A 55,807-nucleotide genomic window follows, 5' to 3' on the forward strand; every position below is an offset into this window, starting at 1 on the left:
CGGTCTCCTTGGCGCCGGTCCACTCGGCGGCCAGCGCCCGGGTGATACCGGCGAGGCAGCCGGAGGCGAGCGGCGGGGTGTGGATCTCGCCGTCGAGGACGACGAACACGTTCGATCCGGTGCCCTCGCAGAGCCGGCCGGCCGTGTTGGCGAACAGCGCCTCGGAGGCGCCCTGTTCGCGGGCGCGGGCGAGCGCGACGACGTTCTCGGCGTACGAGGTCGTCTTCAGGCCGGTGAGCGCGCCGCGCTCGTTGCGGGTCCAGGGCACGGTGATCACGGCCGTGGAGTCGGCGCGGCGGTCCGTCTCGCCCAGCGCGACGACCAGCGTGGTGCCGTGTTCGCCGCGGTCGGAGCCGAGCGGGCCGTGACCGCCGGTGTAGGTGATGCGCAGCCGGCCCAGCGGCATCGGGTTGGCCTCCAGGACGGCACCGCAGGCGCGGCGGACCTCGTCGAGGTCGGGGTCGGGCAGGCCGAGGCCGCGGGCGGAGCGGGTCAGCCGGTCGAGGTGGCGGGTGAGCGCGAACGGCTTTCCGGCCACCGCCTTCACGGTCTCGAAGATGCCGTCGCCCACGGTCAGCCCGTGGTCGAACACGGAGACGCGGGCGGACTCCATGTCCTGCAGCCCGCCGTCGAGCCAAAGCTTCACGTCAGTTCCTCCATACTCACCTCGTACGTGCCCGACGCTATCGCGAGCAGCCGCGACGCCTTCAGCTCGGTCTCCCGCCACTCCCCCTCGGGGTCGGAGCCCCAGGTGATGCCGGCGCCGGTGCCGAACCGCAGCGCGCCGTCCGCGCGGTCGACCCAGAAGGTGCGGATGCCGACCGCCAGCTCGCCCGTCCCCCGGTCGGCGTCGACCCAGCCGATGCCGCCGCAGTACGGTCCCCGGTCGGCCGTCTCCAGCTCCCCGATGATCCGCAGGGCTCGTGACTTCGGGGCGCCGGTGACCGACCCGGGCGGGAAGGCGGCGCCGAGCAGTCCGGCCCAGCCGGCGTCCTCGCCCAGCTCGCCCCGGACCGTCGACACCAGGTGCACCAGACCCGGGTGCTTCTCCAGCACGCACAGGTCGGGCACGGTGACGCTGCCGGCCGCGCAGACCCGCCCGAGGTCGTTGCGGACCAGGTCCACGATCATCACGTTCTCGGCGAAGTCCTTCTCCAGCAGGTCGGCCTCGGTCCGGCCGGTGCCCTTGATCGGGCCGGACTCGACGGTCCGGCCGGCCCGGCGCAGGAACAGTTCGGGGGAGGCGGTGGCCAGCTCGACGCCGTGCCCGGGCAGACGGATCGTTCCTGCGTACGGTGCCGGGTTGCCGCGCGCGAGCAGGGCCGTCAGCGCGTCCACGTCGGCGTCGGGTGCCACCGGCGCCGACAGCACCCGGCAGAGGTTCGCCTGGTAGACCTCGCCGGCCGCGATGTACTCACGGATCCGCCGCACGCCGGCCGTGTACGCCTCGCGGTCGAGGGACGACGTCCAGGCACCGGCGGCGGGCCCGCGCCAGCCGCCCGGCACGGGGGACGGCACCGGCTCATGGCGCACGTCCCGGAAGCGGGCGCAGGTCAGGCCACCCTCGAAGTCCGCGCTGACGGCCCAGAAACCGGCGGAGTCGAGAGCCGCCGGATCGCTGGTGACGTCGAGGAGACCGGTGGCGACACGGTCACCGAATCGGGCGAGAGGAGGCAGGCGAAGCACGCCTCGAGTCTATGGCGGGCGCCGGACACCCGGCCCGACCTTGTCGTTCCCCGGGTCCCGGCCCGGTCCGCCGCCAGGTGCAGGGCAGCACGCTGCGCAAACGCGTTTTTGTGCTGGCCCGGGAATCCGCTAGAGTTCAACACGTCGCCGCGCCGCGCAAGCGGAGCGGAAACGGCACGCGGACGTAGCTCAGTTGGTAGAGCGCAACCTTGCCAAGGTTGAGGTCGCCAGTTCGAACCTGGTCGTCCGCTCGCAGGAAGTGGGGGTTCTTCACGATCCCCCGCACTCCTGGTGGAGTGGCCGAGAGGCGAGGCAACGGCCTGCAAAGCCGTCTACACGGGTTCAAATCCCGTCTCCACCTCCAAGGACGATTAGCTCAGCGGGAGAGCGCTTCCCTGACACGGAAGAGGTCACTGGTTCAATCCCAGTATCGTCCACCGGAGCCCTCGGGCTTCAGGAGCCGCAAGGCTTCGACCCCGCGCGATTAGCTCAGCGGGAGAGCGCTTCCCTGACACGGAAGAGGTCACTGGTTCAATCCCAGTATCGCGCACGCAGTTCGCACCACCCGTGGTCCCCTCGCGCGATTAGCTCAGCGGGAGAGCGCTTCCCTGACACGGAAGAGGTCACTGGTTCAATCCCAGTATCGCGCACCAGCCGAATCCCCCGGCCGTCTCGACGGCCGGGGGATTCGTCGTGTACCGGCCGCCGTCAGCTGGAGAACAGCATGTGGCCGAAGCTCTTGCTCCGGTGGTGGCCGCCGTGGCCGTGACCGCCGTAGTGGCCACCGCCGTGCTGCTGGGCGCCCCAGGCGGGGGCCTGGGGGGCCGGGTAGCCCTGCGGGACGCCTGGCGGCGGTGCGGCCGGCTGGGACCACTGGGACTCCAGGCGGGTCAGCGCTTCCAGCTCGCCGAAGTCGAGAAAGATGCCGCGGCAGCCGCTGCACTGCTCGATCTGGACACCGTTGCGGTTGTACGTGTGCATCGGCGCATGGCACTTGGGACACTGCATGCTCGGCTCAACTCCTCGCCGGTCGGTCCTGCTTCGTGTTTCGCCAGGACAGACACTGTCCGGCTGCGATCGGTTGCACCTTACTTCGCGGGGCCGGGCACCAACTCCGGCGGGAACGAACCCATTCGGTCACACGCGTCGACGACGGCCCCCTCCACCTCGTCCAGCGGACGGCCCGCGCCGGCCGCCTTGGCGACGGCCCGGGCCGCGGTCTGCACGCTCAGAGCGCGGGCCGGTACGTCCAGCGCGGGCCAGGGGTCGCCGTCCGCCGGGACGGCGGGACCGCCGGCCGCCCGGTAGGCGGCCAGGAAGCGCGCCCACGCGTCGGGCGGCAGCAGGCCGCAGGCGTACCAGGCCGCGGGGCGCGCCAGGTCCCAGGCGGCCGTCCCGGTGCCGAGGTCGTCGACGTCGATGAGCAGCCACGGGCCGTCGGGGGCCGGGTGGCGGACGAGCTGGCCGAGGTGGAGATCGCCGTGGCACAGGGTCGTGGTGTCCGGAGGGGGCGCCTCGGCGCGGGCCCAGGCCGGGAGGGTGGCCCAGGCGCGCAGCACGGGCGAGGTCGCCGGATGGTCCGCCGCCGCCGCGCGGAGACGGGCGACGGCGAGGGCCGCCTTGGCGGGGCCGCGCATGGCGGGCAGAGAGGCGACCGGGACGGGGGCGCGGTGCAGCCGGGCGAGGAGGGTCGCGGCCTCCTCCCAGGGGGCGGCGTCCGGGTCCTCGGGGTCGACGGGGACGCCGTACGGCCAGAACGTCACGGGCCTGCCGTGCAGCTCGACCGGTGTCGGGCCGAGCGGGGGCAGGAGGATGCCGGGCAGGCGGGTCGCGGCGGTGAGGCGCACGGTGAGCGCGGCGACGGGGGTGGCCGGGGCGTGGGCCTTCGCCACGGTGCCGGCGTGGCGGACGACCGTGCCGTCGGGGCGGTCGGCGAGGGTACCGGTCTCCTCGCAGGAGCAGTCCGCCGTCCGCGCGTGGGCCTCGGCCCGGGCTCTCGAGGCCAGCGCGGGCAGCAGCGGGTCGGCGGTCACGGGGCTCCCAGGGGACGTACGTATCGGCCCGAGCCTACGCAGGCGGGGCGGCTTCGGGTTCCGGGCATGGCGATGCCGGCGCAGCTCCCCAGCTGCGCCGGCATCTCTTTGCCGTCCGCCGCACCCCCGTCCCCACGGGGTTTCATGGGTGGATGTCCCCGCCCGGACCGCTCTTCCGGGCCTGGGAGCGCCGCTCAGCGCCCCAGCATCACGCCCACGGACGACGCCTGTGTGGCCACTGTCTCCCAGCCGTCGAAGACGAGCAGGAGCAGTGCGGCCAGGGGAAGAGCCATGAGTGTCGCCACCAAGGGGTGGCGGCGGCCTTCACGGCGGGTGCGGAACACGGTGCTGTACGCCTTGCGCTCCTGGGTGCGGACCAGTGTCCGCGGTGCCGTGAAAGCCATGGTCCCTCTCCTGACCGTTCTCCGGTGTGGTTGGCAGCGGCGGGTGTCTGACCTCGGGGGACGAGTGCTGCACCCGCCGCTTGACCTCAAATCTAGGCGTCCGGCGCCCGGCGCACGTCATGCCCTCGTACCGATTGCCGGGCCTCCCGGAGGATGAGCCGTGACCTGCGGAGTACTCCCCTGGGTGGAGACGGGGGCCGGGGTCTCGGGGTCTTCCCGGAGGGGCTGCCCGGTGTGCCCCTATGTTTCCGAGCTGTCCTCCCGCGGGATGGGCTGCTCGACCAGCGCGAGGACCCGGTTGGCCATGAAGCGGGCCGTGCGGACCACGGAGCCGTTGCGGGTGACTTCGCTCACTTCCACGACACCTCGGCGTACCGCTGTCTCCACCCGGCGGCCCGCCCTGCTCGCCACCACCTCGTATGTGCGTGTCGTGTCCCCAGCGTCCACGACTATTTCCACGCGGTCACCCTTCACGGGCACAATCCCCCTTCTACGACGGGTGGTTGAGGGAACCGACCGGCCAAAGCAGGCCTGTTCTCAAGCTCCCTGACCACTCTTCAATTCTCCCACCCGGCACTGACAATCGATCGGGTCGAGAGGGCGCGGCCTCTGCGCGCGGGCGGCCGGGGAAACGTAAGCTGTGGCACGTCACACGGACCGGGCAGCGGGGATGGACATGGCGATGATGCGCCTGAGGCGCGAGGACCCGCGCGTCGTCGGCTCGTTCAGGCTTCACAGACGGCTCGGCGCGGGCGGCATGGGAGTCGTGTACCTCGGCTCGGACCGCAAGGGGCAGCGGGTCGCGCTGAAGGTCATCCGGCCGGATCTGGCGGAGGACCAGGAGTTCCGGTCCCGCTTCGCGCGTGAGGTCTCGGCGGCGCGGCGGATCCGCGGCGGCTGCACGGCGCGGCTGGTCGCGGCGGACCTCGACGCCGAGCGGCCCTGGTTCGCCACGCAGTACGTGCCCGGGCCGTCCCTGCACGACAAGGTGGCCGACGAGGGCCCGCTGGGCGCGGCCGAGGTCGCCGCGATCGGGGCCGCGCTGTCGGAGGGGCTGGTCGCGGTCCACGAGGCCGGGGTCGTGCACCGGGACCTGAAGCCCTCGAACATCCTGCTCTCCCCCAAGGGCCCGCGGATCATCGACTTCGGGATCGCCTGGGCCACGGGCGCCTCGACGCTCACGCACGTCGGTACGGCGGTCGGCTCGCCGGGCTTCCTGGCGCCGGAGCAGGTGCGCGGTGCCGCCGTCACCCCGGCCACCGACGTGTTCTCGCTCGGGGCGACCCTGGCGTACTCCTCGATGGCGGACTCGCCCTTCGGACACGGCAGTTCCGAGGTGATGCTGTATCGCGTGGTACACGAGGAGGCGCAGCTGCACGGTGTGCCGGACGCGTTGGCGCCGCTCGTGCGGGCCTGTCTGGCGAAGGACCCCGAGGAGCGGCCGAGCACGCTGCAGCTGTCGCTGCGTCTCAAGGAGATCGCGGCCCGCGAGGCACAGGGTCTGGCCGACGGCCGCCCGCCCGCGCCCCGCGCCGGGGACGCGGACCGGGCCGTCGGGCGGCTCGCCGACACCTATCCGGACCGGGCGCCCCAGCGGCGTCCACAGGGGCAGCAGGGCGGGCCGGGCACTCCGCCTCCGGCGCGCGGAGCCGCGCCCGCGTCCCGCGGTCCCGCTCCCTCGCGGGGCGGCAGCGCCTCACGCGGTGGTGGCGCGTCGCCCCGGTCCGGGTCACGGCCCTCGTCCGCCGGGCGCAACACGACCCGCTCAGGCAGCAGGCCCGCGCCGCGCAGCGGTACCGGCCGTCCGGCGTCCCGCAACACCGGCACGGGACGGCGGCCCGCCAACCCGCGGCTGCTGCGCCAGCGGCTGTTCGTCTTCGTCGTGGTCACGCTGCTCGTGGCACTCGGCATCGCGGCGGCACAGGGCTGCCAGGGTCCCTCACGCGGGCTGGGCGGCACGGGCGACGTCGTGCAGCAGGAGCAGGGACGGACGGGGACGGACGTACGACTGCCGGGGCTCGGCTCGTCCCACGGCGACCCGACGGAAGACTGAGCCCAGTCCCAGGGTGGGTACGGCGGGTCCTCGGGCGCGGCATTCTGGAGGGCCTCACCCGTGGGCCGGCATGAGGCGACCGCGTGCACGACCACGGATCCGGGGGCGGCTCGTCCGGCGGCACCCCGCCGACGCCTGAGCCCGGAGGGTGGTGCGGCCGGTCCGCGCGCTGCGGCACCGGGATGGACTCCGGCTCCCGGACCGGCTGAACCACCGCGTGCGAGGCAACGACCGGTCCGGGCTCGTCTCATCCAGCGGGCGGCACCGCACCGACAGTTGAGCCCGGGGGGTGTGGCGGGGCGGCAGCCTGACGGGCGCCGGCACTAAGCAGGGCTGGGTCGGTCGGCGAGTGCGGGACTCGAACCGGGCGTCAGCTCAAGCCCACCGCGTGCGAGGCGACCACCGATGCGGGCCTGGCTCGCCCGGTCGGCTACCCGCCGACCGCTGAGCACGACCGGAAGGGGTGGTGCGGCCGACCCGGGTCCAAGCGTGCGGAACCCGGACCGGGCGTCAGCTCCAGGACCTGCCCAGGCCCACCGTCGGGTGTCAGAGGGGGCGGCCCGAGGCCACCGCGTAGAAGGCGACCGCTGCCGCCGCGCCCACGTTGAGGGAGTCGACGCCGTGCGACATGGGGATGCGGACCCATTCGTCGGCGGCCACCAGGGCCTGGGTGGACAGGCCGTCGCCCTCGGCGCCGAGCATCAGGCCCACTCGGTCCATCGTGTGCGGGGCGGCCTCGTCGAGGGACCGGGCCTTCTCGTCGGGGGTGAGGGCGAGCAGCGTGAAGCCGGCCTCGCGGACCGACTCCAGGCCCTTGGGCCAGGTGTCCAGTCGCGCGTACGGCACGGCGAAGACGGCCCCCATCGAGACCTTGACGCTACGGCGGTACAGCGGGTCCGCGCAGTCCGGTGAGAGCAGGACCGCGTCCATGCCCAGCGCGGCGGCCGAGCGGAAGATCGCGCCGATGTTGGTGTGGTCGTTGACCGACTCCATGATCACGACGCGGCGGGCGGTCTGGAGGAGGTCGGCGGCCGTCGGGAGCGGCTTGCGCTGCATGGAGGCGAGGGCGCCCCGGTGCACGTGGTAGCCGGTGACCCGCTCGGCGAGTTCCGGGCCGACCGCGTACACCGGCGCGGGGAGTTCGTCGATGACGTCCCGCATGACGTCCACCCACTTGGCGGACAGCAGCATCGACCGCATCTCGTACCCGGCGTCCTTGGCCCGGCGGATGACCTTCTCGCCCTCGGCGATGAACAGGCCCTCGGCCGGCTCGCGTCTGCGGCGCAACTCGACGTCGGTCAGGCCCGTGTAGTCGCGCAGGCGCGGGTCGTCGGGATCCTCAACGGTGATGAGATCGGCCACAGGGTGATACTGCCTTGTCCTCGGAGCGGTGCCAACGGCTGGGAACGGGTTGTGTTACCCGGGGTTACTCGGCCGGCCGCACCAGACCGGGCACACCCACGTTCACGACCTCGCCCACGACGATCACCGCCGGCGACCTGACCTCCTGCGACCGTACGGTCTCGGCGACCGTGGCGAGGGTGGCGTCGACCCGGCGCTGGGCGGCCGTCGTGCCCTCCTGGATCAGGGCGACCGGGGTCTCGGGGGACTTGCCGTGCGCGACCAGGGTCTCCGCGATCCGGCCGATCTTGTCGACGCCCATGAGGATCACCAGGGTGCCGGTGAGCTTCGCCAGGGACGGCCAGTCGGCCAGGGAGCGCTCGTCGTCAGGGGCGACATGGCCGCTGACCACGGTGAACTCGTGTGCGACCCCGCGATGGGTGACCGGGATGCCCGCGACGCCCGGCACCGAGATCGAACTGGAGATCCCGGGCACCACGGTGCACGGGATGCCGGCCTCGGCGAGCGCCTGCGCCTCCTCCATGCCACGGCCGAAGACGAACGGGTCGCCGCCCTTGAGGCGGACCACCGACTTGCCCTGCTTGGCGTGCTCGATCAGCGCGTTGTTGATGGCCTCCTGGGCCATGTAGCGGCCGTAGGGGATCTTCGCCGCGTCGATCACCTCGACGTGCGGGGGCAGTTCGGCCAGCAGGTCGCGGGGGCCGAGGCGGTCCGCGATGACGACGTCCGCCTCGGCGAGCAGCCGGCGGCCGCGCACGGTGATCAGGTCCGGGTCGCCGGGGCCGCCGCCGACCAGGGCGACGCCCGGAGTGCGGGTGCGGTAGTGGGGGGCGACGAGGGTGCCGTCGCGCAGGCCCTCGACCACGGCGTCCCGGATGGCGGCGGTGTGCCGGGGGTCGCGACCCCCGGCACTGGTGGTGAGGACGGCGACCGTGACGCCCTCGCTGTGTCCGGTGGCCGGGGTCCAGGCGGTGGCCGCGTCGGCGTCGTCGGAGCGGACGCACCACACGCGGTGCCGCTCCGCCTCCGCGGAGGCCGCGCTGTTGGCGGCGGGGTCGCTGGTGGCGATCAGGGCGTACCAGGCGCCCGCGAGGTCGCCGTCGGCGTACGGGCGCCGCTCCCAGGTGATCTCGCCCGCGTCCGCCATGGCCTCGACCGACGGGGTCGCCTCCGGGGACACCAGCAGGAGGTCCGCGCCGGCCGCTATCAGGGCCGGCAGCCGGCGCTGGGCGACCTGGCCGCCGCCGAGGACGACGACACGTCGGCCGGTGAGGCGGAGACCTACGGGGTAGGCGGGGTTTTCGGCCATGAGGTGCGGCTCCTCGGACAGACAGGGGCGAGCGGCAGGGGCGGGGCGCTGCGACTCTGGAGCGGCCCTGACGTGGGGATCTTAGGCTGCGGGTTCAGCGTACGGCGGGGGCGGGGGGCGGGCGCCCACGGCGGGACCCGGCGGGCGGGGGTGCGCGGGGAGCGGCCCGGCTGGTACGGACGGCGGGGGTGGGCGGGTGCTGCCTGCCCACCCCCGGTCCGGTCTACTTCTCGGTGACGCCCGCCGAGTCGAACGTCGCGACCTCGTGCATGGCTCGCGCCGTGCTCTGCACCAGCGGCAGCGCCAGCAGGGCGCCCGTGCCCTCGCCGAGGCGCAGGTCGAGGTCGACCAGGGGGCGCAGGCCCAGCTTGTTGAGGGCGGCGACATGACCGGGTTCGGCGCTGCGGTGGCCCGCGATGCAGGCCGCGAGGACCTCGGGGGCGATCGCGCGGGCGACCAGCGCGGCGGCACCGGCGCTGACGCCGTCCAGGATCACCGGCGTCCGCAGGGACGCACCGCCGAGCAGCAGGCCGACGATCGCCGCGTGCTCGAAGCCGCCGATCGCGGCGAGGACCCCGATGGGGTCGGCCGGGTCCGGCTGGTGCAGCTCGATCGCGCGGCGGACGACCTCCGTCTTGCGGGCGAGGGTCTCGTCGTTGATACCGGTACCGCGACCCGTGACGTCGGCGGGGTCGGTGTCGGTGAAGACCGAGATCAGGGCCGCGGACGCGGTCGTGTTCGCGATGCCCATCTCGCCCGTGAGGAGCGCCTTGTTGCCGGCGGCCACCAGGTCGCGGGCCGTCTCGATGCCGACCTCGATGGCCTGTCTGGCCTCCTCGCGGGTCATCGCCGGTCCGGTCGTCATGTCGGACGTGCCCGCGCGGACCTTGCGCGGCAGCAGGCCCGGGGTGGCCGGGAGTTCTGCGGCCACGCCCACGTCGATGACGCAGACCTCGGCGCCGACCTGGGTCGCGAAGGCGTTGCAGACCGCTCCCCCGCCGAGGAAGTTGGCCACCATCTGGGCGGTGACCTCCTGCGGCCACGGGGTGACGCCCTGGGCGTGCACGCCGTGGTCACCGGCGAAGATCGCGACCGCCGCGGGCTCCGGGATCGGCGGCGGGCACTGGCGGGACAGGCCCGACAGCTGCGCGGAGATGATCTCCAGCATGCCGAGCGCGCCGGCCGGCTTCGTCATGCGCTTCTGCCGGTCCCACGCCTCGCCGAGCGCCTTGGCGTCCAGCGGGCGGATCTGCGCGACGGTCTCGGCGAGGAGGTCGTGCGGGTCCTCACCGGGCAGGGCGCGCCGGCCGTACGTCTCCTCGTGGACGACCCAGGACAGCGGCCGGCGCTTGGACCAGCCGGCCTGCATCAGCTCGGGCTCGTCCGGGAACTCGTCGACGTAGCCCACGCAGAGGTAGGCGACCACCTCGAGGTGCTCGGGCAGGCCGAGGGCGCGGACCATCTCGCGCTCGTCGAAGAAGCTGACCCAGCCGACGCCGAGGCCCTCGGCGCGGGCCGCGAGCCACAGGTTCTCGACCGCGAGCGCGGAGGAGTAGGGCGCCATCTGCGGCTGCGTGTGACGGCCCAGGGTGTGCCGGCCGCCCCGGGTGGGGTCGGCGGTGACGACGATGTTCACGGGGGTGTCGAGGATGGCCTCGATCTTGAGTTCCTTGAACTGCTTCGCCCGGCCCTTGGGAAGGGACTTCGCGTAGGCGTCGCGCTGGCGTACGGCCAGTTCGTGCATGCTGCGCCGGGTCTCGGCGGAGCGGATGACGACGAAGTCCCAGGGCTGCGAGTGCCCGACGGAGGGCGCGGTGTGGGCCGCCTCCAGGACACGGAGCAGCACCTCGTGCGGGATCGGGTCGTCGCGGAAGCCGTTGCGGATGTCCCGGCGCTCACGCATGACCTTGAGCACGGCCTCGCGCTCGGCGTCGTCGTAGGCGGGCGCGGCCGGTCCTGTGGACTGTCGTACGTCTTCCACGGCGGCCGTGCTCTCTTCCTGGTCGGCGGCCCGGGTGTCCAGGTCGTCCGCGTGCTGTACGAGTTCGGGGTCGTGCTCCGGCTCCGGCGCGGCCGCCGGTGCGGGAACGGGGTCGGCCTCGCGGGGCGCGGGCACCGCGGTCGCGGGTTGCTCCTCCGCCAAGGGCAGGACGAGCGGCCGCGGCGGGGTCGGCGCGAGGTGCGGGGTGCTCGGCACCGACCCCTCGACGGGGACGAACTCGCCCAGCGGCCGGTCCTGGCCGGGCTCCGGCGGCACGGAGGCCGGCAGCGGCACGACGGCGTCGATGTGGAGGTGGACGTGGTCGTGGCCCTGGTCGACGGCCGCCTTGGCCGTCACGTCCGCGGGCAGTTCCTCGGCGGCGCCGCCCGCGGGTTCCGGGAACCCGGCGGGAGCCGTGGCTGCGGCGGACTCGGCGGGGTGCGGCGCGACCGGCTCCGGAATCTCCCCGGCGGCACGGTCCTGCGGGGCCGCGCCGACGGGCGTCTCGTCCCCGGCCCCGGTCGGCGGGTCGGTGAGCGGGACCGACGGCGGGAACACCTCGGCCTGCGGGGCCGGCCGCGCGAAGTCGGCGGCGGCCTCCGGGGCGGGGAACGCCTCCAGCGCGGGGAACGCCTGCGGGTCGGACGTCTCCGAGGTCAGCGGCGGGGCCGGGGCCTCGGCGTGGGCGGCCGGTGCGGTGTGGTCGACGGCGGGGTCGGCCACGGCAGTGGGCGACACCTCGTGCGGACCGGCGTCCGGGGTGGGAAGCGGGGCCTGCGTCAGGTGGGTGGCCGCGATGAGCTGCGGGCCCTGATCCGGATGGGCCTCGGGGATCAACCGCGGGTGGGGGGCGGGAGCGTGGAAGCCGGCGGGGACGGGCTCCGCCTCCGCAGCCGGCTCGGGGACCGGTGCCAGGGCCGGCTCCGGGGCTGGAGCCGCTTCCGGTGCCGTGAACTGCTGGTCCGCACCCAGGTCCGCGACCGCGTCCGCGTCCGTTTCCGGGTACGAGGGGACCGGCTCCGGGAACGCCCCGGCCTCGGCATCTGCGGGCACGACGTGCGCGTCCGCGTCAGGCACCTCCGCGGCGGGCGCGGGCACGACGTGGGCGTGCGCGTCAGGCACCTCCGCGGCGGGCGCGGGCACGACGTGCGCGTCCGCGTCAGGCACTTCCGCGGCGGGGGCGGGCACGACGTGGGCGTGGGCGTCAGGTACCTCCGCGGCGGGCGCGGGCACGAGGTCGGCGTCCGAGCCGACTGCCTCCGCACCCGGAACGTCGGCGCCCTGAACCTCCGCGTCCGGGACCTGCGCGCCCGGAATCTCCCCGACCGGGGTCGCGAGGTGGTCGGCCGCCGGCTCCGCGAGATGCGCGGCCCCCGGCCCTGCGAGGTGCGCGGCCTCGGGGTACGCGTCAGCGGGCGCCTCCACCGTCCCCGGGGCGGGGTCGACGGGCGCGGCGGGCACGGATTCGGGTGTCGTCTCGACGGCGGCGAACTGCGCGTCGGCGGGTCCGTGGACGTGCTCCTCGGCCTGCCCCGCCTCGGTGTCCTGCGGTGCGCCGGCGTCCTGCGGTGCGTCGGCGGCACCGGACGCGGCGGCCGCCGGGTCCACGGGTGTGTCGAGCGCGCCCTCCTCGGGGTCGGAGACACCGACGGGACCGTCCGGGATCTCGGCACCGCTGCCGGGCGCCCGTCCGACGGCGTCGGGGGTGAGCACGGTGTCCGGGGCGGGGTCGCCCACCGGCACGGGACCGGCGCCGGCCGCCGGGACCTGCGCCACCTCGGGGACGGTCAGCGCGGGCCCCTCGGCGGGGTGACCGGCCGTGACCGGGCCGTCGTACGCGCCGGACGCACCCTCGGCGCCCTGTGCGACCGGTCCGCTCCACGCGGCCTGCGGGTCGGCGCCGTCGGCCGGGTCCGCGGTGGCCGGGTCACCCACCGCGTCGGCCTCGGCGGCGATCCGGGCGACGACGGCCTGGGCCACGCCCACCGCGTCGGCGGTCTGTGCCGTCGCCGGAGCAACCGTTTCCGCAGCCGGCACCTGGACGTTCACCGGAGCCTGGACAGCGGTCTGCGCCTGGGCTCCCCAGGCGGCGCCCTGCGGGGGCATGTCCCGCAGCAGCGGTACGTCGAGGTACTCGGGGCCGGTCGTCGCCGGGCCCGACTGCCGTACCGGGACGCCCGCGGGACCGCGGTCGGCGAGGGAGCGGACCGGGCTGGCGGAGGCGTCGGGGATCGGCGGTCCGAGGTGGAGGGGACGGCGCGGGGTGACCGGCGCCGGCGCGGGGGCCGGGGAGGGCAGGCGGACGCCGCTGAGATCGACCGAGCCGCTGTCGCGGCCGGACATCTCGTGCGGGCCCGGCTCGTGCACCGTCTCGACGACCGGCTCGGGCGCCGGCGGGGCGACCTCGTTGCCCCACGCGCCCTGGGCGCCCGGCAGCAGCAACAGGTCTTCGTCCTCGGCGGTGGTCTCGGAGAGGTAGGTGTACGCGCCGTGCGCAGCAACGCCCGGCTCTTCCACCATGCCTGCGCTCTCCGGCAGTCCCTCGCCCGGGACCTGGCCGGTGTCGGTCATGCGTACCCCTCGCCCATCGGTTAGTGCTCCTACGTCCAGCCCACCCGGAACGGCGCACCGACCGCCCCACAGTGAAGAACGAGCGTGCGTGCCCAGCGGCACGAACGGCCTGACGACAAAGACGACAAAGCCATTCACTGGCATTGTCGCGGCCGTTGCTCCGTCACGGCAGCTTGATCCGTGACGGTCCGCTGTGGACTGCGCCACGTTGCGCGTCCTCCGGTTCTGCCGTACCACACCCATCCCAAAAGGGGCGGGTTTTCCGGACATTGACCGACGAACCGCCGGGCGTCCGAGTGCGGTACAACGATCGGCCAGCCTACCGCGCGCAGTACGACAACAGGATCACGGGGACGCGAACAGGGTCATTGCGCCCGCTCCGGCGACAGGCCGCTGAGCAGGAAGGCGACACTCCGCTCGGTCTCCGTCCAGGCCCGCGTGTCGAGTTCGACGGACTGCAGAAGGGCGCATTCCACGCGGTAGCCGTGCTCGGTGAGGTCCCGGCCGACGAGTTCCGCCGCGTCCCGGGTCGCGGCGTGCGTGACGACGCGCTGCGGGCGCCGGTCGGCGACCGCGGACACCACGGCCGCTCCCCCGCCGCCGACGCGTACGACGTCCGGCTCGGGGAGGTTCTCCAGGACGTGCGGCGCGTCGCCGTGGATGATCTGCAGCTGGACCCCGAAGCGGCGCGCCGCCGCGTCGGTGCGGGCGCAGGCCGCCCGGTCCCGGTCCACGGCGATGACGGCGGCACCGGCGCGCGCGGCCTCCACCGCGAAGGCGCCGCTGCCGCAGCCGATGTCCCACACCAGGTCCCCGACGCGGGGCCCGAGGCGGGCGAGTTGGGCCGCGCGGAGCAGTTCCGTCTCGCCTTCGCCGAGCTCGCCGTCGTACTCCTCTGCGGGCAGTGCCCAGCCGCGCGGACCGGTGCCCGGGTCGCGGCCGGCGATCCAGCCGCCGTCGCCCGGGCCGGCCGGCGGGCCGACCTGGCCGCCGGCGACGATCACGACGTTCGGGTCGCGCCAGATGTGGTCGGCGGCCTTGTCGGAGGTCACGACCGTGACCCGCTCGCGTGCGGTGCCGAGTTCCTCGCAGATGACGAAGGTGCGCAGGACGCCGTCCAGGAGCAGGCCGAGTTCGGCGGGTCCGGCGCCCGGTGAGGTGAGCACGGCGACCTTGGTGTGGGCCCGGCACACGTTCACCGCGCGTCGCAGGGTGCGCCGGTGTGCGACGACCACCTGTGCGTCGTCCCAGGGCATCCCCGCCCGCGCGAAGGCGGCGGCCACGGAGGACACGGCGGGGACGACTTCGACCTCGAGGCCGAACTCGGGTGCGCGCAGGGTCCGTACGACACCGAAGAAGGCAGGGTCGCCGTCGGCGAACACGACGGCGGTGCCGCGGTGGCCGGCGATGCGGCGGGCGGCGAGGGAGACGCTGCCGAGGCGGACGCGTTCGGCGGCCGGTGAGACCTCGGGGAGTGCGAGGTGGTGGGGGGCGCCCGCCACCAGGGTGGCGGCGCCGAGCGCGGAGCGTGCCGCGGCGGTCAGCGGCGAGCCGTCCCAGCCGATCACCGTGACCCGATCGGCCATCTCGTCAGTCTCCAGGGGATGTGCGCGGGCGTCAGGGGCCGACCGGGAGGGGTTCGGCTCCGTGAGGGTATCTGGTGGCGCCGGCCGGGGCGGCGACCCCCCTGCGGGTCAGTTCCCGTCAGTTCCCGTCAGTTCCAGTCAGTTCCAGTCCGAGAAGGATGTGAATCCCCGGCTGTCGGCGAGCTGTTCCCCCGCGCCGTCGAGATCCTCGGGGAGCAGGCTCCACACGATGAAGTCGGTGCGGACGTCGGTCCAGGTGCCGTCCTCGGCGCGGACGTGCGCTATGCAGGCGTTGCGCAGGACGCCCTCGCTGATGCAGCCGATCTTCTGGGCGACCTGCTGGGAGGCGGTGTTGTCGGCGGCCGTGCGCAACTCGACGCGTTCGAGTTTCTGGTCGCCGAGCAGCCACTGGGCGGTGACGAGGGCCGCCTCGGAGGCGTAGCCCTCGCCGCGGGCCCAGGGGGCGATGACGTACGACAGTTCGGTGGACCTGATGTGCCAGTCCGTCCTGGTGAGCTGGACGACACCGACCAGGCGCTGGGTGAGGAACTCGGTGACGGCGAGGGCGAGACCGCGGCCCTCGGCGCGGTCGCCCGGGGCGGTCACGGTGATCCAGGCGCGGGCGGCGTCCTCGGTGAAGGGCTGCGGGACGTCGGTCCAGGCCGCGACCTGCTCGTCGTTCATCATCTCGGTCAGGGCGGGCACGTCGTCCTCGTCGAGGGGCCGCAGCACCAACCGCTCCGTGCTGATGGAGATGTTGGGGAAGGTGCTAGTCATGCGCCGCTCCGTAACCTTCGGAAACCTTCAGGGCCTGCTGAACTGCCCAGCATGCAGCATGAAAGCACCGAACCGCACCGGGGGGCCCACTCCGGGTGAGGGAGCGGACCCCGAGCGTGGCGACACGCCGTGGACGCGGCGCGGGCGGCCGGTCGCCGGTCAGAAGGACGCGATGACCGAGCCCTGGTACTTGGTCTCGATGAACTTCTTCACCTCGGGCGAGGTGAGGAGCCTGGCGAGCTTCACGACCCGCGGGTCCTTCTGGTTGCCCTCCTTGACGGCGAGGAAGTTGCCGTAGGGGCTGTTCTTGGCCGACTCCAGGACGAGGGCGTCCGTGGCGGGCTTCAGGCCGGAGGAGATCGCGTAGTTGCCGTTGACGACCGCGGCGTCCACGTCGTCCAGGGAGCGCGCGGTCTGGGCCGCCTCGACCTCCTTGAACGTGAGCTTCTTCGGGTTCGCGGCGATGTCCTGCGGGGTCGCCTCGGTGCCGACGCCGTCCTTGAGGGTGATGAGTCCCTTTCCGGCCAGCAGCTTCAGGGCGCGCGCCTCGTTCACGGTGTCGTTGGGCAGGGCGACGGTCGCGCCGGTCTTCAGGGCGTCGACGCTCTTGACCTTGTGGGAGTAGAGGCCGAGGGGCTCCAGGTGCACCGTGACGACGGGCACGATGTGGGTGCCGCGCTTCTTGTTGAAGTCGTCCAGATACGGCTGGTTCTGGAAGTAGTTGGCGTCCACCGAGCCGTCCTCGGTCGCCGTGTTCGGGACGATGTAGTCCTGGAACTCCTTGACCTCCAGGTCGAGTCCCGCCTTCTTCGCCAGGTGGTCCTTCACGTAGTCGAGGATCTCGGCGTGCGGGGTGGGGCTCGCGGCGACGACCAGCGGTCCGCTGGTGTCGGAGGAGGCGGAGCTGTCGTCCGAGCCGCAGGCGGTGAGCCCGAAGGTGAGGGCTCCGACGGCGAGGGCGGCGGTGGTGATCTTGGCGGTGTTACGCACGAAAAGTGCCTTTCCATATGGGTGGAGCGGCCCCGCGTGGGGTGGGCGGGGAGTCTGGTGGGGCGGGCGGCTCAGACGGCCTTGCCGACGTCCTCGGCCGCGGGTTGTTTCGCCCTCAGCAGGCGCAGCCGAGGTGCGGCACCGGAGTGGCCGCCACGCCGGTGCAGGGAACGGGCCGCGAGGTCGCCGGCGAACTGGATCACGGAGATGACCACGGCGAGGATGGCGACGGTGATCCACATGAGGTCGGTCTCGAAGCGCTGGTAGCCGTAGCGGATGGCGATGTCGCCGAGACCGCCGGCGCCGACCGTGCCGGCCATGGCCGAGTAGCCGATGAGCGCGACGATCGTGGTGGTGGTGCTGGAGATCAGCGACGGCAGGGACTCCGGTACGAGGACCTTGCGGACGGTGGTCCAGGTGTTGCCGCCCATCGCCTGCACGGCCTCCACGAGTCCGCCGTCCACCTCGCGGACAGCCGTCTCGACCAGTCGCGCGAAGAACGGGATGGCCCCGATGGCGAGCGGCACGATGGCGGCCTCGCGGCCGATGGTCGTACCGGTGATCGAGCGCGTGAAGTTCATCAGCGCGACCATCAGGATGATGAACGGCATCGAGCGGGCGATGTTCACGATCTGCCCGATGACCTTGTTGGCGGCCAGGTTCTGCAGCAGGCCGCCCCGGTCGGTGAGGACGAGCAGGACGCCGAGCGGGAGGCCGCCGACGACGGCGATCAGCGTGGACCAGCCGACCATGTAGAGGGTGTCCCAACACGCCTGGCTCAGCAGGGGCTGCATCTCGGACCAGGTCACTCGGCACCTTCCTTCACCAGCAGGGGCTCCTGGCCCACCACGTCGATCTGCAGGCCCTGCTCACGCAGGAAGCCGATCGGCACCACGTTGTCCTCGTACCGGCCGGGCAGTTCGATGCGCATCCGGCCGACCTGGAGGCCGCCGACGGTGTCGATGGCGGCGCCGAGGATCGAGATGTCGATGTTGTAGGTGCGGGAGAGCCGCGAGATGACGGGCCGGGTCGCGGCCTCGCCCTGGAAGGTGACGTCGACGACGGTCCGGTCCTCGCCGCCGGCCTCGCCGGCGACCGGGAACAGCGCGCCGGCGAGCTGTGAGCCCGGGGTGGCGAGCAGTTCGCTGACCGTGCCGGACTCGACGACGCGTCCGTTCTCCATCAGCGCGGCGGAGTCGCAGACGCTCTTGACCACGCCCATCTCGTGGGTGATGAGCAGGACGGTCAGGCCCAGTTGCCGGTTCAGGTCGCGCAGCAGCTGGAGGATCGAGCGGGTGGTCTCCGGGTCGAGGGCGCTGGTGGCCTCGTCCGACAGGAGCACCTTGGGGTCTCCGGCCAGGGCGCGGGCGATGCCCACCCGCTGCTTCTGGCCGCCGGAGAGCTGGGCGGGGTAGGCCTTCGCCTTGTCGGCGAGGCCGACCAGGTCGAGGAGTTCGAGCGCCTTGCGGGACCGGTCGGCGCCCGACCTGCCGAGGATCTCCAGCGGCAGTTCCACGTTGTCCTGGACGGTGCGGGAGGACAGCAGGTTGAAGTGCTGGAAGACCATTCCGATACGGCTGCGCGCCCGGCGCAGTTCCCGGCCGGCGCGGGGGCCGCGGCCCGCGAGGGCGGTGAGGTCCAGCCCGTCGACGGTCACCGTCCCCGCGGTGGGCCGTTCCAGCAGGTTGACGCAGCGGATGAGCGAGGACTTGCCGGCGCCGGACTGGCCGATGACGCCGTACACCTCGCCTTCGCGGACGTGCAGGTCGACGCCGTCGAGGGCGGTGACCTCACGGCCGCGGGAGCGGTAGACCTTCGTCAGGCCCGTGGTGGTGATCACTGAGTTTCCGTCACTGTCGAGTGCGCGGGCATGGGTGTGCCCGGAGCACGGTGCGTGCATTCGGTCGGAACGCGGCACGGTTCTCGTCCGGTGGCGCTACGGGAAAGAGGGGGAGAACGGGTGCGCGGTGGGGGTCCCACGCCGCTCGGGCGGTGGGGCGGCTCGGTCACATGCGGCGTACGGCGCACGGACATGCCACGGCGTCTCGCTTCGGGGCGCGAGCTCGGGGTGGTGCGGGGGCCCTCTAGAAGGCGCGCATTCGACACATACAACGAGCACCGGGCGTCAGGGTCGCCTCGGTCGCAAGGGTGCGGCTGCTCGTCGTGGTCATGCGATCAGTAAACCAGACGTACGGTCCTTACCCAGCGCCGCTGTCCGCATGCTGGACAGCGGCGGACACCGGTCAGCCGCGGACGGAGATCTCCACCTCCGCGCCGGTGACCAGCGCGGACAGGGCCGACAGGTCCGGCACGACCAGGTCCGCGGACAGTTCGTCGGCCCGGTGGGTTGTGGCCAAGGCCACGGTGGCCATCCCGGCCGCGCGTCCGGCCCGCAGACCCGCGGGAGCGTCCTCGAAGACGACACAGCGGGCGGGGTCGACGCCCAGGGCACGGGCGGCCAGCAGGTAGGGCTCGGGGTCCGGCTTGCCGCGCGTGACGTCGTCGGCGGCGACCAGCGTCTTGGGCAGGATGCCGACGGCTGCGAGGCGGGCCTCGGCGAGCCTGCGGGTGGCGGAGGTGACGACCGCCCACCGGTCGGCGGGCAGCGAGTCGACGAAGTCGCGGGTGCCGGGCAGCAGGCGCACGCCCCCGTCGGGCACGTCGTCCACCTCCAGCTGTTCGATCCGCGCGACGGCCGCCGGCACGACCTCGGCGGGCAGCAGGTCGGCGGCTATCTCCGCGGCCGTGCGGCCGTGCAGCTCGACGCGCGCGAAGTCCTCGGCGGCGATGCCGTACTCCCGGGCCCAGCGCGTCCAGCAGCGGTCCACGGAGGCGAGGGTGCCGTCGTTGTCGAACAGGAGGGCTTCGGCGCGGATCTTCATGTCCTCGACCCTACGGTGCGTCCCGGGGTCGGCGGCGCGGGGCCTTTTGGCCCGTAATAGGGTCGCCGCATGCTTGCCGTCCTGACGCTCGTGACCGGCGTCGCCGCACTTCTGCTCGCCGCCTGGTGCGGCTGGGCCGCCTCCCGTGACCAGCCGACGAAGGACTGGCACTTCGTGGGGATGGGCCTGGTGTCGCTGCTGGCCGTGGTCCAGCTGGTGATCGGCATCGTGCAGCTGGCGCGCGGCGAGAAGCCGGACCAGGGCACGACGATCTTCGTGGCGTATCTGCTGGGGGCGGTCGCGTGCGTCCCGGCGGTGGCGTTCATGTCACTGGCCGAGCGCACCCGCTGGGGCTCGGTGACGGCCGCGGCGGGCGGTGTGGTGCTCGCCGTGCTGGAGGTGCGGCTCTATGACATCTGGGGACACTGAGATGACCGCCACGGAGGAGAAGCCCGTGAAGCCCGCGAGGACCCGGCTGATCAGCGGCCCCGGGATGCTGCTGGTGTGGCTGTACGGCGTGATGGTCGTCGGCGCGGTGTCCAGGTCGGCGGTGCAGATCTCGACCGACTTCGGCCACGCCCCGCTCGCGTACTCGCTGTCCGCGGTGGCGGGCCTGGTCTACGGCTTCATCACGTACTCGCTGGTGCGGGGCGGGGAGAAGGCGCGCAGGGCGGCCCTGGTGTGCTGCGCCGCCGAGCTGCTCGGGGTGCTGGCCGTGGGCACGTGGACGCTGGTCGAGCCGTCCGCCTTCCCGGACTCGACCGTGTGGTCGGACTTCGGGATGGGGTACGTCTTCATCCCGGTGCTGCTGCCGCTGTCGGCCCTGTACTGGCTTCGCGGGGCCCGCACCCGGCAGCAGCCGGACGCCTCCTGAGCGGGGCTCAGGCCGTGGCCGCGTACGCCTCGGCGGGCTTCTCCAGGACGATCATGGGGACGCCGTCCGCACCCTGGGACGTGCCCACCGTCTGGTAGCCGACCCGGCGGTACAGCCGGAGGTTGCCCTCGCTGCGATGGCCGGTGTGCAGGCGGAAGCGGGTGGCGCCGCGCTGCTCGACGAGGGCCGACTCAGCGGCCCGCAGCAGCCGGGCGCCGATGCCGTGCCCCTGGAGGCGCGGATGGACGCAGAGCTTGCCGATGGCTGCGGCGCCGTCCTCAGTGAGGCCGCCGCGCACGGACCCGACCACCTCGTCACCCAGCCGCGCGACGAACACGCAGTCCGTGACCACTTCCTCGCGGACCGAGTCCAGCGTCTGGAGGAGCGGCTCGATGCGGTAGTTGCCGTACAGCGCCGCCTCACTCTGGAAGCAGAGGTACTGCAACCTGAAGATCTGCTCCACATCCTGCTCGGTCGCCGCCGAGATGGTCACGCTCATGCCCATGTGCGCACGCCTCCCGCTCACCTGATCACCTGTTGTCCCTCACTCCTATCCCCGCCCTCCACGGGCCGCAACCTCCGGCGTGAGCAAACGACGAAGACATCCCAGACATCGGGAACGTTCCGGACCAAGACTGCCCTGTGACATACCCAACTCACCCGCGATCTCGCGGTACGTGAGGTCCTTCGGCGAGAGGAGGGCCTCCAGCAGGCGGGGGCAGCGGCCCGGCAGCCGGCGCACCGCGTCCCGCAGGGTGCGGCGCCGGGCGGCGGCCAGGGCGAGCTGCTCCGGGCCGGGGGCGCCGTGATCGGTGGGCTCGGTGTCGTAGGGGCGTTCGAGGCGGGTGGTACGGCGGCTGCGGCGCACCTCGGAGCGGACGGTCCGGCGCAGCCAGCCCTGCGGGTCGACGGGCGGGCCGGCGGAGTCGAGGCGTTCCAGGAGGCGGAGCCACACCTCCTGTTCGAGGTCGCCCGGGTCGGTTCCGGAGGCGTGCGCCTCGGCGGAGGCCTCGGCGGTGAGCAGGGGGCGCAGGGTGACGAGCAGGTCGTGCGTCATATGCGGCACGACGCGGCCGTCCGGGCCGGGGGTTGCCCGGACGGCCGGCTGTCACCCCAACCGGGTCGGGGCGCTCAGCCGTTGACGAAGTCCGCGCGGGCCAGCAGGCCGGTGTCGGCGTTGTCGGTGAAGACGCCGTCGATGCCGGTCGCGAAGTACGCCTTGAAGGCGCCGAACGCGTCGCCGTAGCCGTCGGCGTCCGTGCCCTTGCGGAACTCCGCGGGCAGGAAGGGGTTCTCGTTGCGCATGGTGTAGGGGTGCAGGATCAGGCCCCGCTTGTGCGCGTCGGCGACCAGGGTCGTCGGCGTGGTCAGCCTGCCGTCCGCGTCCTTCGGGATGACCAGGTCGAGCGTCGGGCCGATGCCCTGCGCGTAGCCGGCGATCTCCCGCAGGCCCCTGGGGGTGATCAGGTCGGCGACCGTGCGGGGGTCCCCCGACTCGACGAAGTCCCAGGGGCGGCTGTTCGCGGTGGAGAGCAGGACGACCAGGGGGTTGTCGACCAGCTCGTTCAGCCGCTGGACGCTGGTGGGCTCGAAGGACTGCAGGACGACCGGCGAGTTCCGCCTGTCCTTGCCGTACTTGCGCAGCAGCTTGGCGACCCGCTCCTCCAGGCCCAGGCCCAGCTTGCGGAAGTAGGTGGGGTGCTTGGTCTCGGGATAGATGAAGACCTGCTTGCCGCGCCGGCGGGTCTGCTCGTCCTGCCAGCGCAGCACCTCCTCGAACGTGGGGATCTCCCAGCGGCCGTCGTAGAGGGTGTTGTGCGGACGGTTGGCCGGGATGCGTTCGACGGCGCGCAGCGTCTTCAGCTCGGCGAGGGTGAAGTCCTCGGTGAACCAGCCGGTGGTGGAGACCCCGTCGAGGACCTTGGTGGTCCTGCGGCCGGCGAACTCCGGGTGGTGCGCGACGTCCGTGGTGCCGCCGATCTCCGGCTCGTGCCGGCACACCAGATGGCCGTCCCTGGTGGGCACCAGGTCACCGGCCTCGACGATGTCGGCGCCCAGGTCCAGGGCGAGCTCGTACGAGCCGAAGGTGTGCTCCGGCCGGTAGCCGCTGGCGCCGCGGTGCCCGATGATCGTCGGCACCGGCAGGCTCTTCAGTCCCCCGCCGCCGTGCGCGGCCCCGGCCGCCTGCGCGGTCCCGGACAGTGCGAGGACCGCCCCGCCCGCGCCGAGCACCGCCGCGCCGAGGAGCGCCCTGCGTCCGGTCCCGCGGGACTGTTGCGGTGACTCCTGCGGTTCCTGCGACTGCTGCGTTCCCATGGCCGCCTCCTGCCGTCGACTCGTCAGTGCGGGCCGATGGTAGGTGCGTGTCCATGACGGGCGGGAGACCTGCGACGGAACACGCGGGTGACGGGTGATGTCGGCTGGGAAGGGACGGGTGACGGCGCGTCGGCATCGGGTCGGCGGGGCGGGGTACGCGTGAAGTGGCCGGCACGGAGCGACCTGTGTCACATGGTTCCGGGCGGGTTACCGGCCCGCGACGGCGGGGCGCCGCAGGTAAACACGCGTCAACAGTGCGTAAGACCTGGGTGAACCCGATGTGCAAGACCCCCCGGACCGCGAGTAATGTCCTCACCTGCACAGACTCATACAGAATCCCTTGACACCGGAGGACCCGTTGTCCCGCTTCGCGTTCATCAAGGCAGTGCTCGGACCGATCATGCGCCTGATGTTCCGCCCCCGGGTGGAAGGCGTGGAGCACATCCCGGGTGACGGTCCGGTCATCCTGGCCGGCAACCACCTCACGTTCATCGACTCGATGATCCTTCCGCTGGTGTGCGACCGGCAGGTCTTCTTCATCGGCAAGGACGAGTACGTCACCGGCAAGAGCTTCAAGGGACGGCTCATGGCCTGGTTCTTCATCGGGGTCGGCATGATCCCGGTGGACCGTGACGGCGGCCGGGGCGGGGTGGCGGCGCTCATGACGGGCCGGCGGATCCTGGAGGAGGGCCGGGTCTTCGGCATCTACCCCGAGGGGACGCGCTCGCCCGACGGCCGCCTGTACCGGGGCCGCACGGGTATCGCCCGCCTGACCCTGATGACCGGGGCGCCGGTCGTGCCGTTCGCGATGATCGGTACGGACAAGCTGCAGCCCGGGGGTGCGGGGATGCCCCGTCCGGGACGGGTCACCGTGCGGTTCGGCGAGGCGATGGAGTTCTCTCGGTACGAGGGGATGGACCGGGACCGGTACGTGCTGCGGGCGGTCACGGACTCCGTGATGACGGAGGTCATGCGGCTCTCCGGGCAGGAGTATGTGGACATGTACGCGACGAAGGCGAAGGCCGCGTAGCGGAGGCGGCGGGGCCACTGTGATTCGGGCGCGGGTGGGTGGGGGCTTGTCTCGCCGTTCCCCGCGCCCCTGTCGGGTTGGTGACCTCGCGTCGGTGTCGAGCGGCCGCCGGGTGACCTTTCGCCGTCCGGCTCGTCTTTCGGGTGCGGATCCGTCGGGGCTTGGCGCGCCGTTCCCCGCGCCCCCGAATGGTGGGTGACCTCGCGTCGGTGTCGAGTGGCTGCCCGGTGACCTTTCGCCGTCCGGCTCGTCTTTCGGGTGCGGGTCCGTCGGGGGCTGTCGCGCAGTTCCCCGCGCCCCCGAATGGTTAGTGACCTTGCGTCGGTTTTTTCGGCCACCGGGTGACTTTCGGGCGTCCGGCTCGTGATTCGGGTGCCGGTGCGTGAGAGCTTGGCGCGCAGTTCCCCGCGCCCCGAATGGTTGGTGGCCCTGCGTCGGATTTGGGTGGGCGCCGGGGCTTGGCGCTTCGTTCCCCGCACTCCTGTCGGGGTGTCTCTCGTGCGGGTTACTCGTGGGAATCCAGGCGTTGGTTTTTCAGTAGGGGCCAGGCTGCTGCCGCTGTGAGCAGGAGGACCGCCGCGCCTGCGGCCGAGGCCAGGGTGAGGCCCTCGGTGAAGGCGTCACGGGCCGAGGACAGCATGGCCTCGCCGGTGGCCGGGGGCATCGTGGTCGACGCCTCCAGTGCCCCGCCCAGTGACTCGTGCGCTCCGGCGGGTGTGCCGGCGGGCGCGGTGAAGCCGCCGTAGACGCCGGTGACGATCGAGCCGAGGACGGCGATGCCCAGGGCCGCGCCCAGTTCGTAGGCCGTCTCCGAGACGGCGGACGCGGCGCCCGCCTGTTCCTTGGGGACGGACCCGAGGATCACGTCGGCGGTCACCGTGAAGGAGAGCCCGGCGCCGACGCCGACCACCAGCAGCGCCGCCCCGAGCAGGGGGTAGCCGGTGGACCGGTCGAGCACCGTGAGCGAGGCCAGCGCCAGGCCGATCGCGGCGAGGCCGCCGGAGACGACGGCGCGTACCGAGAAGCGGCGGGCGGCGCGGCCGGCCAGCAGGCCGGCGACCACCGCGCCGACGGCGGCCGGGAGTTCGGCGAGACCCGCCTCGAACGGCGGCCTGCCCTGGACGAGTTGCAGGTACTGCGACAGGAAGAACACCAGGCCGGACAGGCCGAGAACGGTCAGCAGGTCGGCCAGGACCGCCCCGCTGAAGCCGCGGTCGCGGAACAGGCGCATGTCGAGCAGGGGGGTCGGCAGAGTGAACTGGCGGCGTACGAAGCCGCACAGCGCGGCCGCGCCCAGCAGGCCGACGGCCGACGACTCCCAGGTCAGGCCGTGGGCGGCGGCCTCCTTGACGGCGTAGACCACGCCGATCATGCCGACCAGTGACAGCGCGACGCTGGTGAGGTCCCACGGGCCGGGGTTCGGGGTGCGCGACTCCGGCAGCAGGCGGATGCCGACGACGACGAGGACCGCCATCACGGGCAGGTTGATCAGGAAGACCGAGCCCCACCAGAAGTGCTCCAGCAGGAAGCCGCCCACGATGGGTCCGACGGCCGTGCCCGCCGACGCGGTGGCGCCCCAGACGCCGACGGCAAGGCTGCGTTCGCGCGGGTCGTGGAAGAGGTTGCGGATCAGGGCGAGGGTGGCCGGCATCAGCGTCGCGCCGGCGACCCCGAGCAGCGCCCGGGCCGCGATCATCATCTCCGGTGTCGTGGCGTAGGCGTTGAGGACGGATATCGCGCCGAACGCCGTGGCGCCCACCAGCAGGATCCGCTTGCGGCCGATGCGGTCGCCGAGGCTGCCCATGGAGACGAGCAGGCCGGCGATGACGAAGGAGTAGACGTCACCGATCCACAGGAGCTGGGTTCCGGTGGGCTGGAGGTCCTCGCTGATGTACGGGGTCGCGAGACCGAGGACGGTCGCGTCGACGGCCACCAGCAGCACGGCGAGCACGAGGACGGACAGCGCGAGCCAGCGGCCCGGACGCGTCACCGCCTCGTTCGTCCTGGCCGGCTGCAGGGTGCTGGTCATGATTCCTCTCTCCTGAGTGCGCCGCCGAGCAGCAGCTCGACGATCATGTGGGTGAAGTCGTTGCGGGCCACGCGTCCCTCCGCGACCGCCCAGGCGCCGGAGGCCATCAGGCCGTAGAGCGCCTCGGTGAGCCAGGCGGGGGTGAGGTCGATGCGGAACTCGCCGGTGTCCTGGCCGCGCCGGAACAGGGCGGAGATACGGGCGTCGAGCCGGCCCCAGCCGGCGTTCTGCTGCTCGCCCTCGAACAGCTGGTTCTCGGTGTAGAGGAAGGCGAGCAGCGCGGCGGCGGGTTCGAGTTCCCGCACGAAGCGGCGCAGGGCGTCCTGGGCCGGGCCGTCGTCGAGGCGGGCGGCTGCCACCGCCGCCTCGCACTCCGCGATGCCGAGCGACTCCAGCGCCCGCACGAGCGCGTCGCGTCCCGCGAAGAGGCGGTGCAGCGTGGCCCGGCTGATCCCCGCGGCCTTAGCGACCTCGTCCATGGTCGCGGTCGACTTGCGGGTCAGCAGGGCCGCGGAGGTGCGCAGCACGTGGTCACGATCGACAGCCATGAGACAAGCGTACCGCAGATGAGACAGTGATGTCTCATTCTGGGCGCGTAAGCCTCATGGCTGTGGGTGGGCATGGTTCGTGGTCGTGGAGCCGCGTGCGCGTCGCCGCTCAGTGCCAGGGCAGGCCGGCGCGCCGCGCCCAGTAGGCGCGCGGGTCCTCGGCCAGGCCGGCGAGCCGGGCGGTCTGCTCCTCGTCGAGGTCGACGACCGCGGCGTGCAGGTTGGAGGCGAGCTGCCCGCTGGTGGCGGCGCCGGACAGGACGACGCCCGCCCAGGGCTCGCGCAGGACCAGGGCGAGGGCGACGGCGTCGCAGCCGAGGGAGGTCTCCTCGGCCACCGCCTTCAGCGCGTCGGGCGCCTCGGGCCCGGCGAGGCGCCCGTTGGCCATGCCCTCCTTGACGATCACCGTGAGTCCGGCGTCGTGGGCCTCCGCGAGGGCGGGTCCCGCGGAGGTCTCCAGGGCGTTGAACGTGGACTGGACGGTACGGAAGAGGGGCTCGCCGTCGACGGTCACGGCCAGGGCGGCACGGACGGCGTCGGCCTGCGCGGGGCCGCTGGTGGAGAAGCCGATGCTCAGGCCGCCCGCGGCGGCCTGAGCCAGCTTCGCGTGCAGTTCCTTGTCGGTGAGGGCCGGGCTGTCCGGGGTCACCGAGTGGATCTGGTAGAGGTCGAGCCGGTCGCCGAGCAGCTGGGCCGTCTCGGCGCGCTGCCGCTCGTACGTCTCAAGGCTGTGGTCCTTCACCTCGTGCCGCTCGGCCTCGGTGGACCAGCCCGCGGTGTAGGTGTAGCCCCACTTGCTGCCGACGACGACGTCCTCGACGCCGGGCCGGTCGCCCAGCCAGTCGGCGAGGAACTCCTCCGAACGGCCGTAGGAACGGGCCACGTCGAAGTAGCGGACGCCCTGGGCGTAGGCCGCGTCGAGGAGTTCGTGGGTGCGGGCGCGCAGGGCGCCGACGCTGCGGTCGGCCGGGAGGTCCCGCTCCCGGCCGAGGTTGATGTAGCCGGGTCGGCCGACCGCGGCGAGCCCCAGGCCGATGTGGCAGGTGGGGGTCGTCGCTGAGGCCAGTCGGGCGAAGGGCATCACGGGCTCCGTTCGGTCGGCTCCGGTACGGCTCGCGACCAACCTAACCCGCGACGCCCCTGTCCCACCCGACCGCTAGATCTTGTGCTTCGCGGTGGCCCACCGGTGCTGCGCGGCCACGTCGGCCTTCACGTCGGCGAGTTGCACGGCGACCGCGCTGGGCGCCGTACCGCCGCGGCCGTCGCGGGAGGCGAGCGCGCCGGGGACGTTGAGGACGGAGCGGACCTCGGGGGTCAGGTGCGCGGAGATCTTCGCGAACTGCTCGTCGGTCAGACCGTCGAGCTCCTTGCCCTCCGCCTCGGCCACCTTCACGCACTCACCGGCCACCTCGTGCGCGTCGCGGAACGGCACACCCTGCTTGACCAGCCACTCCGCGATGTCGGTGGCGAGCGAGAATCCGGCCGGGGCCAGCTCCTCCATGCGCTCGCGGTGCACGGTGAGGGTGGCCATCATGCCGGTGAAGGCGGGCAGCAGGACCTCCAGCTGGTCGCAGGAGTCGAACACCGGCTCCTTGTCCTCCTGGAGGTCGCGGTTGTAGGCCAGCGGAAGCGCCTTGAGGGTCGCCATCAGGCCGGTCAGGTTGCCGATGAGCCGGCCGCTCTTGCCCCGGGCCAGCTCCGCGATGTCCGGGTTCTTCTTCTGCGGCATGATCGACGAGCCGGTGGAGAAGGCGTCGTGCAGGGTGACGAAGGAGAACTCCTTCGTGTTCCACAGGATGATCTCCTCGGCGATCCGGGAGAGGTTCACGCCGATCATCGCGGTGATGAAGGCGAACTCGGCGACGAAGTCGCGTGAGGCCGTGCCGTCGATGGAGTTGGCGACGCTGCCGTGCTCGAAGCCGAGGTCCTTGGCGACCGACTCGGGGTCGAGGCCGAGGCTGCTGCCGGCCAGGGCGCCGGAGCCGTACGGGGACACGGCCGTCCGCTCGTCCCACTGGCGCAGCCGCTCCGCGTCCCGGGACAGGGACTGCGCATGGGCGAGGACGTGGTGGGCGAAGAGCACGGGCTGGGCGTGCTGGAGGTGGGTGCGGCCGGGCATCGCCACGTCCGGGTGCGCCTCGGCGAGGCCGGTGAGCGCGTCCTGGAGGTCGGCGATCAGGCCGCCGATGATCCGGGCGTGGTCGCGCAGGTACATCCGGAAGAGGGTCGCGACCTGGTCGTTGCGGGAGCGGCCCGCGCGGAGCTTGCCGCCGAGGTCGGGGCCCAGGCGCTCCAGGAGACCGCGCTCCAGGGCGGTGTGCACGTCCTCGTCGGCGACGGTGCCGGTGAACTCGCCCGAGGCGACGTCGGCTTCGAGCCGGTCGAGGCCGCCGAGCATCCGGGTCAGCTCGTCCTCGGTCAGGAGTCCGGCCTTGTGCAGGACGCGGGCGTGGGCGCGCGACCCGGCGATGTCGTAGGGGGCGAGCCGCCAGTCGAAGTGGACGGACGCGGACAGCTTCGCCAGGGCCTCGGCGGGACCGTCGGCGAAACGGCCGCCCCAGAGCCGAACGTCACCGCTGTTGCTGCTCACTTGCGTTGCTCCTCGGAGGTGTCGATGTGCGACCGCCTCCCCACCCGCGGAAGGTCTCGCGAGGCGTGAGGAGGCGGCTGCCAGGCTAGTGCGTGCGAGGGGACACGGGCCCCTACGCGAGATCGCGCCTCGCGGCGATCTTCGACGACAGGCTGTAGATGTCGATGAAGCCCTTGGCCGCGGCCTGGTCGAAGGTGTCGCCCGTGTCGTAGGTGGCGAGGTCGAAGTCGTAGAGCGAGGTCTGCGAGCGCCGGCCGGTGACGACCGCGCGGCCGCCGTGCAGGGTCATCCGGATGTCACCGTTGACGTGCTGGTTGGCCTCCTCGATGAAGCCGTCCAGGGCGCGCTTGAGCGGGGAGAACCACTGGCCGTCGTAGACCAGTTCGCCCCAGCGCTGCTCGACCTGGCGCTTGTAGCGGGCGAGTTCACGCTCGACGGTGACGTTCTCCAGCTCCTGGTGGGCGGTGATCAGGGCGATCGCGCCCGGAGCCTCGTACACCTCGCGGGACTTGATGCCCACGAGCCGGTCCTCGACCATGTCGATCCGGCCGATGCCCTGGGCACCGGCGCGCTCGTTGAGCTGCTGGACGGCCTGGAGCACGGTGACGGGCCTGCCGTCGAGGGCGACCGGGACGCCTGCCGCGAAGGTGATGACGACCTCGTCGGCCTCGCGCGGGGTGGCCGGGTTCGAGGTGTACTCGTAGATGTCCTCGATCGGGGCGTTCCAGATGTCCTCCAGGAAGCCCGTCTCCACGGCGCGCCCGAAGACGTTCTGGTCGATGGAGTACGGGGACTTCTTGCTGGTGGCGATCGGGAGCCGCTTGTCCTCGCAGAACGCGATGGCCTTGTCGCGGGTCATCGCGTAGTCGCGGACCGGGGCGATGCACGTGAGGTCGGGGGCGAGGGCGACGATGCCGGCCTCGAAGCGGACCTGGTCGTTGCCCTTGCCGGTGCAGCCGTGGGCGACCGTGCCGGCGCCGTGCTTGCGGGCGGCGGCGACGAGGTGCTTGACGATGGCCGGCCGGGAGAGGGCGGAGACCAGCGGATAGCGGTCCATGTAGAGGGCGTTGGCCTTGATCGCCGGGAGGCAGTACTCGTCGGCGAACTCGTCCCTGGCGTCAGCCACTTCGGCTTCCACGGCGCCGCACGCGAGGGCGCGCTTGCGGATGACGTCGAGGTCCTCGCCGCCCTGGCCGACGTCGACCGCGACGGCGATGACCTCGGCGCCCGTCTCCTCGGCGATCCAGCCGATGGCGACGGAGGTGTCCAGACCGCCTGAGTAGGCGAGTACGACGCGCTCGGCCACGGGATTCTCCTCTACCGGTGCATTCGCTGATATGCATGAGTATGCAGTACTCCGCATGAATCGTCAATCGAGTACCGCGCGTGAGGGAGCGTGTGAAGGAATTTCGAAGGGTCGTTGAACATGCGAAACCGCTTTCCCGTACCTCTCGCCAGACGCAGGCGCCGCGTCGGTCAACCGAATCACCCCCGTCACCTCTCGACCCCGAGTGAGGCATCCGCATGTCCAGGGCCCTTCCGAAGTACAACAAGCGTCGTGTCGCGGTCATCGGCGGCGCCGCCGCGTTGGCGCTGTCCGGCGCGGTGGTCGTCACCTCCGCCCTCGCCGGGGAGACGCCCAAGAGCGGCGGCAGCACCACCGCGAGGACGCTCGCCAGCCCCGGCACGATCAGCTGCCCGGACGTGGCCTCGAAGCTGCCCGCGATCCCCGCCACCGCCCAGGCCGAGGTCACCCGCAACCTCACCCTGCTCAACACGCAGATCGCCGAGGCCAACAAGCGCCTGGTCGACACCGTCGGCCAGGGCGGCCCCAACTTCGTCCAGAACGCGATCCTCGGCCCTCTGAAGGACAAGCGGGTGGCCACGGTCAACCGCATCGCGACGGCGATCGGGCGGACGGCCGCCAAGCCGACCGGCCTGGACGCGCTGGCGCCCTGTGCCCTCAACGCGGGCGGCGTCAACACCGGCGGGGCCGCGAACAACGGCGGGGCCGCGAACAACGGGGCGGCCACCCCGAGCGCGGCGGCGACCGCCGGCCAGCAGGCCGGGGGCAACACCGGCAACACCGCCGCCGCGGGCACGATCAGCTGCCCGGACGTGGCCTCGAAGCTGCCCGCGATCCCCGCCACCGCCCAGGCCGAGGTCACCCGCAACCTCACCCTGCTCAACACGCAGATCGCCGAGGCCAACAAGCGCCTGGTCGACACCGTCGGCCAGGGCGGCCCCAACTTCGTCCAGAACGCGATTCTCGGCCCGCTGGCGGACAAGCGGAAGTCGACCATCGACCGCATCGCGATCTCCATCGGCCGCACCGCGGCCAAGCCGACCGGTCTCGACTCCCTGGCCGCCTGCACGCTCACCAAGTGACGTGACAGGCGCTGTGGCCGCCCCGAAGAAGCGCCGGCCGGGGCGGCCACGGGCAGTCCTCCGGTCCAGCCGGAGCCCGCGTGCAGCGGCCCGGGTCGCCGTACCTCCCCGTACGGCGACCCGGGCCGCCGTGGTGCTACGGCGTCCCGCCGGGGCCGTCGTCCGGTGCCGGCATGCGGACGGTGAACGTCGTCGCGCCCGGGCGGCTTTGCAGGTCCACGGTCCCGCCGTGGGCCTCCACCACCGCGGCGACGATCGCCAGGCCCAGGCCGGCGCCCCCGCCCCCGCCCGCGCCCTTGGCCCGGCGGTCGGCCCGGGTGAAGCGTTCGAAGACGCCCGGGCGGATGTCGGCCGCGACGCCGGGCCCGTCGTCGTGGACGGCGAGGACGGCCGCCGCGCCGTCCCTCTCCAGGGACACCGTCACCTTCGTGCCGGCGGGGGTGTGCAGGCGGGCGTTGGCCAGCAGGTTGGCGAGCGCCTGGTGCAGACGGTGTTCGTCGCCGGTCACCGTGACCGGTTCCTCGGGCAGTTCCATCATCCAGCGGTGGCCGGGGCCGACGGCCCGGGCGTCGGTGACCGCGTCCAGGACCAGGTGCGTCAGGTCGACGGGGACGCGTTCCAGCGGGCGGCCCGCGTCCAGCCGCGCCAGCAGCAGGAGTTCGTCGACCATGGCGCTCATCCGGGAGGACTCGGCGGCGATGCGCTCCAGGGCCCGGGCGACCTCCGGCGGCACCGGGCCCGGGTGCAGCAGGGCGAGTTCGGCGTGCCCGCGGACCGAGGCGACCGGCGTGCGCAGTTCGTGACTCGCGTCGGCGGCGAAGCTGCGCAACCGCTCCTGGCTCGCGTGACGTTCGGTGAGCGCGTCCTCCACATGGCGCAGCATGCGGTCGAAGGCGGCGGCGACCCGGCCCACCTCGCTGCGCGGGTCGGGGTCGGGGGCGCGCCGCGGCAGCACCACCTCCCCGCTGGCCAGCGAGAGTTCACTGACCCGGGTGGCGGTGGCGGCGACCCGGCTGAGCGGTCGCAGCGACCAGCGCACCCAGAGCGCGCCGACCACGCCGGTGAGGGTGAGGGCCGCGCCGAAGACGACGCCCGCGACCAGTTCGAGGCGGTGCACGGCGGCCTCGACCGGCTCCAGGGGCAGACCGGTGATCAGGACGTCGCCGTCGAGGCCGGTCGTCGCCATGACCCGGTAGTCGCCCAGTCCGGACAGGTCGACGCTGTGGCCCCTGCCGTCGGCCGGGACCGTGGCGAGGCGCCGCGCGTCCTCGGCGGTAGGGCGCACCGCGAGCATCGTGGTGGCCGCGCCGGAGGGGACGACCGCCGCGTTGGTGACGGAGCCGCCGACCAGCCGCACGCCGAGCGTGCCGGAGCCCTGCCGGCGGGTGTCGCCGTGTTCGTCGCCGTCGTGGTCGTCCTTCTGGCCGGGCGGCTTCCCGTTGTGCTCCAGGCTCGCCGGGAACCGGTTCCCGGTCTCGCTCAGCTGCTCGTCGAGGCGGCCGGTGAGGAACCCGTCGAGTTCCAGTACGGCGGCCACGCCCACGGCGGCGCAGCTGACGGCGAGCAGGACGACGAGACCCACGGTGAGCCGGGCGCGCAGCGTGTGCGGCCAAGGCAGGCGTCGCGACCACCGCGTCCCCGACCGGCGTGCCGTTCCCGCCCGGCCGGACCGCACGCGCCGCGCGGTGGCCGCACGGATCCGCGCCCAGCCCGCCGCCACCCGCCGCAGCCCCTCGCGCGCCGGCCTCACCGGGACACCGGCTTCAGCACGTACCCGGCCCCGCGCACCGTGTGGATCATGGGTTCTCGGCCCGCGTCCACCTTCTTGCGCAGGTAGGAGATGTACAGCTCGACGACATGGGCGCGGCCACCGAAGTCGTAGGACCAGACGCGGTCGAGGATCTGCGCCTTGCTCAGCACCCGGCGCGGGTTGCGCATCAGGAACCTCAGCAGCTCGAACTCGGTCGGGGACAGCTCGACCAGCTCGCCCGCGCGGGTCACCTCGTGCGCCTCCTCGTCCATCACGAGGTCGCCGACGACCAGCCGCGGCCCCTCCTCCAGCTGCCGGGCCATCCCGGCGCGGCGCAGCAGCCCGCGCAGCCTGGCGACGACCTCCTCCAGGCTGAACGGCTTGGTGACGTAGTCGTCGCCGCCCGCCGTGATGCCCGCGATGCGGTCCTCCACTCCGTCCCGCGCGGTGAGGAAGAGCACGCAGACCTCCGGCAGCACCGCGTGCAGCGAGCGCAGCACGGCGAAGCCGTCGGTGTCGGGGAGCATCACGTCCAGCACGACGGCGTCCGGCGCCAGGTCGCGGGCCGCGGTGACCGCCGACGCGCCGTCGCCGGCCGCGCGCACCTGCCAGCCCTCGTAGCGCAGGGCGCCGCACAGCACCTCGGCGAGGTCGGGGTCGTCGTCGACGACGAGGACGCGCAGGGGCGTGCCGTCGGGGCGGGTGAGCGCGGGGCGGCCGGAGCGGGTGGTGTTCATCGCCTCTCCAGGATCGCCCCTCGGCACGGCGGCCGGCGCCCGCGCACCCTCTGAGTTTCCTCTGAGTGCGCTCGGCGGGTGCCGGTTGAGAGCGTGCTCAGAGGTTGGGCCCGCACAGTGGTGGCCAGGACGGAAGAAAGGTCGCACCCATGACCACCCTGCACGAGCGGACGACGGCACCGCCGGTGCCGCCCGCCGCCCGCCGCTCCCCCGCGGCCCCGCTGCTCGCCCTGTTGTGGGCCGGGGCCGCGGCCGCGGTGGCGGCGTGGTGGCTGAACGCCGGGTCGGTGGTCGGCACGGCCGGCTGGCTGACGAACGCCGGGCGGATCGCGGGACTGCTGTGCGGCTACGCCTGCGCGGTGCTCGTCGGGATGATGGCCCGGGTGCCGCTGCTGGAGCGCCGGATCGGCTCCGACCGGGTGGCGCGCTGGCACGCGATGGCGGGCCGATACACGGTCTGTCTGCTGGTCGCGCACATCGTGCTGATCCTCACCGGGTACGCCGCCCAGGACGGCGCGTCGTTCGTGCACGAGACGCTGACGGTGGTCCTCGACTATCCGGACATGCTGAAGGCGACCGCCGGCACGGTGATCCTGTTCGCGGTCGGCATCACGTCGGCGCGTGCCGTGCGGCGGCGGGTCGGCTTCGAGTTCTGGTACTACGTGCACCTGCTCACCTACCTGGCCGTGTTCCTCACCTTCTTCCACCAGGTCCAGCTGGGCACCGACCTCACCGGCGGCGGCCCGGTCCAGGCCGCCTGGTACGCGCTGTACCTGGGGGTCGCGGCGCTGGTCGTCTGGTTCCGCGTCCTGGTGCCGGTGCGGCTGAACCTGCGGCACCGGCTGCGGGTCGAGTCGGTGCACCAGGAGGCGGCGGGCGTGTGGTCCGTCGTCGTACGCGGGCGGCGCCTGGACGAACTGGGCGCGCAGGCCGGGCAGTTCTTCCGCTGGCGGTTCCTCACCGAGGGCATGTGGTGGACCTCCACGCCGTACTCCCTGTCGGCGCCGCCCCGCCCCGACCTGATGCGGATCACCGTCAAGTCGCTCGGTGACCACAGCGCGGCGGTCCCCCTGCTGCGGCCCGGGGTCCGGGTGTGGGCGGAGGGTCCGTACGGCTCCCTCACCGCCGACCGGCGTACCGCGCCGAAGGCGCTGCTGATCGGCGGCGGCGTCGGCATCACCCCGCTCCGGGCGCTGTTCGAGACGCTGCCGGGCGAGGTGACCCTGCTGTACCGGGCGAGCCGGTCCGAGGACCTGGCGCTGGGCGGCGAGCTGGAGGCCATCGCGCGGTGGCGGGGCGCGAAGGTGCTGTACGCGCTGAACGGGGCGGACGGCCGGCGCCCGACTTTCACCGCGGGGTCGCTGCGCCGGGCGGTGCCCGACCTCGCCGCGCACGACGTGTACCTCTGCGGGCCGCACGGGTTCGCCCGCGACCTGTACGAGGCGTTGCGCGCCGCCGGTGTGCCCGACCGCCGTATCCACCACGAGTCGTTCGAGCTCTGAGATTCGAGCTCTGAGAGCAGTGAGGCAGGAAGCCGTGAGGCAGGAAGAATCGGGGCCGCAGACGTGCACGCGCTGAAGAAGAACCGTCCGCTGCGCCGGATCGTGCTGGCGAGCGCCGCCACCGTGTCCGGGATGGTGCTGCTGCTGTCCCTGAAGCCGCACACGACCCCGCAGATCGCCGTGTCGGCGCCGGCGACCGCACCGTCCACCGCCCCTTCGGCGGGCGCGTCGAGCGGGTCGGGAGGCGGGTCCGGCGGTACGTCGGGAAGCGGGTCCACCAGCGGCTCCAGCAGCTCCAAGTCCGTGGCCGGGGACACCGTCCAGACCCGTTGGGGTCCCGTCCAGGTGCGGATCACGCTGAAGAACGGCAAGCTCACCGACGTGACGGCCGTCACCTACCCCACGGACAACCCACGGGACCAGGAGATCAACAGCTACGCCCTTCCCCGGCTGCGCAGTGAGGCCCTGACCGCGCAGAGCGCCTCGATCGACACCGTCTCGGGTGCCACGTACACGAGTGACGGTTACCGCCAGTCACTCCAGTCCGCACTGGACTCAGCCGGTAGCTGAACACACCGGCGCCACGGCACGTATCTGAGGACCGAGGGACCACGCCACCCCCCTTGCCCCGTCCCCGGAGGAACCGTGACCACGACGCTCGCAGGCGGCCGCGCCGCCCGCCGCCAGACGATGCGCCGCATCCGCCCGCGCCGTTCGCCGGCGACCATCCTGCTGATCGCCGTCTGGGCCGGCGCGGCCGGCGTGCTGTGGCTGTGGTGGCACAACACCGCGTCGATCCCCGACGACAACGGCAAGATCCTCAACGCGGGCCGGATCACCGGCCTGCTGGCCGGCTACCTGATGGCGCTCGTGGTGCTCCAGATGGCCCGGGTGCCCGCGCTGGAACGCCGGGTCGGCTCCGACCGGGTCGCCCGCTGGCACGCGATGAGCGGCCGCTACACGCTCTGCCTGGTCCTCGCCCACATCTTCCTGACCATGTGGGGCTACGCCCTGCAGGCCGGCAAGTCACTCGGCGACATCGTCCAGCAGACCACGGACTCCATCAACCAGCTGCCCGACATGGGCAAGGCCGCCATCGGCGCCGGCCTGCTGCTGCTCATCGGGCTGGTCTCGATCGGCGGGATCCGCCGCCGGATGCCGTACGACACCTGGTACCACGTGCACCTGATGACGTACGCGGCGGTGTTCCTGACGTTCTGGCACCAGCTCACCACCGGCAACGACTTCGCGGTCGAGCCGGTCGCCAAGACGGTCTGGTACGCGCTGTACGGCTCGGTCACCGCCCTGGTCGTCTGGTACCGCATCCTCACCCCGATCCGGCTGAACCTGCGTCACCGCATGTGGGTCGAGGCGGTCATCGAGGAGACGCCGGGCATCGTGTCGGTCCTCATCGGCGGGCGGAAGCTGCACCGGATGGGCGCGGAGGCGGGTCAGTTCTTCCGCTGGCGGTTCCTCGCCCCGGGCATGCGCTTCAGCTCGCACCCCTACTCGCTGTCGGCGGCGCCCCGCCCCGACATGCTGCGGATCACCGTGAAGGCGATCGGCGACCACAGCGCCGGGCTGCGCGAGCTGACACCCGGCACGAAGGTGTGGGCGGAGGGGCCGTACGGCGCGCTGACCGCGAGCCGGCGCAGCCGGGGCAAGGTGCTGCTGGTCGCGGGCGGTGTCGGCATCACCCCGATGCGGGCCCTGTTCGAGACGCTGCCGGGCGCGTCCGGCGACATCACCCTGCTCTACCGGGCCAACAGCACCCAGGACCTGGCGCTGTGGGACGAGCTCGCGGCCATCGCCGACGAGCGCGGCGCCCGGCTCATGTACGCGGTCAACAGCCCGGACGGGGAACGCCCGGACATCTCCGCGGAGAGCCTGCGGCGCAAGCTGCCGGACATCGACGACCACGACGTGTTCATGTGCGGGCCGAACGGCTTCGCGCAGTCCGTCTACGAAGCACTGCGCGGCGCGGGGGTTCCCGCCCGCCGCATCCATCACGAGTCGTTCGAGATGTGAGCGACGGGACTTCAGGAGCTCAACCAGATGAGGAAGAGTCACCCCATCCGGCGTGTCGTGCTGGCCACCGCCGCGACCGTGTCGGGAGTCGTGCTGCTGCTGTCGCTGAAGCCGGCGTCCGACCCGGCGTCCGCGGCGGCGGCGGGCGGCGCGGCCCCGCAGCAGACCGCGCCGGCCCAGGAGGCGGCACAGGGCGGCGCCGAGGCGGCCGGGAACGGCACCGTCACCGGTGCCGTGGCCCAGACCCAGTACGGCGCGGTGCAGGTGCGCCTGACCCTGAGCGGCGGGAAGATCACCAAGGCGGAGGCCGTCCAGGCGCCGAAGGGCGGGACCAGCGACCAGAAGACCGCGCTGTCCGTGCCCAAGCTCAACCAGGAAGCTCTCGCGGCGCAGAGCGCGGACATCGACGCCGTCTCCGGGGCGACGTACACCAGCAACGGCTACAAGCAGTCCCTGCAGTCGGCGCTGGACAAGGCCAAGGCGGCCCAGCCCGCCGCGGGCGCCTCGCGGAGCGCCTCCGCCCCCGCCGGTTCGGGCGCCTCGAAGGGCTCGGGCGGCGCGGAGATCACCCGGACCGTCACCGGCAGCGTGGCGCAGACGCAGTACGGGCCCGTCCAGGTCCGGATCACCGTCAGCGGCGGGAAGATCACCAAGGCCGAGACGATCCAGGCGCCGAAGGGCGGGACCAGCGACCAGAAGACCGCGCTGTCCGTGCCCAGGCTCAACCAGGAGGCGGTGGCCGCCGGCAGCGCCGACATCGACTCGGTGTCCGGGGCGACGTACACCAGCAGCGGCTACAAGCAGTCGCTGCAGTCGGCGCTGGATCAGGCCGGTGGCTGACACGGTGGCCGATCCTGCGGAAGCTCCCGCCGCGGTACGTCATGCGGAGGAGGTCATGGGGACGGTCTTCTCCTTCGACGTCCGCGGCGGGGAACCGGGTGCGGTGGCGGCGGCGCTCCAGGAGGCCGTCGCCCGACTGCACCGGGTGAACGAGGTTTTCAGCACGTACCGCGAGGACAGCGAGCTCTCCCGGCTGGCCCGCGGTGAGCTGACCGTCGAGGAGTGCGATCCGCTGGTCGCCGAGGTGCTGGCGCTCGGCGCTGAGGCGGAGCGGACCAGCGAGGGCTGGTTCAGTCTGCGCTACGAGGGACGGCTCGACCCGACCGGCATCGTCAAGGGCTGGGCCGCCGAGCGCGCGGCGCGGCTCCTCGCGGCGGCGGGCGCGAGCGGGGTGAGCGTCAACGGGGGCGGCGACGTCCAGCTGCTCGGCACGCCGGGACCCCAGCGGCCGTGGCGCGTCGGGGTGTCGGACCCGCTGCGGCCCGGCGGGCTGGCCGCGGTGATCTCCGCAGGCGGCACGGACGAGCTGGCCGTCGCCACCTCCGGCACCGCCGAACGCGGCGCCCACATCGTCGACCCGCGCACCGGCCGCTCCGCGGTCACCGACCTGGTCGCGGTGACCGTCGTGGCCCCGTCACTGACCTGGGCGGACTGCTGGGCGACGGCGGCCTTCGCGATGGGTTCCCGGGAGGGCCTGGCCTGGCTGGAGTCCCTCCCGGGCGTCGAGGCCCTCCTGATCACGGCGGGCGACGAGGTCCGGTGCACCGGGGGGTTGGCCGGGCGGCTGGGGTGAGCCCCCGGCCGTTCGGCGGAAAGAGCATCCTTCGGGTGGGGTGGGGAGGTGCGCCGTGTGCGCACCTCCCCGTGTTCTGTCCGGCCTACCTGCCCCGGCGGCGCCGTCGAGCGAGCGGCGTGCCCTCGCGCCAGGGGTAACGGCCCCCGCCGAGAGGCAGGGGTTCTGTTCCTGGTGAAGCGGCCGATGGGCGGCCGGGCTGTGCAAGGTTGCCCTGAGGACGTAGTCGATCGCCTTGCTGGCGGACCCTGAGCCGTTCGGCCCGTGGTCCGACAGCACCTCCAGGCCAACGTCTGTGGCACAACCACCCCCGAAGGCCACGGCGGCCCCAACGCCCGTCTCGGACGCTCCGGTAACGGCTCCCACGGCCACGGTCTGGAGACCTCCCTTGAAGCACGCCTCGCCGTACTTGGCCCAGTCGACCAGCCCGGAGGGGGTCAGTGGCCGTTCTGGGCCAGGCGCAGCAGGTGGTCCGCCAGGGCCTGGCCGCCCAGCGGGTCGCGGCTGATCAGCAGCAGGGTGTCGTCGCCGGCGATGGTGCCGAGGATGTCCTGCAGTTCCGCCTGGTCGATGGCCGAGGCGAGGAACTGCGCCGCGCCGGGCGGGGTGCGCAGGACCACGAGGTTCGCGGAGGCCTCCGCGGAGATCAGCAGCTCCGCGGACAGGCGCCGCATCCGGTCCTCCTTCGCCGACCCGCCCAGCGGTGCGCGCGGGGTGCGGAAGCCGCCCTCGCTCGGGACCGCGTAGATGAGGTCGCCGTCGGTGTTGCGGATCTTCACCGCGTTCAGCTCGTCGAGGTCCCGGGAGAGCGTCGCCTGGGTGACGGTCAGCCCGTCGTCGGCGAGAAGCTTCGCCAACTGGCTCTGCGAGCGCACCGGTTGCCGGTTGAGGATGTCCACGATCCGGCGGTGGCGTGCGGTGCGGGTCTGCGGCACGGCGGGACCCGCGGTCTGGTCGTGATCCTGCGCCTGGCTCATCGTCGTCTCATTCCCCGCGTCATCCGTCCCCGTTGGCCACGTCCAGGACGCCGGGCAGCGCCCGGAGGAGGGCGTCCACCTCGTCGTCGCCGAGATTCAGCGGCGGCATCAGCCGTACGACATCGGGGGCGGGCGCGTTCACCAGGAGGCCGGCGTCCTGAGCCGCCTGCTGCACCTGCGGCGCGAGAGGCTCGGTGAGCACGATACCCAGCAGGAGGCCCGCGCCCCGGACATGGGCGATCAACGGGTGGCCCAGTGCCTCGATTCCGTCGCGCAGCTGCGCGCTCTGCCGCTTCACGTTGTCCAGCAGGCCCTCGGACGCGATCGTGTCGAGGACCGCGAGGCCGGCGGCGCAGGCGACCGGGTTGCCGCCGAAGGTCGTGCCGTGGTGCCCGGGGCGCAGCAGTTCGGCCGCCCGCCCGAAGGCGACGGTGGCGCCCAGCGGAAGGCCCCCGCCGAGCCCCTTCGCGAGCGTGACGACGTCCGGCAGGACGCCCTCGTGCGCCTGGTACTCGAACCAGTGGCCGGTACGGCCGACACCGGTCTGCACCTCGTCGAGGACCAGCAGCGAGCCGGAGGCGGCCGTGATGGCGCGGGCCGCCTTGAGGTAGCCCGGCGGGGGCACCACGACCCCGTTCTCGCCCTGGATCGGCTCGATGACGACGAGGGCGGTGTCCTCGGTGACCGCGGCGGCCAGCGCCTGCGGGTCGCCGTAGGGCACATGGGTGACGTCGCCGGGCAGCGGCAGGAACGGCTCGCGTTTGCCGGGCTGGCCGGTGAGGGCGAGGGCGCCCATGGTCCGGCCGTGGAAGCCGCCCTCGGTGGCCACCATGTGGGTGCGCCCGGTGAGCCGGCCGATCTTGAAGGCGCCCTCGTTGGCCTCGGCGCCCGAGTTGCAGAAGTAGACCCTGCCCTCGCGGCCGAAGAGCTGGAGGAGCCGTTCGGCGAGCGCGACGGGCGGCTCGGCGACGAAGAGGTTGGAGACGTGCCCGAGGGAGGCGATCTGCTCACTGACCGCCCGGACGATCGCCGGGTGCGCGTGCCCGAGCGCGTTGACCGCGATGCCGCCGACGAAGTCGACGTACTCCTGGCCGTCGGCGTCCCAGAGCCTGGTGCCCGCGCCGCGCACGAGCGGGAGGCGCGGGGTGCCGTAGTTGTTCATCAGCGAACCCTGCCAGCGCTCGGTGAGCTCTGCGTTGGTCGCGGTCCCGGTCATTCGGCATCCCCCTCTTGCGCGTCGGGCACGACCATCGTGCCGATGCCCTCGTCGGTGAAGATCTCCAGCAGGATCGAGTGCTGCACCCGGCCGTCGATGACCCGCGCGGTGTTCACCCCGCCGCGTACGGCGTGCAGGCAGCCCTCCATCTTCGGCACCATGCCGGCGGACAACTCCGGCAGCAGCTTCTCCAGTTGGGAGGCGGTGAGGCGGCTGATCACCTCGTCGCTGTGCGGCCAGTCCTCGTAGAGGCCCTCGACGTCGGTGAGGACCATGAGGGTTTCGGCGCCCAGCGCCGCAGCGAGTGCCGCAGCAGCCGTATCAGCATTGACGTTGTAGACATGTCCGTCGTCCTGGCTCCGTGCGATCGAGGAGACGACCGGGATACGGCCGTCGGCGAGCAGCGCCTCGATCGCGCCGGTGTCGATCGCGGTGATCTCGCCCACCCGCCCGATGTCGACCAACTCCCCGTCGATCTCGGGCTGGTGCTTGGTTGCGGTGATGGTGTGCGCGTCCTCGCCGGTGAGGCCGACGGCGAGCGGGCCGTGCTGGTTGAGGAGGCCCACGAGTTCACGCTGGACCTGCCCGGCCAGCACCATCCGTACGACGTCCATGGCGTCCTCGGTGGTGACGCGCAGGCCGGCCTTGAACTCGCTGACGATGCCGTGCCGGTCGAGGGCGGCGCTGATCTGCGGGCCGCCGCCGTGCACCACGACGGGCTTGAGGCCGGCGTGGTGCAGGAACACGACGTCCTGGGCGAACGCGGCCTTCAGGTCCTCGTCGATCATGGCGTTGCCGCCGAACTTGATGACGACGGTCCTGCCGTTGTGCCGGACCAGCCAGGGCAGCGCCTCGATGAGGATCTGCGCCTTCGGCAGGGCGGTGTGCTTCCGGGTCACATTGCTCATGACGAGTACGCGCTGTTCTCGTGGACGTAGTCCGCGGTGAGGTCGTTGGTCCAGATCGTGGCGGTCTCGGTGCCGGCCGCGAGGTCGGCGACGATGTGCACCTCGCGGTAGCGCATGTCGACCTGGTCGCGGTCCTCGCCGACGCCGCCGTCGCGGCACACCCAGACCCCGTTGATGGCGACGTTCAGCCGGTCGGGCTCGAAGGCGGCGGACGTGGTGCCGATGGCGGACAGGACGCGGCCCCAGTTGGGGTCCTCGCCGTGGATCGCGCACTTGAGGAGGTTGTTGCGGGCGATGGAGCGGCCGACCTCGACGGCGTCGGCCTCGCTCGCCGCGTTGACCACCTCGACCCTGATGTCCTTGCTGGCACCCTCGGCGTCCCGGATCAGCTGCTGGCCGAGGTCGTCGCAGACGGTGCGTACGGCGGCGGCGAACTCCTCGTACCCGGGGGTGCGTCCGGACGCGCCCGAGGCGAGCAGCAGCACGGTGTCGTTGGTGGACATGCAGCCGTCGGAGTCGACGCGGTCGAAGGTGACCGCGGTGGCGGCGCGCAGGGCCTTGTCCAGGGTGGCGCTGTCGAGGTCGGCGTCGGTGGTCAGCACCACGAGCATGGTGGCCAGGCCGGGGGCGAGCATGCCGGCGCCCTTGGCCATGCCGCCGACGGTCCAGCCGTCCTGGGTCACGACCGACGTCTTGTGGACGGTGTCGGTGGTCTTGATGGCGATGGCGGCCTTCTCACCGCCGTGCTCGCTCAGGGCCTCCGCCGCCGCGCCCACGCCCGGCAGGAGTCTGTCCATCGGGAGCAGGACACCGATGAGGCCGGTGGAGCACACGGCCACCTCGCCCGCGCTGTGGCCCTCCAGCACCTCGGCGACCTTCTCGGCGGTGGCGTGCGTGTCCTGGAAGCCCTTGGGCCCCGTACAGGCGTTGGCGCCACCGGAGTTGAGGATCACGGCGGAGACCTGGCCGCCCTTGAGGACCTGCTCGGACCACAGGACCGGCGCGGCCTTGACGCGGTTGGAGGTGAAGACACCGGCGGCGGCGCGGCGGGGCCCGGTGTTGACCACGAGTGCCAGGTCCGGGTTTCCGTTCTGCTTGATCCCGGCGGCGATGCCCGCCGCCCGGAACCCCTGTGCTGCGGTGACGCTCACTGCATCTCCTCGTTCGCTTCTCCGCCCGCGGGGTGCCGCGGCGCGGCGGTCGTCGTCGTCCACGGCTCGGCGGCCGCGGGTGCTCCCCCGGCCGGCGCCGGGAGGTGCCCCCGGATCACGGTGCGAGTCCGATCGTGGACAGTCCGGTGGTCTCGTCGAGTCCGAGGGCGATGTTCATGCTCTGGACGGCACCGCCCGCGGTGCCCTTGGCCAGGTTGTCGATCGCGCTGATGGCGATGATGCGGCCCGCGGCCTCGTCGTGTGCGACCTGCACCTGAACGGCGTTGGAACCGTGGACGGACGCCGTCGCGGGCCACTGCCCCTCGGGCAGCAGGTGCACGAACGGCTCGTCGGCGAACGCCTTCTGGTAGACGGCGCGCAGCACCTCGCCGGTGACGCCCTCGACGGCCTTCGCGCTGCATGTGGCGAGGATGCCGCGGGGCATCGGCGCGAGGGTCGGGGTGAAGGAGACGGAGACCGGCTCGCCGGCCGCCGCGGAGAGGTTCTGGATCATCTCGGGTGTGTGCCGGTGGACCCCGCCGACGCCGTACGGCGACATGGACCCCATGACCTCGCTGCCCAGCAGGTGGGGCTTGGCCGCCTTGCCGGCGCCGGACGTGCCGGACGCGGCGACGATCACGGCCTCGGTGGCGGCGAGTCCGGCGGCGTAGGCCGGGAAGAGCGCCAGGGAGACGGCTGTCGGGTAGCAGCCGGGCACCGCGATGCGCCTGGACCCCTCCAGCGCGGCGCGGGCGCCCGGCAGTTCGGGCAGGCCGTACGGCCAGGTGCCGGCGTGCGGGGAGCCGTAGAAGCGCTCCCAGTCGCCCGCGTCCTTCAGCCGGAAGTCGGCGCCCATGTCCACGACGAGGACGTCGGGGCCGAGCTGCTCGGCGACGGCGGCGGACTGGCCGTGCGGAAGTGCGAGGAAGACGACGTCGTGTCCGGCGAGGACCTCGGGGGTCGTCTCGGCGAGGACCCGGTCGGCCAGCGGCAGCAGGTGCGGCTGGAGCCCGCCGAGCCGCTGACCGGCGTTGGAGTTGCCGGTCAGGGCGCCGATCTCGACACCGGGGTGCGTCAGGAGCAGACGCAGGAGTTCTCCGCCCGCGTACCCGCTCGCCCCGGCCACTGCCGCCCGTACCGCCATGGTGTCCATCCTCCTCTTGGATGGCATGACTATACGTTTCGCTGCACGTTTATGCAATTCATTCGGGTCTCGACGGGCCCCGAGGGCCGGGCGGCCGCTCCGGCCCGTCATGATGATCTACATGACACCGATCACCGGCATGGACCTGACCGGCTTCACCGAGCGAGAGCCGGGCGTGTGGATGGACGAGCGAGGCGTTCTGCTGTCGGTCCACTACTTCGACCAGGTGCCGGACCTGCCCGCCCCCCTGGAGGAGCCGGAGCGGCTCCGCTCCGTCCTCGCGCACGGCGTGGCCGCGGCCGGCGGCGGCCTGATCGAGGCGGCGGCGGGCGTCGTGGACGGCGTCCCTGCGGTCCTTCAGCTGGTCAAGATGCCGCGTCCGGACGGGCACGGTCAGGTCTTCCTCGGCTCGTGGACGGTCCCCCGGGCCGGTTGCAGCACGGTGGTGAAGGTGCAGGCCGCCGAAGGGGCGACGACCGGCATGCGCGAGGCGATGATCATGGGTCAGGTGGGGCCGGCCGAGTACTTCCGGGCGCACCCGTACGCCAACGGGCTCCAGGGCGGACTGCCGTACCACGTGGGCGACCACGAGGAGTGGGACGCGCGGTTCCCCGACCATCCCCTCACCCTGGTCCGGGCCGCGCTGCGGCGCATAGCCCCGACCGTGACGCTGGACGAACGCTTCAAGACGCTCCCGCCGTTCGGGCCGCCCGCCCAGGCACCGTCGGCCGGCGGGGGGTTCGGCGCGCCCACGGGCCCGCGGCAGGCGGTTCCCTCTCCCGCCGCGCCCGCCGGGCCGGCGGGGGGCGCCCCCGGAGGCCCGGCGGGGCCGTCCGCGCCCCCGGCCACGGGCTCGTCACCCATGCCGCTCCAGCCGGGCCCCGGCTGGTTCCGCCGCCGGGGGCGCCGGTGACCCCGGCGGGTGGCCGGCCCTGATTCTGGGTGAGGGTTCGCCAACTGGTGGGAGCACGCCCGGGAGCGTCCGCCGGGGTGGGCGGCGACGCGGAGGGAGGGGCTGATGGACGGTTTCTGGCCGGTGTCCGACGTACTCGGCCATCTCGCCGGGAGCTGGCGGGTGTCCCGGTCGGTGCGGGACCTCGCGAGCGGCGAGGAGGGCCGGTTCGAGGGCACGACCGTCTTCCGGCCGCTGAGCGCGGAGGCAGGAATTTTGGCCGAGCCGGGCGGCCTGCCGGGCGGGGTCGGCTCGCAGGGCGGAAGCCGCGTGCCGGGCTGGGTCGGCCCGCCCGGCGCAGGTCGGCTGCCCGGCACGGAAAGCACCGACGCGAACCACCCGCCCCACGGACACGGCACCACCGACGCGAACCACGCGCCCGGCAACGGCCGCCCGTCGGGCGCGAGGGAGCCGGTGGGCGGCGGCCGCCTGCCTCCCGCCGGCGGCCCCGCCGCCCGCGCCGGGCTGCTGCAGCACGAGTCCGGTGTCTTCCGCTGGCACGGTGTCGGCCGTCCCGCCGAACGGACGTTGCTCTTCCTGCCAGGGGGGTCGCCGGGGGCCGCGGACGTGCGTTTCGCCGACGGGCGGCCCTTTCACGGCCTGGACCTGACCTCCGGGCACCACCTCGCCGACCATCCGTGCGCGGCGGACCTCTACCGCGGGGAGTTCACCGTCCTCGGCCGGGACCACTGGCGGTCGGTGTGGCGGGTCCGCGGTCCGGCCAAGGACCTGGTGCTCACCACGGACTACGCCCGCGAGGACTGAGCGGACACCCCGTCGAGGCGGAGGTTCCAGCGGCGTGCGCTGCCCGAGACGGTGGTCGTCGACAGGGGGCGCACGTCGATGTTCCAGTAGGTCGAGGGCGGCGCCTGGAGGGCGTACACCAGGGCCGCCCGGATCACGGACGGCTCGGCCACGGCGACGACGGCACCGCCGTCCCCGACGGGCCGGGTGTCCAGCCAGCCGCCGACCCGGGAGATGAAGGCGAACAGGGACTCACCGCCGTGCGGAATGGCCTGCGGCTGGGCGAGCCAGGCGTCCACGGCCTCCGGCTCCCGGGCCATCGCCTCACCGAGCGTCAGCCCCCGCCAGCGGCCCATGTCACAGTCCCGCAGGGCGAGTTGCACGAGCGGCGCGTATCCCAGGGCGTCACCGGTGCTGCGGCTGCGCGGGGTCGGTGAGCAGTAGCGCAGTTCGGCCGCCGCGAGCGGCAGCAGGCCGGGGGCGGCGCGCTGCACCTCCTCCCATCCGGCCTGGTCCAGTGGCCGGTCGTCCTCGAAGCGTTCCGCGAGCAGCGAGGACCCGCGTGCCGCGGCGACGAACGTGACGCGAAGTGGCATGCGGCGATGGTGAGTCGTGAGAGTTCGCAGGTCAAGGGCTGCCACCAGCCAGTTACCCTGGGTATGCGAAAGGTTGCCGCAGCGGGCCGGACCTGGCGGACATGTCACTCGAAAAGGAGCGCCATCCAGTGCTCCGGCTTCGCCAGCGCCGCGAACCCGGCCTTCTCGTACACCCCGTGCGCGTCGTGGGTGGCGAGCAGGACGCGCCGCAGTCCGTACGGCCGCAGGTGCTCGCGGACGGCCTCGACGAGCGCCGTGCCGATGCCCCGGCCGCGGACCGACGGGTCCACGTACACGTCGCACAGCCAGGCGAAGGTCGCCCGGTCGGTGACGACCCGGGCGTACGCCACCTGCTCCCCCGAGGGCGTCGCGTACACGCCGAAGTTGAGGGAGCCGGCGATCGCCAGGTCCTGCTTCTGCCGGGACCGGCCGAGCGCCCAGTACGCGTCGGTGGACAGCCTCCGGTGCACCCACTCGGCGTCGACGCGGTCGGGGTCGGTGGAGACGTCGAAGCCCTCGGCGAGGCGCGCTGTGGTGGTCATGCGGGGAGATTTCCAGGTCGGCGGCTGTCGCGTCGAACGGTTTTCACGCCCGGGCGGGGGGCTTGGCGGCCGGGGCCGCTCCGAGGGCCTCGTCGCACGCGGTGCGCAGCCGTCGTACGCCCTCGGTGATCTCCCCCGTGCCGGCCACCGCGGCGAAACTCAGGCGTACGTGGGCCGCGGGCGGTTCGGCGCTGAAGTAGGGGCGGCCCGGGGTGAGCGCCACGCCCGCGCGCAGGGCGGCCGCGGTGAAGGCCGGTTCGTCGGTGCCCTCGGGCAGCCGCAGCCACAGGTGGTATCCGCCCGACGGGACGTGCGGCAGGGACAGTTCGGGCAGTCCGGTGCGCAGCGCGGCCGTCATCACGGTCCGGCGGGTCCGCAACTCGGCGGACACCGCCCGCAGATGGCGGGGCCAGGCGGGCGAGCCGACAAGTTCGAGCGCGGCCTCCTGCAGCGGCCGGGGCACGAAGAAGGTGTCGACGACCTGGATGGCGCGCAGCCGTTCCAGGACCGGGCCGTGTGCGGCGAGCGCGCTCACCCGGAAGCTGGGCGAGGTCGCCTTGGTCAGGGAGCCCACGTGCACGACGACTCCGTCGGGGTCCTCGGCGGCGAGCGGACGCGGCAGCGGTCCCGCGTCCTCGTGCACGAGCCGTCGTACGAAGTCGTCCTCCACGACGAACGCCCCGGCCTCGCGGGCGATGCGGAGCACCTCACCGCGGCGTCCGGGGGCGAGCACCGCGCCGGTCGGGTTCTGGAACAGCGGCTGGCAGACGAAGACGCGGGCGCCGGTCGCCCGGAACGCGTCCGCGAGCAGCGCGGGTCGTACGCCGTCCGCGTCCACCGGCACCGGGACCGGGCGCAGTCCGGCCGCGCGGGCGATCGCCAGCATGCCGGGGTAGGTGGGCGACTCCACCAGGACGGGCGCGCCGGGCGGGGCGAGGGCGCGCAGCGCGGTGGTCAGCGCCGACTGGCCGCCCGCGGTGACCAGGACCTCCGCGGCCGTGACGGCGCCGCCGGGCCCGCCGATGCTCCGCGCGAACCACTCCCGCAGCTCGGGCAGCCCCTCCATGGGCGGCCGCCCCCAGGCGCCGGGCCGGCGGCCCGCCCGGGACAGGGCGGCCGCCATGGCCCGCTCCGGCTGGAGCGAGGGGTGCAGGTAGCCGCCGTTGAACTCGATGACTCCGGGCGGCGGTGCGGCGAGCGAGACGAGGACTCCGGAGGCGTCCACGGAGCGCGGCACGAGGTCGGCGGCGGCGTCCGCGCTGAGGGTGACCTCCTGCCAGGAGGTGTCGCCGCGACGGGCGGTCGCGGGAGCGGTCGGGGCCCGGAAGGCGCCGGCGCCCGGGCGGGTCGTCACCAGGCCCTCGGCGGACAGCTGGGCGAGGGCTCGCGAGACGGTCACCGGACTGACCCGGAACCGCTCGACGAGAGCACGGCTGGACGGCAGCTTTCCACCTGGTGAGTAGCGGTCGAGCTCACGACGCAGCTGATTCGCCAGCTCGGACACACTGCTATTCTCTTGCATGAGAGTACAGAGTAGCGCTACCGCACCGACCCGGATAGCGGTGGACACCCCCTCCGGGGTGATGTCCGCGGGCACCCTCCAGGCCGGCCTGGGCGTCGTCGCCTTCTCCCTCACCTTCCCCGCCACCGCCTGGGGCCTGGAGGGCTTCGGGCCCTGGTCGCTGGTGGCCGTGCGCAGCGTGCTGGCGGCGCTGATCGCGGGCGGCTGCCTGCTCGCCCTGCGCGTGCCGCTGCCGGGCCGCCGGCACTGGGCGGGCCTCGCGGTCGTCGCCGCCGGCGTCGTCGTCGGCTTCCCCCTGCTGACCACGCTGGCGCTGCGGACGTCCACGACCGCGCACGCCGCCGTCGTGGTCGGTCTGCTGCCGCTGACGACCGCGCTGCTGTCCGCGCTGCGCACGGGCATCCGGCCCTCCCGCGCGTTCTGGGCGGCGGCCCTCGCCGGCGCCGCCGCGGTGGGCGTCTTCACGGTGCAGCAGAGCGGCGGCGCACTCGGCGCGGCCGACCTGTACCTGTTCGCCGCGCTGCTGGTGTGCGCGGCCGGCTACACCGAGGGCGGCCGGCTGGCCCGGGTGATGCCGGGATGGCAGGTGATCGGCTGGGCCCTGGTGCTGTGTCTGCCGCTCGGTGTGCCGGCCGCGCTGCTCGCGCTGTCGTACGAGCCGGTGCACCTGACCGCGCACAGCGTGGCCGGGCTGGTGTGGGTCGCGGCGGGTTCGCAGTTCCTCGGCCTGGTCGTCTGGTACCGGGGCATGGCCGCCGTCGGCGTCCCCAAGGCCAGCCAGTTGCAGTTGGCGCAGCCGCTGCTCACACTGGTGTGGTCGGTGCTGTTGCTGGGCGAACACCTCACGGTGGCCGCCCCGCTGACGGCAGCGGCGGTGCTCGTGTGCATCGTCGTCACGCAGCGGGCGAGGGGTTGAGCGGCACCCCCCGCACCGGGTCCCGGGAGCGTCTCGCGCCGTAGAATCGGGGCCACGGACCGCTGCTCCCGCACCCGGAGGAGGCCCAGCAGATGCATGCAATCGTGGGCGACCAGCTTGTCCAGCACGGCAGGGTGGTCGGTCAGCACGACAAGGTCGCCGACATCGTCGAGGTGATGGGGCAGGAGGGCACACCCCCGTACCGCGTCCGCTTCCAGGACGGGCACGAGGCCGTGTGCTCACCCGGCCCCGACACCGAGATCCGTCACAGCGACACCGCCCGCTAGGAACCGGGGCCCCACCGGCGTGGGGCCCCGCCGCGCGGACGGCCGGTGCCCGGTCAGCGCGGGGGCTTCGCAGGCCGCCGGTAGTGGTCGGTCACCACCCGCGCCATCGCGTCGACGCGGTCCACGGCCACGTCGTGGGCGGCGAAGAAGACGTGCCCGCGCGCCTGCGGGTACCGCTTCGCCAGCGTGAGGTGGCGGGAGAGTTCGGCCGGGTCCTGCCAGGCCGCGGGCTGCGCCGGATCGCCCGCCTTGTACAGCGCCTCCCCCAGGTACAGCTCCGTGCGGGTGCCCCGGACGACCTCCGCCCACCAGGGCAGCAGCGTCGCGTAGTCGGCGGCGGTGAAGCCGATGTTCCAGTACAGCTGCGGGCAGATGTAGTCGATCCAGTTCTCGCGCGCCCACCTGCGGGTGTCCGCGTACAGGTCGTCGTACGTCTGCACGCCCGCCCGGGTGTCGGAGCCGAGCGGGTCGGTGACGGCGTTGCGCCACACCCCGAAGGGGCTGACGCCGAAGCGGGTCCCGGGCCGCAGCGCTTTGACACGGGCGGCCGTCTCCCGCACCAGCCGGTCGATGTTGTCGCGGCGCCAGGCGGCCCGGTCCGGGAAGGCGCCGCCGTGCCGGTCGTAGGCCGCGTCGTCGTCGAAGGTCTGGCCCGCCACCGGGTACGGGTAGAAGTAGTCGTCGAAGTGCACGGCGTCGACGGGGTACCTGCGCACCGCGTCGAGCATGGCGTCCTGGACGAAGGCCCGCACCTCGGGCAGCCCGGGGTCGTAGTAGAGCTTCCCGCCGTACGGCACCGCCCAGTCCGGGTGCCTGCGCGCGGGGTGGTCCGCGACCAGTCTCGTCGGGTCCGTGTGGTGGGCGACGCGGTACGGGTTGAACCAGGCGTGCAGTTCCAGGCCCCGCGCGTGCGCCTCGGCGACGGCCGTGCCGAGCGGGTCCCAGCCCGGGTCGAGGCCCTGGACGCCGGTGAGGTACTGCGACCAGGGCTCGTACGGCGAGGGCCACAGGGCGTCCGCGGTGGGCCGTACCTGGAAGACCACCGTGTTGAGCCGGTCGCGGACCGCCGTGTCGAGGTGGGCGATCAGTTCGGTGCGCTGCTGCAGCGCGGGCAGGCCGGGACGGGAGGGCCAGTCGCGGTTGACCACGGTCGCCAGCCACATGCCGCGCATCTCGCCGCCCGAGCGCCGCCGGCCGGCCGGCGCGGCCGCCGTGCTGTCCACGTCTCCCCCGAGTACGAGCGTCGACAGCGCTGCCGCCGTGAACGCCCGACGAGTCACCCGGCCCATCCGCCACCCCTGTCGCCGCCGGTCCGCGCCCCCGCGGACCGTCTCCGCGCCCAGGATGCCCGACCCCGGCGATCGATCATCGATACTTGGCGGTAACGTGCACGAACGGAGCAGGCACCCGACCGGGGCGGCCTGACCCGGCCGAAGACCAGCGAAAGGGACGATGTGACCGACATCGAGCGCGTCGGAGTGGTGGGCTGCGGCCAGATGGGAGCGGGCATCGCCGAGGTGTGCGCCCGCGCCGGCCTGGACGTCAAGGTCGCCGAGACCACCGGCGAAGCCCTGGAGATCGGCCGTACCCGGCTGTTCAACTCCCTGTCCAAGGCCGCCGAACGCGGCAAGATCACCGAGGAGGAGCTGGCGGCCACGCAGGCGCGGCTCAGCTTCACCACCGACCTCGGCGAGTTCGCGGACCGCGACCTGGTGATCGAGGCCGTCGTGGAGAACGAGCAGGTCAAGACCGAGATCTTCCAGGTGCTCGACCAGGTCGTGACCCGTGCCGACGCGATCCTCGCCTCGAACACCTCCTCGATCCCGCTGGTGAAGCTGGCGGTCGCCACCTCGCGGCCCGACCACGTCATCGGCATCCACTTCTTCAACCCGGCCCCGGTGCAGAAGCTGGTCGAGCTGATCCCCGCGCTCACCACGTCCGAGGGGACGCTCAGCCGCGCCCAGGTCTTCACCGAGAAGGTGCTCGGCAAGCACGCCATCCGCGCCCAGGACCGCTCCGGCTTCGTGGTCAACGCGCTGCTGATCCCGTATCTCCTCTCCGCGATCCGGATGTTCGAGTCCGGCATCGCCAGCCGGGAGGACATCGACAACGGCATGGAGCTCGGCTGCGCCCATCCGATGGGCCCGCTGAAGCTGTCCGACCTGATCGGCCTCGACACGGTGTCCTCGGTGGCCCACTCGATGTACGAGGAGTACAAGGAGCCGCTGTACGCCGCGCCCCCGCTGCTCCAGCGCATGGTCGACGCCGGCCGGCTCGGCCGGAAGTCCGGCTCCGGGTTCTACACCTACGGCTGACCCGCTCCCCTTTCGCTGCCGCCGACACCCTCCGTGGTCGTTCCGTGCGGCGCGGGTCCGGCACTCCTCGGCGTGCCGGGCCCGCGGCCTTCACACACCGTGTGCGCAGCGGGCCCGCATATGCCATTCGCACACTCTTTCCGCGCGCCCACCAGCGGAGTTCACTCTTCATGCGCATGCAAGGGATGTGGACGACTACGGAAAGGAGCGGACCCGTGACCGCCGACCCGGAGCATCCCGTGGTCCAAGGAGAACTCGCGGAGTTACGCCGACGCCTCGATGTGGCGTACACCCGCGTCGAGGGAGGGCTGGCGCTGCTCAGCCATCGCACCGAGGAGACGGACAAGGACCTCGACGACCTGAACGCACGGGTCGTCGTACTGGAGCACGCCCGCTGGCCGCTGCCCGCGGTCTCCGCGATCACCGCCGTGGGCGCGCTCGTGGTGACGGTCTGGCAGGCACTGGGGCGCTAGATCCCGCCCCGGGGACCAGGGCGCCGTGGGGGATTCAGGGCCGGGCGTCCTGGCCGAGGCGGAGGTGGTGCAGGAGCAGGAGCGCCGCCGCCATGCCGGCGGCCGGGACCTCACCGCGCGCGACCATGTCGGGGACGAGTTTGAGGGGGACCCACTCCCGGCGGTCCGACTCGAAGTCGTCCACGGGGTGTCCGGTGTACTCGCCCCCGTCGGACCAGAAGACGTGGTGCCGGGCGTCGGTGAGCCCGTTGGAGGGCTCGACGCTCAGCAGGTGGTGCAGGGGCCCCGGCCGCCAACCGGTCTCCTCCTCCAGCTCCCTGGCCGCCGCGCGGGCGATGTCCTCGCCGTCCTCGACCACGCCCGCCGCGAGTTCCCACCCCCAGCTGTCGGTGATGAAGCGGTGGCGCCACAGGAGCAGGACCTCGTTGGCCTCGTTCACCACCGTGGCCACGGCGACGGGCCGCAGCCGTATCAGGAAGTGGTCGAGATGTCGGCCGTCGGGCAGCTCGACATCCGCCAGGTTGACGCTGAACCAGCGGTTTTCATACACATTTTGTTCGTTCTGTTTCGTCCACTGCACGGTTCTGCCACCTTCCGCTGAGTAAGTGGCAATATCGCAGCAGGAGCGGCGCCACAGCAGGCGCACAGAGGTCGGCCGGCAGCACGAACGGTGCCTTCGGCGCGTTCCCGCGGGTCCCGTGCGCCCGTCACAGCGGTACGCGCAGCGCCCCGTCGATCATCTCGGCGGCCTCGGACGTCCCGGCGCAGCCGCTGCGCACCAGGTGCTCGCGCACCGCGCGGAGCCGGTCGCGCAGCCGCTGCGACTCCATGCCCCGGGCCTGCTCGGCCATCCGCACCGCGGTGGCGACCGCCTTGTCGGCGTTGCCCTGGCGCAGCTCGATGGTGCTCAGCATCGCCAGCCGGTGCACCCGGCCCCGGTCGTGCGCCGGGGTGTCCACCGCCGCCGCCGCGTGCCGCGCCGCCGCCGCAAGCTCACCGAGGCTCAGCAGCGCCTCCGCCACCTGCACGTTGACCAGCCCCGGCTGGACATAGCCGGTCTCGTCGGGTTCGTGACCGCGCCGGATGCGTTCGGCGGTCTGCTCGGCCCGCCGGATGCAGGACAGCGCGCTCGAGCCGTCACCCAGGTGTGCGTACGCCTTCGCCTGCATCGCGTACAGGTCGGAGGCGAGCGCCGGGGTGATGTGCCGGCCGGCGGCGCGCAGCGCGGCCTCCGCGAAGGCGACCGCCTGCCGGTACTCCCGCATGAACAGCGACTGGTTCACCAGGAGCGCGATCACATAGGCGCCGAGCCCCCGGTCCCCGCTGGCCTTGGCGAGCCGCAGGGCCTGGTGGAAGTAGCGCTGGGCCAGCCCGTGGGCGTCGGAGTCGTAGGCGCAGATGCCGGCGATGGCCACCAGACCGCCGGTGGCGCGGTGGAGTTGGCGTCCGGTCGCATCGGTGTAGCTGCCGCGCAGCAGCGGGGCCGCCTCGGTGTTGAGGAAGCCGACTATGCGGGTGCGGGTCGCCACCCCGCCGGCCTTGCGGTACATCTGCTCGTAGTGCGCGCGGGCCGAGCGCAGCATCTCTATGTCGGCGGAGGTGACCCGGTGCCGGCCGCCGCGGGAGACGTCCACGTCCTCCGGCGGGTTCTCCCACTCCCACACGGGCATCACGGCGGGTGTGCCGGTGACGGCGGGCGCGCCGAGGATGTGCGGGCGCTGCTGTTCGTCGGAGCGCCACAGGGCGGTCGCGCGCTCCACGAACCCGGACAGCGTGGTGCCGTGCGGGGCGGACGGCTCCCCCGGCACACCGAGGCCGATGTCGTCGAGGGTGACGGGCCGCCGCAGCCGTACGGCCAGCACCTCGCAGATGAGGTCGGGCACCTGACCGCGCGGCCGCTGCCCCTTCAACCACCGCGCCACGGCGGTGTGTTCGTATCTCAGCGCGAGGCCGCGCGCCCGGCCCGCCTGGTTCACGTGCGCGGCCAGTCCCGCGTGCGAGACTCCGGCCTCGTCGAGGATCGCGTCGAGCAGAGTATTGGGCTGCATGGGTGCCCCCCGGTGGCTCGGTGCCGACAGATTAGTGGGTCCGCCTTCGCACGGGGTGTGAACGGAGTGCTCGAATCCGCACCGTGTGCGCGCTGTCGCGGAGAGTCGCGCGGCGGTTGACTGTGATGCCTCGCAAGAGGCCGGCCGGGCCGCCGGCTCCCCCTCGTACAGTGCGGCGGCCCGATTCCGCACCGTCCGCCCGGCTGCCTGCCCGACACTCCGTGGCGGGGCGGACGGTCGCCGCCGGCCGACTCTCGGGGCGTGCACGGTCGTTCGTGGCCGGACATCCCCTAGAGGTGCGGTGTCGGCCGCGCGTGCGTGCCGGCCGGCCGCGTGGCTCCGGGAGATCCTGAGGCCGGCCGGCGCGAGCGGTCGTTCCGCAGTGCCAGCAGCGCGATGTCGTCGGAGGGGGCGCCCCGCGTGTGGTGCAGCAGGGCCGTGAAGACCGAGCCCAGTACCGCGTGCGGGACCACCGAGGGATGCCGGCGGAGCGTCTCGGCCAGCACCTTCGACAGGGGGAAGAAACGCCCGCGCGCGTCCCGCACGTCCTCCGCGCCGTCCGTGTGCAGGAACAGCGCCTCGCCCGGCTGGAGTTGGCCGCAGTGCCGGACGGGCAGCCCCGGCGGCAGCGGGAACGGCCCGAGCGGTGGCAGCGGGTCCGCGCGGGCCAGGGGTTCCACTCCCCTGCCGCTCAGCACGTACGGCCAGGGGTGCCCGCAGTTCAGCGCCCGGACCTCGCCGTCCGCGCCGATCTCCAGCACCACGACGGTGACGAACTCCTCGGCGACGGGGCTGTCGGACTCGGGACCGGGACCGGCCGGGGGGTGCTCACCGTGGGAGCGCTGCCGCAGGTGGCGGCCGAGCGCCCGCTCCAGGCGGCGCAGCACGCCCCCGAGGTCGGCCTCGTCGTGCGCGGCCTCGCGGAAGCTGCCGAGGACGGCGGCGGCGGTCCCGATG

General features: G+C 73.1%; 52 protein-coding genes, 5 tRNA genes and 1 pseudogene (1 of these 58 cut by a window edge). 21 read left to right on the forward strand and 37 right to left on the reverse strand.

Going from position 1 to position 55,807, the window contains the following annotated elements; translation table 11 throughout:
- Both ABZT03_RS26560 and ABZT03_RS26565 read right to left on the reverse strand, forming a co-directional pair.
- Nucleotides 1-646 (reverse strand): aminodeoxychorismate lyase (locus tag ABZT03_RS26560; RefSeq protein WP_356043493.1); only part of this gene is annotated, 646 nt, incomplete at its 3' end.
- Nucleotides 643-1,686: a chorismate-binding protein gene (locus ABZT03_RS26565; protein WP_356043495.1), complete on the reverse strand. Its 1,044-nt coding sequence runs from the start codon at nt 1,684-1,686 to the stop codon at nt 643-645. The genes ABZT03_RS26565 and ABZT03_RS26560, both read right to left, overlap by 4 nt.
- 178 nt (nt 1,687-1,864) lie before the next feature.
- On the opposite strand from ABZT03_RS26565, the gene ABZT03_RS26570 reads away from it, so the two are divergent.
- The 5 genes from ABZT03_RS26570 to ABZT03_RS26590 all read left to right on the forward strand — a co-directional run bounded on the left by ABZT03_RS26570 (nt 1,865) and on the right by ABZT03_RS26590 (nt 2,339).
- A tRNA-Gly gene (locus tag ABZT03_RS26570) sits at nt 1,865-1,937 on the forward strand.
- A gap of 39 nt (nt 1,938-1,976) precedes the next feature.
- A tRNA-Cys gene (locus tag ABZT03_RS26575) sits at nt 1,977-2,050 on the forward strand.
- 1 nt (nt 2,051) lies between these two features.
- A tRNA-Val gene (locus ABZT03_RS26580) sits at nt 2,052-2,123 on the forward strand.
- 41 nt (nt 2,124-2,164) lie between these two features.
- A tRNA-Val gene (locus ABZT03_RS26585) sits at nt 2,165-2,236 on the forward strand.
- Between the two features lie 28 nt (nt 2,237-2,264).
- Nucleotides 2,265-2,339: transfer RNA gene (locus ABZT03_RS26590), tRNA-Val, on the forward strand.
- Nucleotides 2,340-2,394: 55 nt separating this feature from the next.
- On the opposite strand, the gene ABZT03_RS26595 is transcribed toward ABZT03_RS26590, so the two are convergent.
- The 4 genes from ABZT03_RS26595 to ABZT03_RS26610 all read right to left on the reverse strand — a co-directional run bounded on the left by ABZT03_RS26595 (nt 2,395) and on the right by ABZT03_RS26610 (nt 4,597).
- Nucleotides 2,395-2,694 carry a zf-TFIIB domain-containing protein gene (locus ABZT03_RS26595; protein ID WP_356043498.1) on the reverse strand — a complete coding sequence of 100 codons (300 nt, stop codon included), beginning with the start codon at nt 2,692-2,694 and terminating at the stop codon, nt 2,395-2,397.
- A gap of 80 nt (nt 2,695-2,774) precedes the next feature.
- Nucleotides 2,775-3,719 carry an aminoglycoside phosphotransferase family protein gene (locus ABZT03_RS26600; RefSeq protein ID WP_356043501.1) on the reverse strand — a complete coding sequence of 315 codons (945 nt, stop codon included), beginning with the start codon at nt 3,717-3,719 and terminating at the stop codon, nt 2,775-2,777.
- Nucleotides 3,720-3,913: 194 nt separating this feature from the next.
- A complete protein-coding gene (locus tag ABZT03_RS26605) occupies nt 3,914-4,123 on the reverse strand; it encodes a hypothetical protein (protein ID WP_356043504.1) in 210 nt (69 codons plus the stop codon).
- A 240-nt stretch (nt 4,124-4,363) separates the two neighbouring features.
- Nucleotides 4,364-4,597: a hypothetical protein gene (locus ABZT03_RS26610; protein WP_356043507.1), complete on the reverse strand. Its 234-nt coding sequence runs from the start codon at nt 4,595-4,597 to the stop codon at nt 4,364-4,366.
- Nucleotides 4,598-4,793: 196 nt separating this feature from the next.
- On the opposite strand from ABZT03_RS26610, the gene ABZT03_RS26615 reads away from it, so the two are divergent.
- Nucleotides 4,794-6,176 carry a serine/threonine-protein kinase gene (locus tag ABZT03_RS26615; RefSeq protein WP_356043622.1) on the forward strand — a complete coding sequence of 461 codons (1,383 nt, stop codon included), beginning with the start codon at nt 4,794-4,796 and terminating at the stop codon, nt 6,174-6,176.
- A 546-nt stretch (nt 6,177-6,722) separates the two neighbouring features.
- Here the strand turns inward: ABZT03_RS26615 and ABZT03_RS26620 are convergent.
- From ABZT03_RS26620 to ABZT03_RS26660, 9 genes are all read right to left on the reverse strand, one after another.
- Nucleotides 6,723-7,538, reverse strand: a complete 816-nt coding sequence (locus ABZT03_RS26620) for an RNA methyltransferase (protein WP_356043510.1) — start codon at nt 7,536-7,538, stop codon at nt 6,723-6,725.
- Between the two features lie 64 nt (nt 7,539-7,602).
- Nucleotides 7,603-8,847 carry a uroporphyrinogen-III C-methyltransferase gene (gene cobA, locus ABZT03_RS26625; protein ID WP_356043513.1) on the reverse strand — a complete coding sequence of 415 codons (1,245 nt, stop codon included), beginning with the start codon at nt 8,845-8,847 and terminating at the stop codon, nt 7,603-7,605.
- A 223-nt stretch (nt 8,848-9,070) separates the two neighbouring features.
- A complete protein-coding gene (cobT, locus tag ABZT03_RS26630) occupies nt 9,071-13,399 on the reverse strand; it encodes a nicotinate-nucleotide--dimethylbenzimidazole phosphoribosyltransferase (RefSeq protein WP_356043516.1) in 4,329 nt (1,442 codons plus the stop codon).
- 365 nt (nt 13,400-13,764) lie between these two features.
- Nucleotides 13,765-14,985 (reverse strand): precorrin-6y C5,15-methyltransferase (decarboxylating) subunit CbiE, encoded by a 1,221-nt coding sequence (gene cbiE / locus ABZT03_RS26635; RefSeq protein ID WP_356043519.1) that lies wholly within the window; start codon nt 14,983-14,985, stop codon nt 13,765-13,767.
- A 138-nt stretch (nt 14,986-15,123) separates the two neighbouring features.
- On the reverse strand, nt 15,124-15,762 hold the full coding sequence (locus ABZT03_RS26640) for a GNAT family N-acetyltransferase (RefSeq protein ID WP_356043522.1): 639 nt from the start codon (nt 15,760-15,762) through the stop codon (nt 15,124-15,126).
- A 159-nt stretch (nt 15,763-15,921) separates the two neighbouring features.
- On the reverse strand, nt 15,922-16,752 hold the full coding sequence (locus ABZT03_RS26645) for a MetQ/NlpA family ABC transporter substrate-binding protein (RefSeq protein ID WP_356043525.1): 831 nt from the start codon (nt 16,750-16,752) through the stop codon (nt 15,922-15,924).
- A gap of 71 nt (nt 16,753-16,823) precedes the next feature.
- Complete coding sequence (locus ABZT03_RS26650; RefSeq protein WP_356043528.1) at nt 16,824-17,561, reverse strand: methionine ABC transporter permease; 738 nt, start codon at nt 17,559-17,561, stop codon at nt 16,824-16,826.
- Nucleotides 17,558-18,592, reverse strand: a complete 1,035-nt coding sequence (locus ABZT03_RS26655) for an ATP-binding cassette domain-containing protein (RefSeq protein WP_356043531.1) — start codon at nt 18,590-18,592, stop codon at nt 17,558-17,560. The genes ABZT03_RS26650 and ABZT03_RS26655 overlap by 4 nt, the downstream gene beginning before the upstream one ends.
- A 403-nt stretch (nt 18,593-18,995) precedes the next feature.
- Nucleotides 18,996-19,634: an HAD family hydrolase gene (locus ABZT03_RS26660; protein ID WP_356043534.1), complete on the reverse strand. Its 639-nt coding sequence runs from the start codon at nt 19,632-19,634 to the stop codon at nt 18,996-18,998.
- Nucleotides 19,635-19,703: 69 nt separating this feature from the next.
- Here ABZT03_RS26660 and ABZT03_RS26665 point away from each other — a divergent pair, with 69 nt between their 5' ends.
- Nucleotides 19,704-20,063, forward strand: coding sequence for a hypothetical protein (locus tag ABZT03_RS26665; RefSeq protein WP_356043537.1), 360 nt, complete (start codon nt 19,704-19,706; stop codon nt 20,061-20,063).
- A 1-nt stretch (nt 20,064) separates the two neighbouring features.
- Nucleotides 20,065-20,508, forward strand: a complete 444-nt coding sequence (locus ABZT03_RS26670) for a hypothetical protein (protein ID WP_356043538.1) — start codon at nt 20,065-20,067, stop codon at nt 20,506-20,508.
- Between the two features lie 7 nt (nt 20,509-20,515).
- Here ABZT03_RS26670 and ABZT03_RS26675 read toward each other — a convergent pair whose 3' ends face one another.
- The 3 genes from ABZT03_RS26675 to ABZT03_RS26685 all read right to left on the reverse strand — a co-directional run bounded on the left by ABZT03_RS26675 (nt 20,516) and on the right by ABZT03_RS26685 (nt 22,824).
- Entirely contained in the window at nt 20,516-21,013 is a 498-nt protein-coding gene (locus ABZT03_RS26675) for a GNAT family N-acetyltransferase (RefSeq protein ID WP_356043624.1), read from the reverse strand.
- 45 nt (nt 21,014-21,058) lie between these two features.
- Nucleotides 21,059-21,565, reverse strand: coding sequence for a sigma-70 family RNA polymerase sigma factor (locus ABZT03_RS26680; protein ID WP_356043541.1), 507 nt, complete (start codon nt 21,563-21,565; stop codon nt 21,059-21,061).
- Between the two features lie 74 nt (nt 21,566-21,639).
- Nucleotides 21,640-22,824 carry a glycerophosphodiester phosphodiesterase gene (locus ABZT03_RS26685; RefSeq protein WP_356043544.1) on the reverse strand — a complete coding sequence of 395 codons (1,185 nt, stop codon included), beginning with the start codon at nt 22,822-22,824 and terminating at the stop codon, nt 21,640-21,642.
- A gap of 358 nt (nt 22,825-23,182) precedes the next feature.
- Between ABZT03_RS26685 and ABZT03_RS26690 the strand changes: the two genes are divergently transcribed.
- Nucleotides 23,183-23,854, forward strand: a complete 672-nt coding sequence (locus ABZT03_RS26690) for a lysophospholipid acyltransferase family protein (protein WP_356043626.1) — start codon at nt 23,183-23,185, stop codon at nt 23,852-23,854.
- Nucleotides 23,855-24,359: 505 nt separating this feature from the next.
- Here ABZT03_RS26690 and ABZT03_RS26695 read toward each other — a convergent pair.
- From ABZT03_RS26695 to ABZT03_RS26715, 5 genes are all read right to left on the reverse strand, one after another.
- Entirely contained in the window at nt 24,360-25,883 is a 1,524-nt protein-coding gene (locus tag ABZT03_RS26695; RefSeq protein ID WP_356043547.1) for an MFS transporter, read from the reverse strand.
- A complete protein-coding gene (locus tag ABZT03_RS26700) occupies nt 25,880-26,431 on the reverse strand; it encodes a helix-turn-helix domain-containing protein (protein WP_356043550.1) in 552 nt (183 codons plus the stop codon). Before ABZT03_RS26700 ends, ABZT03_RS26695 begins: the two co-directional genes overlap by 4 nt.
- Before the next feature lie 109 nt (nt 26,432-26,540).
- Nucleotides 26,541-27,512: an aldo/keto reductase gene (locus tag ABZT03_RS26705; RefSeq protein WP_356043552.1), complete on the reverse strand. Its 972-nt coding sequence runs from the start codon at nt 27,510-27,512 to the stop codon at nt 26,541-26,543.
- A gap of 75 nt (nt 27,513-27,587) precedes the next feature.
- Entirely contained in the window at nt 27,588-29,021 is a 1,434-nt protein-coding gene (gene argH / locus ABZT03_RS26710; protein WP_356043554.1) for an argininosuccinate lyase, read from the reverse strand.
- Nucleotides 29,022-29,133: 112 nt separating this feature from the next.
- Nucleotides 29,134-30,327 carry an argininosuccinate synthase gene (locus ABZT03_RS26715; RefSeq protein ID WP_356043556.1) on the reverse strand — a complete coding sequence of 398 codons (1,194 nt, stop codon included), beginning with the start codon at nt 30,325-30,327 and terminating at the stop codon, nt 29,134-29,136.
- A gap of 218 nt (nt 30,328-30,545) precedes the next feature.
- Between ABZT03_RS26715 and ABZT03_RS26720 the strand changes: the two genes are divergently transcribed.
- Entirely contained in the window at nt 30,546-31,409 is an 864-nt protein-coding gene (locus ABZT03_RS26720) for a hypothetical protein (protein WP_356043557.1), read from the forward strand.
- Nucleotides 31,410-31,545: 136 nt separating this feature from the next.
- On the opposite strand, the gene ABZT03_RS26725 is transcribed toward ABZT03_RS26720, so the two are convergent.
- Both ABZT03_RS26725 and ABZT03_RS26730 read right to left on the reverse strand, forming a co-directional pair.
- The gene (locus tag ABZT03_RS26725; protein ID WP_356043628.1) at nt 31,546-33,027 is read right to left on the reverse strand and encodes a HAMP domain-containing sensor histidine kinase; all 1,482 of its coding nucleotides are present in this window, start codon (nt 33,025-33,027) and stop codon (nt 31,546-31,548) included.
- A 128-nt stretch (nt 33,028-33,155) separates the two neighbouring features.
- Nucleotides 33,156-33,896 carry a response regulator transcription factor gene (locus tag ABZT03_RS26730; protein WP_356043558.1) on the reverse strand — a complete coding sequence of 247 codons (741 nt, stop codon included), beginning with the start codon at nt 33,894-33,896 and terminating at the stop codon, nt 33,156-33,158.
- A 149-nt stretch (nt 33,897-34,045) separates the two neighbouring features.
- On the opposite strand from ABZT03_RS26730, the gene ABZT03_RS26735 reads away from it, so the two are divergent.
- The 5 genes from ABZT03_RS26735 (at nt 34,046) to ABZT03_RS26755 (ending at nt 39,059) form a co-directional block, all read left to right on the forward strand.
- Nucleotides 34,046-35,398, forward strand: a complete 1,353-nt coding sequence (locus ABZT03_RS26735) for a ferredoxin reductase family protein (RefSeq protein WP_356043560.1) — start codon at nt 34,046-34,048, stop codon at nt 35,396-35,398.
- A 63-nt stretch (nt 35,399-35,461) separates the two neighbouring features.
- Nucleotides 35,462-35,968 carry an FMN-binding protein gene (locus tag ABZT03_RS26740; protein ID WP_356043563.1) on the forward strand — a complete coding sequence of 169 codons (507 nt, stop codon included), beginning with the start codon at nt 35,462-35,464 and terminating at the stop codon, nt 35,966-35,968.
- A gap of 75 nt (nt 35,969-36,043) precedes the next feature.
- Entirely contained in the window at nt 36,044-37,426 is a 1,383-nt protein-coding gene (locus ABZT03_RS26745; RefSeq protein ID WP_356043566.1) for a ferredoxin reductase family protein, read from the forward strand.
- Between the two features lie 27 nt (nt 37,427-37,453).
- On the forward strand, nt 37,454-38,266 hold the full coding sequence (locus ABZT03_RS26750; protein ID WP_356043568.1) for an FMN-binding protein: 813 nt from the start codon (nt 37,454-37,456) through the stop codon (nt 38,264-38,266).
- Nucleotides 38,259-39,059: an FAD:protein FMN transferase gene (locus tag ABZT03_RS26755; protein WP_356043571.1), complete on the forward strand. Its 801-nt coding sequence runs from the start codon at nt 38,259-38,261 to the stop codon at nt 39,057-39,059. Before ABZT03_RS26750 ends, ABZT03_RS26755 begins: the two co-directional genes overlap by 8 nt.
- 437 nt (nt 39,060-39,496) lie before the next feature.
- Here ABZT03_RS26755 and ABZT03_RS26760 read toward each other — a convergent pair whose 3' ends face one another.
- The 5 genes from ABZT03_RS26760 to argC all read right to left on the reverse strand — a co-directional run bounded on the left by ABZT03_RS26760 (nt 39,497) and on the right by argC (nt 44,455).
- On the reverse strand, nt 39,497-40,036 hold the full coding sequence (locus ABZT03_RS26760; RefSeq protein ID WP_356043573.1) for an arginine repressor: 540 nt from the start codon (nt 40,034-40,036) through the stop codon (nt 39,497-39,499).
- Between the two features lie 19 nt (nt 40,037-40,055).
- On the reverse strand, nt 40,056-41,252 hold the full coding sequence (locus tag ABZT03_RS26765; protein ID WP_356043575.1) for an acetylornithine transaminase: 1,197 nt from the start codon (nt 41,250-41,252) through the stop codon (nt 40,056-40,058).
- On the reverse strand, nt 41,249-42,160 hold the full coding sequence (gene argB / locus ABZT03_RS26770) for an acetylglutamate kinase (RefSeq protein WP_356043578.1): 912 nt from the start codon (nt 42,158-42,160) through the stop codon (nt 41,249-41,251). The genes ABZT03_RS26765 and argB overlap by 4 nt, the downstream gene beginning before the upstream one ends.
- Nucleotides 42,157-43,311, reverse strand: a complete 1,155-nt coding sequence (gene argJ, locus ABZT03_RS26775; RefSeq protein ID WP_356043580.1) for a bifunctional glutamate N-acetyltransferase/amino-acid acetyltransferase ArgJ — start codon at nt 43,309-43,311, stop codon at nt 42,157-42,159. The genes argB and argJ overlap by 4 nt, the downstream gene beginning before the upstream one ends.
- Before the next feature lie 115 nt (nt 43,312-43,426).
- A complete protein-coding gene (argC, locus tag ABZT03_RS26780) occupies nt 43,427-44,455 on the reverse strand; it encodes an N-acetyl-gamma-glutamyl-phosphate reductase (RefSeq protein ID WP_356043629.1) in 1,029 nt (342 codons plus the stop codon).
- A 121-nt stretch (nt 44,456-44,576) separates the two neighbouring features.
- On the opposite strand from argC, the gene ABZT03_RS26785 reads away from it, so the two are divergent.
- Both ABZT03_RS26785 and ABZT03_RS26790 read left to right on the forward strand, forming a co-directional pair.
- Nucleotides 44,577-45,368 (forward strand): hypothetical protein, encoded by a 792-nt coding sequence (locus ABZT03_RS26785; protein WP_356043581.1) that lies wholly within the window; start codon nt 44,577-44,579, stop codon nt 45,366-45,368.
- Between the two features lie 501 nt (nt 45,369-45,869).
- Nucleotides 45,870-46,172 (forward strand): annotated as a pseudogene (locus ABZT03_RS26790) (DUF6314 family protein); the annotation flags it as partial.
- Here the strand turns inward: ABZT03_RS26790 and ABZT03_RS26795 are convergent.
- From ABZT03_RS26795 to ABZT03_RS26805, 3 genes are all read right to left on the reverse strand, one after another.
- Nucleotides 46,154-46,747 (reverse strand): histidine phosphatase family protein, encoded by a 594-nt coding sequence (locus ABZT03_RS26795; RefSeq protein WP_356043583.1) that lies wholly within the window; start codon nt 46,745-46,747, stop codon nt 46,154-46,156. The pseudogene ABZT03_RS26790 and the gene ABZT03_RS26795 overlap by 19 nt on opposite strands.
- Nucleotides 46,748-46,851: 104 nt before the next feature.
- A complete protein-coding gene (locus ABZT03_RS26800) occupies nt 46,852-47,289 on the reverse strand; it encodes a GNAT family N-acetyltransferase (RefSeq protein ID WP_356043585.1) in 438 nt (145 codons plus the stop codon).
- 43 nt (nt 47,290-47,332) lie between these two features.
- Nucleotides 47,333-48,811, reverse strand: coding sequence for a PLP-dependent aminotransferase family protein (locus tag ABZT03_RS26805; protein ID WP_356043588.1), 1,479 nt, complete (start codon nt 48,809-48,811; stop codon nt 47,333-47,335).
- Between ABZT03_RS26805 and ABZT03_RS26810 the strand changes: the two genes are divergently transcribed.
- Together ABZT03_RS26810 and ABZT03_RS26815 are read left to right on the forward strand one after the other, a co-directional pair.
- A complete protein-coding gene (locus ABZT03_RS26810; RefSeq protein ID WP_356043590.1) occupies nt 48,810-49,727 on the forward strand; it encodes a DMT family transporter in 918 nt (305 codons plus the stop codon). The genes ABZT03_RS26805 and ABZT03_RS26810 overlap by 2 nt on opposite strands.
- A gap of 92 nt (nt 49,728-49,819) precedes the next feature.
- Nucleotides 49,820-50,014: a DUF1918 domain-containing protein gene (locus tag ABZT03_RS26815; RefSeq protein ID WP_356043591.1), complete on the forward strand. Its 195-nt coding sequence runs from the start codon at nt 49,820-49,822 to the stop codon at nt 50,012-50,014.
- A gap of 53 nt (nt 50,015-50,067) precedes the next feature.
- On the opposite strand, the gene ABZT03_RS26820 is transcribed toward ABZT03_RS26815, so the two are convergent.
- On the reverse strand, nt 50,068-51,303 hold the full coding sequence (locus ABZT03_RS26820; protein ID WP_356043594.1) for a family 10 glycosylhydrolase: 1,236 nt from the start codon (nt 51,301-51,303) through the stop codon (nt 50,068-50,070).
- A gap of 165 nt (nt 51,304-51,468) precedes the next feature.
- On the opposite strand from ABZT03_RS26820, the gene ABZT03_RS26825 reads away from it, so the two are divergent.
- Entirely contained in the window at nt 51,469-52,329 is an 861-nt protein-coding gene (locus ABZT03_RS26825) for a 3-hydroxybutyryl-CoA dehydrogenase (protein WP_356043596.1), read from the forward strand.
- 215 nt (nt 52,330-52,544) lie between these two features.
- Nucleotides 52,545-52,802 carry a hypothetical protein gene (locus ABZT03_RS26830; RefSeq protein ID WP_356043599.1) on the forward strand — a complete coding sequence of 86 codons (258 nt, stop codon included), beginning with the start codon at nt 52,545-52,547 and terminating at the stop codon, nt 52,800-52,802.
- A gap of 34 nt (nt 52,803-52,836) precedes the next feature.
- Here ABZT03_RS26830 and ABZT03_RS26835 read toward each other — a convergent pair whose 3' ends face one another.
- From ABZT03_RS26835 to ABZT03_RS26845, 3 genes are all read right to left on the reverse strand, one after another.
- Nucleotides 52,837-53,382, reverse strand: a complete 546-nt coding sequence (locus tag ABZT03_RS26835; protein ID WP_356043602.1) for an NUDIX hydrolase — start codon at nt 53,380-53,382, stop codon at nt 52,837-52,839.
- 127 nt (nt 53,383-53,509) lie between these two features.
- Complete coding sequence (locus tag ABZT03_RS26840; protein ID WP_356043605.1) at nt 53,510-54,850, reverse strand: transcriptional regulator; 1,341 nt, start codon at nt 54,848-54,850, stop codon at nt 53,510-53,512.
- A gap of 290 nt (nt 54,851-55,140) precedes the next feature.
- Nucleotides 55,141-55,807, reverse strand: partial view of a PP2C family protein-serine/threonine phosphatase gene (locus ABZT03_RS26845; protein ID WP_356043607.1) — the 3' portion only. 452 nt of this gene lie beyond the right edge of the window; only the last 667 of its 1,119 coding nucleotides appear in the window; the start codon falls outside the window, past its right edge — the gene reads right to left on this strand; the stop codon is at nt 55,141-55,143.

This window comes from Streptomyces sp. NPDC005574, from assembly GCF_040605435.1.
GTDB lineage: Bacteria > Actinomycetota > Actinomycetes > Streptomycetales > Streptomycetaceae > Streptomyces.

Coding starts and splice junctions, on each gene's coding strand:
- ABZT03_RS26595 (WP_356043498.1), bottom strand. CDS start 2,694: ATGCAGTGTCCCAAGTGCCATGCGCCGATGCACACGTACAACCGCAAC.
- ABZT03_RS26605 (WP_356043504.1), bottom strand. CDS start 4,123: ATGGCTTTCACGGCACCGCGGACACTGGTCCGCACCCAGGAGCGCAAG.
- ABZT03_RS26615 (WP_356043622.1), top strand. CDS start 4,794: ATGGACATGGCGATGATGCGCCTGAGGCGCGAGGACCCGCGCGTCGTC.
- cobA (WP_356043513.1), bottom strand. CDS start 8,847: ATGGCCGAAAACCCCGCCTACCCCGTAGGTCTCCGCCTCACCGGCCGA.
- cobT (WP_356043516.1), bottom strand. CDS start 13,399: ATGACCGACACCGGCCAGGTCCCGGGCGAGGGACTGCCGGAGAGCGCA.
- cbiE (WP_356043519.1), bottom strand. CDS start 14,985: ATGGCCGATCGGGTCACGGTGATCGGCTGGGACGGCTCGCCGCTGACC.
- ABZT03_RS26640 (WP_356043522.1), bottom strand. CDS start 15,762: ATGACTAGCACCTTCCCCAACATCTCCATCAGCACGGAGCGGTTGGTG.
- ABZT03_RS26660 (WP_356043534.1), bottom strand. CDS start 19,634: ATGAAGATCCGCGCCGAAGCCCTCCTGTTCGACAACGACGGCACCCTC.
- ABZT03_RS26665 (WP_356043537.1), top strand. CDS start 19,704: ATGCTTGCCGTCCTGACGCTCGTGACCGGCGTCGCCGCACTTCTGCTC.
- ABZT03_RS26670 (WP_356043538.1), top strand. CDS start 20,065: ATGACCGCCACGGAGGAGAAGCCCGTGAAGCCCGCGAGGACCCGGCTG.
- ABZT03_RS26675 (WP_356043624.1), bottom strand. CDS start 21,013: ATGGGCATGAGCGTGACCATCTCGGCGGCGACCGAGCAGGATGTGGAG.
- ABZT03_RS26680 (WP_356043541.1), bottom strand. CDS start 21,565: ATGACGCACGACCTGCTCGTCACCCTGCGCCCCCTGCTCACCGCCGAG.
- ABZT03_RS26685 (WP_356043544.1), bottom strand. CDS start 22,824: ATGGGAACGCAGCAGTCGCAGGAACCGCAGGAGTCACCGCAACAGTCC.
- ABZT03_RS26695 (WP_356043547.1), bottom strand. CDS start 25,883: ATGACCAGCACCCTGCAGCCGGCCAGGACGAACGAGGCGGTGACGCGT.
- ABZT03_RS26700 (WP_356043550.1), bottom strand. CDS start 26,431: ATGGCTGTCGATCGTGACCACGTGCTGCGCACCTCCGCGGCCCTGCTG.
- ABZT03_RS26705 (WP_356043552.1), bottom strand. CDS start 27,512: ATGCCCTTCGCCCGACTGGCCTCAGCGACGACCCCCACCTGCCACATC.
- ABZT03_RS26720 (WP_356043557.1), top strand. CDS start 30,546: ATGTCCAGGGCCCTTCCGAAGTACAACAAGCGTCGTGTCGCGGTCATC.
- ABZT03_RS26730 (WP_356043558.1), bottom strand. CDS start 33,896: ATGAACACCACCCGCTCCGGCCGCCCCGCGCTCACCCGCCCCGACGGC.
- ABZT03_RS26735 (WP_356043560.1), top strand. CDS start 34,046: ATGACCACCCTGCACGAGCGGACGACGGCACCGCCGGTGCCGCCCGCC.
- ABZT03_RS26750 (WP_356043568.1), top strand. CDS start 37,454: ATGAGGAAGAGTCACCCCATCCGGCGTGTCGTGCTGGCCACCGCCGCG.
- ABZT03_RS26760 (WP_356043573.1), bottom strand. CDS start 40,036: ATGAGCCAGGCGCAGGATCACGACCAGACCGCGGGTCCCGCCGTGCCG.
- ABZT03_RS26765 (WP_356043575.1), bottom strand. CDS start 41,252: ATGACCGGGACCGCGACCAACGCAGAGCTCACCGAGCGCTGGCAGGGT.
- argB (WP_356043578.1), bottom strand. CDS start 42,160: ATGAGCAATGTGACCCGGAAGCACACCGCCCTGCCGAAGGCGCAGATC.
- argC (WP_356043629.1), bottom strand. CDS start 44,455: ATGGCGGTACGGGCGGCAGTGGCCGGGGCGAGCGGGTACGCGGGCGGA.
- ABZT03_RS26785 (WP_356043581.1), top strand. CDS start 44,577: ATGACACCGATCACCGGCATGGACCTGACCGGCTTCACCGAGCGAGAG.
- ABZT03_RS26795 (WP_356043583.1), bottom strand. CDS start 46,747: ATGCCACTTCGCGTCACGTTCGTCGCCGCGGCACGCGGGTCCTCGCTG.
- ABZT03_RS26800 (WP_356043585.1), bottom strand. CDS start 47,289: ATGACCACCACAGCGCGCCTCGCCGAGGGCTTCGACGTCTCCACCGAC.
- ABZT03_RS26810 (WP_356043590.1), top strand. CDS start 48,810: ATGAGAGTACAGAGTAGCGCTACCGCACCGACCCGGATAGCGGTGGAC.
- ABZT03_RS26805 (WP_356043588.1), bottom strand. CDS start 48,811: ATGCAAGAGAATAGCAGTGTGTCCGAGCTGGCGAATCAGCTGCGTCGT.
- ABZT03_RS26815 (WP_356043591.1), top strand. CDS start 49,820: ATGCATGCAATCGTGGGCGACCAGCTTGTCCAGCACGGCAGGGTGGTC.
- ABZT03_RS26820 (WP_356043594.1), bottom strand. CDS start 51,303: ATGGGCCGGGTGACTCGTCGGGCGTTCACGGCGGCAGCGCTGTCGACG.
- ABZT03_RS26840 (WP_356043605.1), bottom strand. CDS start 54,850: ATGCAGCCCAATACTCTGCTCGACGCGATCCTCGACGAGGCCGGAGTC.